Genomic DNA, 53566 nt, shown 5'->3' on the forward strand with positions numbered 1-53566 from the left:
GTTGTTGCTGGGTTTCCTTGAGCTGAGTGATGTCGCGCACCACGACCACCAGCGCCGGCGTGGTATCGAGATCGAAAGGTTCGGCGGAGATCAGGCCGGTGAACACCTGCCCGTTGCTGCGGCGGAAAGGCATCTCCAGGTTTCGAATGCTGCCGGCCTGCAGGCGCTGCAACAGACCCGGACCCACGCCCGGAATGCCCCAGATGTTGAGGTCGGTGGCGGTCAGGCCGATGACGTCTTCGGCTTTGAGGCCGATCTGCTCTTCGAACGCTTCGTTGACCTCCAGCAGACAGCCGTCGGATAGCCGGGCGATAACCAGGATGTCCGGGCATTGCTGGAACACCGAGGCAAATTTCTGCTCCGACAGACGCAGCGCTTCTTCGGTGCGCTTGGCCTCGCTGATGTCGATCATCAGCCCGCGCATCACCGGCTCGTGGCCGTGTTCGATCAGGCTGACGATATCGCGCACCCACAGGCAACGACCGTCAGCAGTGATGACCCGGTAATCGAGGCTGTGGTCGCGGCCGGCCAGCACTTCGTGGTCGCAAAAACTCTGCGCGCGGGTGAGGTCGGCGGGGTGAATGATGTTGCGCCAGAAGCCCGGAATCAGCCAGTGAGAGAGGGGATAGCCGAGCAGATCCTCGGCGTGGGGCGACACATAGCTGTAGGTGAAGTCGCTCATCCGCGCTTCCCAGGCGATGGCTGACAGGCTCTCCACCAGTCCTCGGTAGTGATACTCGCTGCTGCGCAGTTCCTGCTCCAGATCCACCCGGCGGGCGATTTCCGAGCTCAATCGGCGGTTTACCCGGATAACGGCGGCCAGCACGGCGACCAACAACAGAAGACCCGGAAGTCCATAAATCACCAGATCGGACCAGAAAGTCCGGTGATCGAGGACGTTGCCGACCCAATGTTCCTGAATGGAGCTGATTTCTGCCGGGGTCATGTCCGCGAGGACTTTATCCAGAATGCCGACCAGGATCTTGTTGTCCCGTGGCACGCCCATGGCCAGCTGATAGCGATAAGGCGTTTCGCCGCTGACGTACAGGCCGTCGAGCTTGAGCTGACGCAGGCTCCAGACGCTGGACGCCAGATCGCCCACGACCGCATCCACTTCGTCGGTGGCCAGCGCTTGCAATGCCGAGGCAACGTTGGGCATGGCCACCAGGTTCAGGTCGGGATTGTGGGTGCGCAGCAGTTCGTGGGGTGCGTAGTTTTCCACTACGGCTATTTTCAGGCCGTACAGCTCTTCGATTTTGCGCGGTTGAGGGCCGCCGACGTGGGCCAGGATAACGATCGGGAAATCCAGGTAGGGTCGGGTGAACGACAGGAACGACTGGCGTTCCGGGGTCGACATGATGCCCGGCAAGAGGTCCAGCTTGCCGTTTTTGGCCTGATCCAGCACGACGGTCCAGCTCACGGGTTCTATGGGCGTGAGTTTGACCGCCAGGCGCTGGCGAATCAGGTCGATATAGTCTGCTGCAAGACCCTGGTAACGCCCCTGATCGTCGCGAAACTCAAAAGGAGGCCAGGACGCATCGACACCCAGGCGCAAGTCCGGGTGGGCCGCCAGCCAGCTACGTTCTTCGTCGGTTAGAGTCAGCGCGCCAGCCGTTGCGGTCCAGGTCATCAGCGACAGTAAAAAAAGCATTGTCGACAGTCTGGGCATAACGGTCTCGTTACGGCACGGGGAATGCTTCGAGTGTAGACGGGCAAATCGCGGGGAGGGTAGGGCGGGAGGATTTAATCTTCACAAAACAAAACCCCCGGCGCGGGCCGGGGGTTTTGTGATCACTCGTCGAGGAAGGAGCGCAGATGCTCGCTTCGCGTCGGGTGGCGCAGCTTGCGCAGTGCCTTGGCTTCGATCTGACGAATCCGCTCACGGGTCACGTCGAACTGCTTACCCACCTCTTCAAGCGTGTGGTCAGTGTTCATGTCGATGCCGAAGCGCATGCGCAGTACCTTGGCTTCACGGGCAGTGAGTCCGGAGAGTACTTCGCGAGTCGCTTCCTTGAGGCTCTCAACGGTCGCAACATCGATTGGCGACTGCATGGTCGAGTCTTCGATGAAGTCGCCCAGATGGGAGTCTTCGTCATCACCGATCGGGGTTTCCATGGAGATCGGCTCTTTGGCGATCTTCAATACCTTGCGGATCTTGTCCTCAGGCATTTCCATGCGTTCGCCCAGCTCTTCCGGCGTCGGTTCGCGACCCATTTCCTGCAGCATCTGGCGGGAAATACGGTTGAGCTTGTTGATCGTCTCGATCATGTGCACCGGAATACGGATGGTGCGGGCCTGGTCGGCGATCGAGCGAGTGATCGCCTGACGGATCCACCAGGTGGCATAAGTCGAGAACTTGTAGCCGCGACGGTATTCGAACTTGTCTACCGCTTTCATCAGACCGATGTTGCCTTCCTGGATCAGGTCGAGGAATTGCAGGCCACGGTTGGTGTACTTCTTGGCGATGGAGATCACCAGACGCAAGTTCGCTTCGACCATCTCTTTCTTCGCGCGACGGGCCTTGGCCTCGCCGATCGACATGCGACGGTTGATGTCCTTGATCTCGATGATGGTCAAGCCGGTTTCGGCTTCCAGCGCGGTCAGCTTCTGCTGGCAACGAACGATGTCCGGTTGCAGGCGAGCGATGGCTTCAGCGTACTTGGTCTTGCCTTTGGCCAGTGCATCGGTCCAGCCTTCGTCGATTTCATTGCCCGGGAACTGGCGCAGGAAATCGGCACGCGGCATGCGCGCATCACGAACGCAGAGCTGCATGATTGCACGCTCTTGCTGACGCAGCCGATCCAGGGCACTGCGGACACGCTCGACCAGGCCTTCGTACTGCTTTGGCACCAGTTTGATCGGCATGAACAGCTCGGCCAGGGCCAGCAGTTCGGCGATTGCCGCCTTGTTGTGGCGACCGTGCTTTTTCAGGGCCTTGCGGGTGATTTCCATCTGATCGGCAACAGCGCCAAAGCGCTGTGCAGCGATGACTGGATCCGGACCGCTTTCGGCTTCTTCCTCGTCATCCGAGCCTTCGCTTTCCTCATCATCGTCGGAGTCGTCCGCTTTTGCGGCTTTCTCGTCGATAGGAGGAGGGACTTCGGCAGGAGGTGGCGCAATGCCGTCGTCCGGGTCGATGTAACCGCTCAGAACGTCGGACAGGCGGCCGCCTTCGGTGGTGACGCGGGTGTACTCGGAGAGAATGTGCTCAACCGTGCCAGGGAAGTGCGCGATCGCGCTCATCACTTCACGGATGCCTTCTTCGATACGCTTGGCGATTTCGATTTCGCCTTCACGAGTCAGAAGCTCGACCGTACCCATTTCGCGCATGTACATGCGCACAGGGTCCGTGGTGCGACCGATATCGGTCTCCACTGCCGCCAACGCAGCAGCTGCTTCTTCCGCAGCGGCCTCGTCGGTATCGGCGTCGGCCAGCATAAGGGCGTCCGCATCCGGAGCAACCTCGTGTACGGGGATCCCCATGTCGTTAATCATGCGGATGATGTCTTCCACCTGCTCCGGATCTGAAATATCCTCGGGCAGGTGGTCATTGACCTCGGCGTAAGTCAGGTAACCCTGCTCACGACCCAGTTTGATCAAATCGATAATACGAGACTGCTGTTGCGCTTTTCCGGACATAACACCCTATCCACTGAAGGTCTTGGCGGGCAAAAAACAAGCCGAGGATTATACCTGAGCTATGACCTCACGCGCCAGTTGAGGTCGGGTTTGATGCATAAACGTTCTGCTTTAGAAGGTCGCGCATCTGTTTTGCTATCTGGGTTTGCTCTTCAGCCGATAAGCCCGGCTGCCTGGCTTTCTTGATGAGTTCGTCGAGGGTCTGCGTGTGCTGACCCGCGGATAACCTTGTAATGGTGTCTAAAAACTGCTGTTCAAGGTTGTCGCCGTCAATTAACCACTCCTTTTCCGCGAGTGCTCTGAGCAGGCGTCCTTGCTCTGTGCCATGCCAGCGAGCCATCAACTGAATTGAGTTTAGCTTAGGATTTTTCTGCACCGCCTCGATCAGGGCGATCAGTACCTGAGCATAGGTGTTGCTCTCGTTGGCAAAGTGATCGGCGCTCTCGACCTTCCTGGCCAATTGCGGGTGGTGGATCAACGTGCGCAGGGCGATCAGCGTCGGAGCCTCTACTGCCACGGGCGTGCGCGGGGCATAGGATTCATCCCGATCCCCGCGCTTGCCGTTTTTGCTCCAGGGTTTCTTTTCCCATTTCTTGCCGCCACCACCCTGTTTCTTGGGTGTCCATTCCTGCTGGGGCGCGTACGCCTCCTGAGGCTGGTGGAAGTCGGAGTAATCCGGCATGGCGTCGTAATCCATGCCCGGATCGTAGGCTGGCGGTGCGTCCTGAGGTGCGCTGTGCACCAACTGGCTGACGGCCTCGCCACTCAATCCGGTGATTTCCAGCAGGCGTTGACGCATCAGGGCGCGCAGGTTGGCCCCCGGCACCTTGTCGATCAGCGGTGCGGCGAGGGTGGCCATGTGGGCCTTGCCTTCGAGGGAGCGTGGATCGGCTTCTTCGGTCAGTTGCTGGAAGAAGTAATCGGCCAGCGGCTGCGCATGCTGATTGATCCGCGCGCGGAAGGCGTCGGTGCCTTCTGCGCGGATCAGGGTATCCGGATCTTCGCCTTCGGGCAGGAACAGGAAGCGCGCGCGACGACCGTCCTGCAGGCTCGACAGCGTCGCTTCCAGTGCTCGCCAGGCGGCATTGCGGCCGGCCTGGTCGCCGTCGAAGCAAAACAGCACGTTGGGTACGACGCGGAACAGTCGCTTCAAGTGCTCTTCGCTGGTGGCGGTGCCCAGGGTGGCGACGGCGTTGCGCAGGCCTTGCTGGGCCAGGGCGATGACGTCCATGTAGCCTTCGACGACGATGATTTCGTCGAGGTTGCGGTTGTTCTTGCGCGCCTCGAACAGTCCGTAGAGTTCCTGGCCTTTATGGAAGACCGGGGTTTCCGGAGAGTTGAGGTATTTGGGCTTGTCGTCACCCAGCACCCGGCCGCCGAAAGCGATGATGCGGCCACGGCTGTCGCGGATCGGGAACATCACGCGATCGCGGAAGCGGTCATAGCGTTTGCCGGTTTCGGCGTTCTCGATCAGCAAACCGGCGTCGATCATGGCTTTTTGCTGCAGGGTGTCGCTGCTCAAGTGTTTGAACAGGTTGTCCCAGCCTGGCGGGGCGAAGCCGAGACCGAAGTCCCGGGCTATTTCGCCGGTCAGGCCACGACCTTTCAAGTAATCGACGGCAGCCTTGCGCGCCGGATGGCTTTTCAGGGCCTGGCGGTAGAAGTCGGCGGCGGCCGTCAGCAGCGGGTACAGCGGCGAATCAGTCGGCTGCCGCGGTTTTTGCCGGCGGCCGCTTTCTTCGCGGGGGATCTCCATGCCGGCGGCTTTGGCCAGTTCCTCGACAGCCTGGGGAAAGTCCAGGTTGTCGTGGTCCATGATGAAGCCGAGGGCATTGCCGCCAGCGCCGCAGCCGAAGCAGTAGTAGAACTGCTTGTCAGGGCTGACACTGAAGGACGGCGTTTTCTCTTTGTGAAACGGGCAGCAGGCGGTGTGGTTCTTGCCGGCTTTCTTCAATTGCAGGCGCGAGCTGACCACATCGACGATGTCGGTGCGGTTCAGAAGGTCGTCAATGAAGCTCTGGGGAATAAGCCCGGCCATGGCGTTCTCGTCGTCTGCGCTCAAGGGTGCCCTTGACGATGGGCGGTCGAACGCGGGTCGTTGTTTGAGGCGCGCAAGGTATGCGGCTCGACCAGTGTCGTCTGCGTAATCGCTGTCGGGAAGTGTATCTGCCGAAAATCCACTGACATTAGTTAACTATCAGTGTTGGGGCGGTATTCGACTATTTGAAAGTGTTTCGCTGAATCCGGCTGCGACCGGTCATCGGTCTCGGATAGCTCATCTTTTGGCACGCAAGCGGTGCCTTGGGCTGATCGTCGTGAGAGGAATCAGTGGGTGTGCTCGTCAGCAGCCTTGAAAGGCCCGTCAGAAAAGACGTGCACCGCTGGCAAAAGAGCCAGGTCTGACGCGGTGAAGCAGATTCGTCTCGGTCGCGTCTGCGGCTTCGACGGTGAAGCATCAAGCGTTTTACGCAAATGCCATAAACCCGGCGCAGGGCCGGGCTTGGCAGAAGCTTGCTACGAACGTCTGTGTATTAGTACAGACGAACGGCGCGGCGCTGTTCGCGCTGAACTTTCTTGGCGTGACGCTTAACAGCAGCAGCTGCTTTGCGCTTACGCTCAGAAGTTGGCTTCTCGTAAAATTCGCGGCTACGAACTTCAGCCAGTACACCGGCTTTTTCGCAGGAGCGCTTGAAACGACGCAGAGCTACGTCGAAGGGTTCGTTCTCTTTTACTTTGACGGCTGGCATCCAGAGCTACCTTCATTCATTACCGGGGTCAACATCCTCGCGGCAAAAGAGCACTTGAAGACGTCGGTTTTTAAGGGTTGCGGATGTTAACCCCTCATGGCTCGGAATGCAAAGCCTCTGATCGAAAACCGCTGGTCGGGGCATCACGCGGCGACTATTATGCGCGCCTTCGAATTCAGCCTATACAAGGCGCAAACCCATGCTAGTACTGGGATTAGAAACTTCCTGCGACGAAACCGGCGTCGCACTTTACGACAGCGAACGCGGCCTGCTGGCCGACGCGCTGTTCAGTCAGATCGACCTGCACCGCGCCTACGGCGGCGTCGTGCCGGAGCTGGCATCGCGCGATCACGTAAAACGCATGCTGCCCTTGATCCGTCAGGTGTTGGCCGAAGCCGGCTGCGTTCCGACCGAGATCGATGCCATTGCCTACACCGCGGGTCCCGGCCTGGTGGGCGCCTTGCTGGTGGGCGCGTCCTGCGCCCAGGCGCTGGCCTTTGCCTGGGGTATTCCGGCGCTGGGCGTGCATCACATGGAAGGCCATCTTCTGGCACCGATGCTGGAGTCGCAACCGCCGCAGTTCCCGTTCGTCGCTTTGTTGGTGTCCGGCGGTCATACGCAGCTGGTTCAGGTCGACGGCATCGGTCAGTACACCCTATTGGGCGAGACGCTGGACGACGCCGCGGGCGAAGCTTTCGACAAGACCGCAAAAATGATGGGCCTCAACTATCCGGGTGGCCCGGAAATCGCGCGCCTGGCCGAGCAGGGCGTTTCGGGTCGTTTCACCTTCCCGCGTCCGATGTGCGATCGCCCGGGTCTGGATTTCAGCTTCAGCGGTCTGAAAACCTTCGCCTTGAACACCTGGCAGCAGTGCGTGAGCGCCGGGGACGACAGCGAGCAAGCCCGTTGCGACATCGCGCTGGCGTTCCAGCAGGCCGTGGTGGAGACTTTGACCATCAAGTGCAAGCGTGCCCTCAAGGCCGCTGGCATGAAGAGCCTGGTGATCGCCGGCGGCGTGAGTGCCAACAAGGCATTGCGCACGTCCCTGGAAAAGATGCTCGGCGATATGAAAGGCAGTGTTTTCTACGCTCGCCCGCAGTTCTGCACCGATAACGGCGCGATGATCGCGTTCGCCGGCTGCCAGCGCTTGCAGGCCGGTCAGCAGGAAAGCCTGGCGATCAGCGTTCAGGCGCGTTGGCCGATGGAGCAGTTGTCGGCGTTGTGATCAGTGGCGCTCAGCGGTGGCATCTGAAAGGCGGCATTTAAAAATGCCGTTCGCGCCCCGCGAACAGGTCGCGTAAATTGCCGCGATGGCGCCAGACGATCAATCCCGTAAGGATCGTCATGGGCAGCAATGCCGCCGGTTCCTGCCAGGCCAGCAATGGCAGGGTCAACGGCGTGGCGATCAGGGCGGCCAGCGAGCTGGTGCGGGTCAGGTAGAACGTCAGCATCCAGGTGCAGACGGCCAGCAATGCGGCGGGTGGATACAGACCCAGCAACATCCCGGCGGCGGTGGCGACACCTTTGCCGCCGCGAAACCGGAAATACAGCGGGAACAGGTGACCGATGACGGCACAAACGCCGATCCAGGCCTGATCCTGCAGCGAAAGGCCTGCAATGCCGGCGATCAGCACGGGTAGCAGGCCTTTGCACAGATCGCCCAGCAACGTCAGGATGGCGAGTTTCTTGCCGGCCAGACGCAACATGTTGGTGGCTCCGGCATTGCCCGAACCACTCATTCGCGGATCGGGATTACCGGTCAGGCGGCTGAGCAAAATGGCGAAGGACAGAGAGCCGAGCAGGTAGGCGAGGATCGCCAGTAACCAAAACATGCTAACCATTCCGGGCGAGGACGCCCTGATTCTAACGGCGCAATGCGCCCTTGTCGTGTAGCGGAGAAAAGTGCTTGGACAGAGTGTTTATCGAGGGCCTGGAAGTCGACACCGTGATCGGTGCCTACGACTGGGAGCGAGGCATCCGACAGTGCTTGCGTCTTGATCTGAGTTTCGCTTGGGATAATCGCCCGGCCGCGGCCGGTGATGACCTGACCCTGGCGCTCGATTACGCGAGCGTTTCGTCGCGCATCCAGGCCTTTGCCGAGCAGGCGCAGTTCCAGTTGGTGGAGACGTTCGCCGAGCGCCTGACCGAAGTGCTGATGAGCGAGTTCAAGATCACCTGGATGCGCCTGAAGCTGACCAAGCCCGGCGCTGTTCCTGCCGCTACCGGTGGCGTGGGCGTGGAGATCGAGCGCGGATGTCGCTGACTCAGGTGTATCTCGGGCTCGGTAGCAATATCGAGCGCGAAACCCATTTACAGGCCGGTCTGGACGCCCTGACGGGATTTCTGGTGGATATCCGCTGTTCGCCGGTTTTTGAAAGCCAGCCGGTGGGAATCAAGAGCGGACCGTTCTTCAATTTCGTGGTGTCGGCTTACACCGATCTGCCGCTGATGGAACTGGATCGCCGGCTGAAATTCATCGAGGCCGACAACGGCCGCTATGCGCCGGACCGCAAGGGTCTGCCGCTGGACATCGATGTGCTGCTGTTTGGCGATCTGGTGGGCAACTTCGATGGTCTGGTTCTGCCGCGGGCCGAGATTCTGAAAAACGCCTTTGTGTTGTGGCCGCTGTCGCTGATTGCGCCGGATCGGGTGCATCCTGGCGTAGGAAAAAGCTTTGCGACTCTTTGGAGTGAAGCGAAGATCGATCAGGTGTTGGCGCCGGTGGCGTTCGAGTGGCGTGGTGAGCAGCTGACGACTGCTGATTTGTTGTGATGCAAAAAGATCGCAGCCTTCGGCAGCTTCTACACGAATTCCTGTAGGAGCTGCCGAAGGCTGCGATCTTTTGATTTTTGCTCAGGCGTTTTCTTTGTAGGCCTTCAACGCCTTGAGCCGTTCACGCTTGATCGCCTCACCCAACTCCGGCCCTTTGAATCCCTTCTCCAGCAACGGCTGAACCGCCACGCTTCGTGCGGCGTTCGCTGCGCCGCGCAAATAATCCGCCTGTGGATAACTTCGTTCCTCCAGACCTTTGCGCCCGCGGGCATCCATCTCGCACGCTGCGATGAACTCCTCGAAGCGTTGCGGCCGACGGTAGACGTCGAAGCTCTGCAGCAACTCCAGCAGGGTGGAGGGTTTCAACTCCAGGGCACGATGACCATGGGTGTGATACTCGCCCACCAGCAGCGCCAGTTCCTGGCAGTCCCTTGGCGCCTTGAAGCGCTCGTTGACCGCCTTGATCAGCTTGAGGCCCTTGAACTCATGGGCAATGTGCCGTGGCCATTCCTCCTCCGGCGTCAGCCCTTTGCCCAGGTCATGCAGCAGGCAGGCCCAGCGTACGGTCAACGGTTGTTTGTGCGCAGCGGCTTGCTGCAGCACGCTGAGGGTATGCACCCCTGTGTCGATTTCCGGGTGGTGCGCCTCCGGTTGCGGTACGCCGAACAGCGCATCGACTTCCGGCATCAGCACCTTGAGTGCCCCGCAGGATCGCAGCACTTCGATGAATACCTGTGGCTGGTTTTCCATCAGTGCGCGGGATATTTCTTTCCAGCTCCGTTCCGCTGTCAGGGCTTGCAGCTCGCCGGATTCGCTGAGTTGCCGCATCAGTTCCAGCGTTTCAGGGGCGACCGTGAAGCCCAGTCCGGCATAGCGTGCGGCAAAGCGGGCAACGCGCAGAACCCTGAGGGGATCTTCGGCAAACGCTGGGGAAACGTGACGCAAAACCCGCGCTTGGAGGTCGCGTTGGCCGTGGTAGGGGTCGGTCAGATTCTGCTGATCGTCCTCGGCCATGGCATTGATCGTCAGGTCCCGACGGATCAGGTCTTCTTCGAGGGTGACTTCGGGGCTGGCGTGAAACGTGAAGCCGCCATAACCTCGGCCGCTTTTGCGTTCGGTTCGGGCGAGGGCGTATTCCTCACCGGACTTGGGGTGGAGAAACACCGGAAAATCCGCACCGACCGGGCGATAGCCCTGGGCAAGCATTTCTTCGGTCGTGGCGCCAACCACGACGCGGTCAATGTCGGTAACCGGTAGTCCCAGCAGGCGATCGCGTACCGCACCGCCAACTTTATAGATCCGCATAAAAAACCTCCGTTAGCTCGACAGGATAACCTTTACGTCGAACTTGCGGAGGTTCGAACAGGATCAGAGATGGATGACAGCCAGGTCCAGGCGGCCGTAATCCCCCTCGGCATGTTCACTTCTGGGAGGGACGTGGTGGGTTTTCATCACCTGTTCCCCTTGCAGGGTTTCCAGGTGGATGTCGAAGCCCCAGAGTCGATGCAGGTGCTTGAGCACTTCCTCGGTGGACTCTCCCAGCGGTTTGCGGTCGTGTTGCTGGTGGCGCAGGGTCAGCGAGCGATCGCCGCGGCGGTCGATGCTGTAGATCTGCACGTTGGGTTCGCGATTGCCCAGGTTGTACTGGGCGGCCAGGGTTTCACGGATGATCCGGTAACCGCCCTCGTCATGAATCGCCGGGACCAGCAGATCGTCCTTTTGATCATCGTCGAGGATGCTGAACAGCTTCAGGTCGCGGATCACTTTGGGTGAAAGGTACTGCAGGATGAAACTCTCGTCCTTGAAGCTGCTCATGGCGAACTTGATGGTCGAGAGCCAGTCGCTGCCGGCAATTTCCGGGAACCAGCGGCGATCCTCGTCCGTCGGCTCCTCGCACATGCGCCGGATGTCGCGGTACATGGCAAAGCCCAGGGCGTAGGGGTTGATACCGCTGTAGTAAGGGCTGTCAAAGCCAGGCTGGAACACCACGCTGGTGTGGGATGTCAGGAACTCCATCATGAAGCCGTCGGTGACCAGGCCTTCGTCGTACAGGTCATTCATCAGGGTGTAGTGCCAGAAGGTGGCCCAGCCTTCGTTCATCACCTGGGTCTGGCGTTGTGGATAAAAATACTGAGCGATCTTGCGCACGATACGCACGATTTCCCGTTGCCACGGCTCCAGCAGCGGAGCGTGTTTTTCAATGAAATAGAGAATGTTTTCCTGCGGTTCGGCAGGGAATCGGGCGTTGTCCTTTTCGCTGTACTTGTCCGCGCCTTTGGGAATGGTGCGCCACAGGTCATTGATCTGTTTCTGCAGGTGTTCTTCCCGGTCCTTTTGCCGGCGGCGCTCTTCTTCGGCGGAAATCGGATAAGGGCGTTTGTAGCGATCGACGCCATAGTTCATCAGGGCGTGGCAGGAATCGAGCAGGTCCTCGACCGCATCGATACCGTGACGCTCTTCGCACTGCATGATGTACTGCTTGGCGAACACCAGGTAATCGATGATCGAACTGGCATCGGTCCAGGTGCGGAACAGGTAGTTACCCTTGAAGAAACTGTTGTGCCCGTAGCAGGCGTGGGCCACTACGAGCGCCTGCATGCAGATGGTGTTTTCCTCCATCAGATAGGCAATGCACGGGTCGGAGTTGATCACGATCTCGTAAGCCAGCCCCATCTGGCCGCGGGTGTAGGATTTTTCGGTGCTGAGGAAATGCTTGCCGTAGGACCAGTGGTGATAACCCAGCGGCATGCCGACAGAGGCATAGGCGTCCATCATCTGTTCGGCGGTGATCACTTCGATCTGGTTAGGGTAGGTATCGAGGGCATAGCGAGCCGCGATACGACTGATTTCACGGTCGTAGGCCTGGATCAGCTCGAATGTCCACTCGGAACCGGTGGAAATGGGTTGGCGCTTCTGCTCTTTGGCGGTCATGTCACTAACCTGCGCTGGAAGAGTTCACGGAAGACCGGGTAGATATCTCCGGCCGAGACCAGTTGTTGCTGGGCAAAAGTGTCGGAAAAGGCTTCGGCAATGCGCTCGTACTCGAACCACAAGGCCTGATGTTCGCGCGGGGTGATCTCGACGTAAGTGTAGTACTGCACGAACGGCATGATCTGGTTGATCAGGATGTCCCGGCAGATCGGCGAATCATCGTTCCAGTTGTCGCCGTCGGAAGCCTGGGCCGCGTAGATGTTCCATTCATTGGCCGGATAGCGCTCGGCCATGATCTCCTGCATCAGTTTCAGGGCGCTGGATACGATGGTGCCGCCAGTTTCCCGGGAATAGAAAAACTCCTCTTCGTCCACTTCGCGGGCGCTGGTGTGGTGGCGGATGAACACCACATCGATCTTGTCGTAGTTACGCTTGAGAAACAGATACAACAGGATGAAGAAGCGTTTGGCGATGTCCTTGGTCGCCTGGGTCATGGAGCCGGACACGTCCATCAGGCAGAACATCACCGCCTTGGAGCTGGGGTTGGGTTGCTTGATGAGCAGATTGTATTTGAGGTCGAAGGTATCGAGGAACGGCACGCGGTGAATGCGTGCGCTGAGTTTTTCGATTTCCGCTTCCAGTTCCTGAATATCGCCGAAGTTATCCGGCTCTTCCTGCCGAAGTCGCAGAAGTTCTTCCTTGGCCTCGCGCAGTTTCGCGCGGCTGCTGCCGGACAGGGCGATTCGCCGCGCATGGGCCGAACGCAGGGTGCGGATGATGTTGATCCGCGATGGATTGCCTTCGTTACTGATCCCGGCGCGTACCGTCTTGAAAGTGTCGGTGCCGGTCAGGTTGCGCTTGACCAGGTTGGGCAGCTCGAGGTCCTCGAACATGAATTCGAGGAATTCCTCCTGGGTGATCTGGAAGACGAACTCGTCCATCCCTTCACCCGAATTACCGGCCTTGCCAGGCCCTCTGCCGCCACCACCTCCCGGCGGGCGTGCAATGTGCTCGCCGCTGGTGAATTCCTTGTTGCCGGGATGTACGACGGTCTGTTTGCCACCGCGACCATGGTGAAGCACGGGCTCATCGATGTCGCGGCCGGGAATGCTGATTTGCTCGCCATGTTCCATATCCGTGATGGAACGCCGGCTGACTGCCTCTTCGACGGCCTTTTTGATGTGGTCACGGTAGCGCCGCAGAAACCGCTGACGGTTTACCGTGCTCTTGTTCTTGCCATTGAGACGTCGGTCGATCACATAGCTCATAGGCCCCTCCGGGGAGCTTCAAGTCGTAAGCTTCAAGCGACAAGTGAAAGCGCCATCGGGTCCCGGAGACCGGGACTCAACCGCTTTTCACTTGCAGCTTGTAGCTGGAAGCTTGCCGCTGCTTCACTGCGACTTCCGGACCCGTAGGTACCATTCGGAAAGAAGCCGTACCTGTTTGTCGGTGTAGCCCCGCTCGACCATCCGTGTGACGAAGTCGTTGTGTTTCTGCTGGTCTTCTTTGCTGGCCTTGGCATTGAAGCTGATGACCGGCAGCAGGTCCTCGGTGTTGGAGAACATTTTCTTCTCGATGACCACCCGCAGTTTTTCGTAGCTGAGCCAGGTCGGGTTCTTGCCGTTGTTGTTGGCCCGGGCGCGCAAGACGAAGTTGACGATTTCGTTGCGGAAATCCTTCGGATTGCTGATGCCGGCCGGTTTCTCGATTTTTTCCAGTTCCTCGTTGAGTGCCACGCGGTTGAGGATTTCGCCGGTTTCCGGATCGCGGTATTCCTGGTCCTGGATCCAGAAGTCGGCGTACAGCACGTAACGATCGAAGATGTTCTGGCCGTACTCGCTGTAAGACTCGAGGTAGGCGGTCTGGATCTCCTTGCCGATGAATTCGATATAACGCGGTGCCAGGTATTCCTTCAAATATCGCAGGTAGCGCTCGCGGGTCTCGGCCTGGAATTGTTCCTGTTCGATCTGTTGTTCCAGCACGTAGAGCAGGTGCACCGGGTTGGCGGCGATTTCGTGCGGGTCGAAGTTGAACACCTTGGACAGGATCTTGAACGCGAAACGGGTCGACAGTCCGTTCATGCCTTCGTCGACGCCGGCGTTGTCGCGGTACTCCTGGATCGACTTGGCCTTCGGATCGGTGTCCTTGAGGTTCTCGCCGTCATACACGCGCATCTTGGAATAGATGTTCGAGTTTTCCGGCTCCTTCAGGCGAGAGAGCACGGTGAACTGGGCGAGCATCTTCAGGGTGTCGGGCGCGCAGTGGGCCTTGGCCAGCGAGCTGTTGAACAGCAGTTTGTCGTAGATCTTCACTTCGTCGCTGACGCGCAGGCAGTACGGCACTTTGACGATGTAGATCCGGTCGATGAACGCTTCGTTGTTCTTGTTGTTGCGGAAGGTATGCCATTCCGATTCGTTGGAGTGGGCCAGCAGGATCCCGGTAAACGGAATCGCGCCCAGGCCTTCGGTACTGTTGTAGTTGCCTTCCTGAGTGGCAGTCAGCAGTGGGTGCAGCACCTTGATCGGCGCCTTGAACATTTCGACGAATTCCATCAGGCCTTGGTTGGCCCGGCACAGTGCGCCCGAGTAGCTGTAGGCGTCGGCGTCGTTTTGCGGGAATTCTTCCAGTTTGCGGATATCGACCTTGCCCACCAGTGCCGAGATGTCCTGGTTGTTTTCATCTCCCGGCTCGGTTTTGGCCACGGCGATCTGGTTGAGGATCGACGGGTAGAGTTTGACCACGCGGAACTGGCTGATGTCGCCACCGAATTCGGCGAGGCGCTTGGTGGCCCAAGGCGACATGATGGTGTTCAGGTATCGACGTGGAATGCCGAAATCTTCCTCGAGAATCGCGCCGTCTTCAGTGGCGTTGAACAGACCCAGTGGCGATTCGAATACCGGCGAGCCCTTGATCGCGTAGAAGGGCACGCGCTCCATCAGTTGCTTGAGCTTCTCGGCCAGGGACGATTTACCGCCACCGACTGGGCCGAGCAGATAGAGGATCTGTTTCTTCTCTTCCAGGCCCTGAGCGGCATGGCGGAAATACGACACGATCTGGTCGATGCATTCTTCCATCCCGTGGAAGTCTTCAAAGGCCGGATAGCGGCGGATCACCTTGTTGGAGAAAATTCGCGACAGCCTCGAGTTGGTCGAGGTGTCCAGCAGCTCCGGTTCACCGATGGCAAGGAGCAGACGCTCGGCGGCGGAAACGTAGGCGCTACGGTCCTTTTTGCACAGCTCCAGGTACTCTTGCAGCGAGAGTTCTTCCTGGCGTGTGGACTCGAAACGTTGTTGGAAGTGGCTAAAGATACTCATGACGTCACCTCGCTCGATACGTGGAGCCGACGCCGGATCACTCAGTCGATGCTGGCAGCGACCGAACAGGCAGTCGCTGTTTACCCCCCAGAAACCTTCCGAAGCTGACGACTCCGAAAGCTACTCCCGATGATCCGTGCGCCGGTGTACCGGCTCTCCCCTGTTTTGGATGGCCTGCGCTTAAGGATAGTTGGGAATTCGGGAGGTAAAGGCGAGATACGTAATTAGTTGTGGCTGACCGTTCGTCTGCCACCGCGCCAGCCCGCGCAAGCCGGGGGCTTGCGCGTTACAAAAATATTATTCGGAGATGCCTTGCGCAGTTTCCGAAGGAAAAGTCGTACGCCACAGTTCAAAGCCGCCATCCATGCTGTAGACGTCGGAGAAACCCTGGCTGATCAGGTAGGCCGCCGCGCTCTGGCTGGAGTTGCCGTGATAGCAGACCACCACGGTCGGCGCGTCGAGGTCGGCGTTGCGAATGAAGTCGGAGACCGAGTGGTTATCCAGGTGCTTCGAGCCGCTGATGTGCAGCGCGGCATAGGTGGCCGGGTCGCGGATGTCGACCACGACTGCGCCCTGTTCGCGCAGGGCGTGGGCCTGTTCCGGGGGAATACGTTTGAATTCGCTCATGGCGGGCTCCTGTGGCTCGGCTGAAAGCGCAGTCTAGCGCGGGGCGCTGGCTGGCGATGGTTCGGGAGTGATCGGGGCGACTGGTGGCTTGGCGGCATGGCCGTGCTCATCGCATTTGCAGGACAGGCGCTCGCCCGTGTCGACATTCATCAGGGTCAGGGCGCCGCCCCAGACGCAACCGGTGTCGAGGGCCGAGATGCCCGGATCCAGGACCTTGCCTTCCAGCGCGGCCCAATGACCAAAAATGATCTTCACCTCTTTGGTCTTGCGGTCCTTGTGCTGGAACCAGGGCTTGTAGCCGGGCGGCGCGCTGTCCAGGCCTTCCTTGCTCTTGAGGTCGAGCTTGCCTTCGGCCGTGCAGAAGCGCATCCGGGTGAAATAGTTGGTGATCACCCGCAGGCGCGTCACGCCTTTGAGGTCGTTGTCCCATTTCGCCGGATCGTTGCCGTACATGCCGTCCAGGTAGGCCGGGAACAGATTGTCGTCGCGCAGGGCGGTCTCGACTTCGGCGGCGTACTTCAAGGCCTTGCGCAGCGACCATTGCGGAGGGATGCCGGCATGGACCAGGGCGACGTTGCGCTGCTCGTCGTAATGCAGGAGTTTCTGCTGGCGCAGCCAATCAAGCAGCTCGGCGCTGTCGGGGGCGTCGATGATCTCGCGCAGGGTGTCGGCCTTCTTCAGGCGCTCGATGTTGCGCCCGGCTGCCAATAGATGAAGGTCGTGGTTGCCGAGCACGCACACCAGCGATTCGCGGATGTCATAGAGAAAACGCAGGGTTTCCAGCGATTGCGGGCCGCGGTTGACCAGGTCTCCTACCAGCCACAGGCGATCCTTTGCCGGGTCGAAGGCGACTTGTTTGAGCAGGCATTGCAGTGCTTCAAGACAGCCTTGCAGGTCGCCGACCGCATACGTCGCCATCAGTGCAGGGCTCCGGGCACCGCCAGGCGGAACGGGGCGATGATGGCGTCAAAGTGCTTACCGTCGTCGGCAATCATCTGATAGCTGCCTTGCATGGTACCGACTTTGGTGGTCATGACCGTGCCGCTGCTGTAGGTGTGGCTCTTGCCCGCCTCGATCAACGGCTGCTGGCCGACCACGCCCGCACCGCGAACCTCTTCGACATGCCCGTCGCCATCGGTGATGACCCAGTGCCGTGAGAGCAATTTGGCTGGAATCAAGCCATTGTTTTGCACGGTGATGGTGTAGGCGAAGGCAAAGCGGTCTTGTTCGGGTTGCGATTGTTCTGCCAGATAGCGGGTGACGACGCTGACGTCGACCTGATAACGAGGATCGGACATGCGAGAGGCCTTAAATTCGAAGCGGGACGCGGGGCGTAGCTGATAGAGATCAGTCTAGGACAAGAATCGGGTAGTAAACCAGACATGGGGGCTGGTGTCCTACCCGATAACGTTCAAGCGCTGTCAGGCGTCAGGGGTCTTCTGTTGTGACTGTTCGCTGAGTTTGTCAGCCAGGCGCACGAAGGCTGCCAGATCCAGCTGCTCGGGGCGCAAACCGCCATCGACGCCAGCGGCTTCGATTTCGGCGTTGCTGAGCAACAACTTGAGGGTGTTACGCAGGGTCTTGCGACGCTGGTTGAACGCTTCGCGCACCACGCGCTCCAGCAGCCGATGGTCTTTGGCCGGGTGCGGCAGCACGGTGTGGGGCACCAGGCGCACGATGGCCGAATCGACTTTCGGTGGCGGGTTGAACGCGCCCGGGCCGACGTTGAACAGGTGCTCGACCCGGCAGTGGTACTGAACCATGATTGACAAACGGCCCCAGTCGCCACCACCCGGCCCCGCGGCAAGGCGCTCGACCACTTCCTTCTGCAACATGAAGTGCATGTCGCGAATCAGGTGCGAGTTGTGCAGCAGGTGAAAGATCAGCGGCGTGGAGATGTTGTAGGGCAGATTGCCAACCACCCGCAGACTGCGGGGTGCAGCGTTCAGGGTATTGAAGTCGAACTTCAGCGCGTCGCCCTGATGCAGATTGAAGTTGCTCTTGCCGGCGAACTGCTGGTTCAGGATCGGGATCAGATCCTTGTCCAGTTCCACCACGTCCAGCTGGGCACCGCTGCCAAGCAGGCCGGCGGTCAACGCGCCCTGGCCCGGGCCGATTTCCAGCATCCGGTCATCGGGTTTGGCGTGAATGGAACGCAGGATGCGGTCGATAACCCCGGCATCGTGCAGAAAGTTCTGGCCAAAGCGTTTGCGCGCCTTGTGTTGGTATTGCTCGGTCATAAACGGGTCTCGGCCATCTGGTAGGCGGTTTCCAGGGCCACTTGCAGGCTGCCGGTGTCGATCTTGCCGCTGCCGGCCAGGTCCAGGGCGGTGCCATGGTCGACCGATGTGCGGATGATCGGCAGGCCGAGGGTCACGTTGACCGCAGCGCCGAAGCCTTTGTATTTCAGCACAGGCAGGCCCTGGTCGTGGTACATCGCCAGCACTGCGTCGCAGTGCTCCAGATATTTGGGGGTAAACAGCGTGTCGGCGGGCAGGGGACCGCGCAGGTCCATGCCTTCGCCGCGCAGACGCTCCAGTGTGGGTTCGATGATATCGATTTCTTCATGGCCCAGGTGTCCGCCTTCACCGGCGTGGGGGTTGAGCCCACACACCAGGATGCGTGGCTGGGCGATGCCGAATTTTTCCTGCAGATCGGTATGGAGGATTCGCGTGACCCGCTCCAGGCGCTCCGGTGTGATTGCATCGGCAATCTCGCGCAGCGGCAGGTGAGTGGTGACCAGCGCCACGCGCAAGCCGCGGGTGGCGAGCATCATGACCACTTGCGCGGTGTGGGTCAGATCGGCGAGGAACTCCGTGTGCCCGGAAAAGGCAATCCCGGACTCGTTGATCACGCCCTTGTGCACGGGCGCGGTGATCATCCCGGCGAAATGTCCGTCCAGGCAGCCTTTGCCTGCGCGGGTCAGGGTTTCCAGAACGAAGGCGGCGTTGGCCTTGTCCAGTTGCCCGGCGGCGACCTTGGCGTTCAACGGGGTATCCCAGACATACAGGCTGTTGGCTGGAGCAGGTGTGTCTGGCCAGTTGTCCGGTGTCACCGGCAGCAAGTCGACGGCCACCCCCAGTTGCGCGGCCCGCTCGATAAGCAGGTCGCGACTGGTAATGGCAATCAGGGGGTGTGGCTGGGCTTGCGAGGCGAGCAGCAGGCACAGGTCAGGACCTATGCCCGCTGGTTCGCCGGGTGTCAGCGCAAAGCGTTTGGGCTTCACTGCGCGGCCTGGTCGGCGCCAGGGAGTTTGATTTCAACGTACGCTTCGTCACGGATCTGACGCAGCCAGGTTTGCAGCTCTTCGTCGTATTTGCGGTTACGCAGTACGGTCATTGCCTGCTGTTCGCGAGCCTGGGTGGTGCTGTCGGTGGCGCGACGGCCAAGGACTTCCAGTACATGCCAGCCATATTGAGTCTGGAACGGCTTGGACAGCTGACCTTGCGGGGTCTTGGCCATCACTTCGCGGAACTCCGGAACCAAGGCGTTCGGGTCGATCCAGTTCAGGTCGCCGCCGTTGAGCGCCGAACCCGGGTCTTCAGAGAAGCTCTTGGCCAGTTCGCCGAAATCTTCGCCCGACTGGATGCGGGCGTAAAGCGACTCGGCCAGGGCCTTGGTCTTGGCTTCGTCACGGATCGGGCTTGGTTTGACCAGAATGTGCCGCACATGCACTTCGTCACGCACCTGCGATTCACCGCCACGCTTGTCGGTGATCTTCAGGATGATGAAGCCGCCGGGCGTGCGCATTGGCTGGGTGATGTCGCCAACGGTCATGGTGCTCAACAGGCGATCGAAGGGTGGTGGCAACTGAGCGGCTTTACGCCAGCCCATGTCGCCGCCTTCAAGTGCCGATTCACTGGCGGATTTGGCAATGGCCAGTTGACCGAAGTCAGCGCCTTGCTTGAGCTGCTGGTAAACCGCATCAGCCTGTTTGGCGGCAGCCTGAATCGCGTCGGAGTTGGCGCTTTCCGGCGTAGGAATCAGGATGTTGGAGAGGCGGAACTCTTCGGACAGCTGCATTTTGCCCAGGTCGGAAGCCAGAAAGTTCTTCACTTCCTGCTCGGTGACCTGGATGCGTTCTGCCACACGGCGCTGGCGCACACGGCTGATGACCATTTCGCGACGAATCTGCTCACGGGCGTCGTCGTAGGACAGGCCGTCGCGAGTCAGGGCGGCGCGGAACTGCTCGACCGACATGTTGTTGCGCTGGGCAATGGTGCCGACCGCCTGGTTCAGTTCTTCATCGGTGATGCGAATGCCGGAACGTTCGCCGATCTGCAGTTGCAGGTTCTCGACGATCAGGCGTTCCAGTACCTGCTGCTCCAGTACGCTGGCTGGCGGTACGGCCGAACCACGCTTGGCGATGGTTTGCTGGACTTCATGTACCCGTTGATCCAGTTGACTCTGCATGACCACGTCGTTGTCGACGATGGCCACCACTTTATCAATGGACTCTACTGCGGCGCTGGCCGCAGTAGTCAGGAACAACGCGCCCAGCATCAGCGGGCGCAGACAATCAGAAAGCTTGGTCTTCACGTTCACGATAACCTTGAATGCCTTTGTCGAGGAAGCTCTCTACCTTGGCGCCGGTGAGGCCGCCGAGTCCCTTCAGAACAATTTGGAGGAAGACGCCATGGTCGCCTTTTTCGTTTTGCGGTGCTTCCTGGCTGAACTCTTCATAATCGACCCAGTAACGGTTGATCAGGCGCAGTTTCCAGCAGCAGCTGTCGTACTCGAAACCACCGAAGGCTTCCAGGGTACGGTTGCGGTTGTAGTCATACTGCCAGCGGCTGATGGCGTTCCACTGCGGCACGATCGGCCAGATCACCGAGAAATCGTGCTGTTCGATCTTGTAGTAGTCCTTCACGTAGCCAGGCTGGCCCGGAACGCCGTAGTCGCCGCCGCCGACCTGCCATTGACCGGTGTTCTGGTCGTAGCGGATCTGGTCGTTGCGATAGCGGTAACCGACGTTGACGACCTTGTTCGGGTTGTCTTCAGGCTGGTAGTGGAACATCGCGCTGCCCGAGCGAGGGCTGCGGCTGTCCGGGTCCCAGTTGTAGTCGGCGGTGGTGCGCCAGTCGCGGTTCCAGCGATACTCGTATTCCAGTGCGTATGGAGACACGCTTGAGTGTGCGTCTTCGCGGGTTTTCGCATCGATACCCGGCAACTGGACTTCACGATCCTTGAAGTACAACGCCTGGCCGACGCTGATGCGTTGACGTTCGAAGCCGTTGTCTTCGATCCAGCGGCTGGTCACGCCCAGCGACAGCTTGTTCTCGTCGCCGACGCGGTCGGAGCCGGAGAAGCGGTTGTCGCGGAACAGGGACGCGTAGTTGAAGGTGTATTCGCTGGTATCGAACACTGGAATGTCTTCCTGGTCCTTCTCTGGTACGTAGAGATAGAACAGGCGTGGTTCGAGCGTCTGACGATAGTTCTTGCCGAACCAGGATGTGTTGCGATCGAAGTACAGGCCGCTGTCGATACTGGCAATTGGCACGCCACGGTTCTGACTGGAGTCGAAAGTGCCGTTTAGGCGGTCCTGTTCGGCCGTCTGCGCAGCAACCTGGCTCTTGCCGATGCTGTCCAGATCCAGTTGGTATTGGGTGTACTGATACTTGAGCTTCGGCGTCAGGAAACCATAGGTCGCTTGCATCGGCAGGCTGACAGAGGGTGCAAGGTTCAGACGATCGCCGTTGGCGCGCGCCAGACCCTGAACGTTGGTGTCCAGACGTGGTTCGGTCGTGCCGTCTTCGTTGACGAAGTTGCCGGTTTTCAGGTCCCGGTCGAAACGGACGATTTCAGATTGATAATCGAATTTCAGGCCGTTCGGGTGATAAGGCAGCTGACCATTGAAGGTGATCTGCGGCAAACGGTCATACGGCGTGATGTTCGACACGGTCGCCAGTTGATACGCCTGGGCATTCACACGCGCGGTATAGCTGTCGCCACGGTAGGTGACCGAGCCCTGCTGGTTCACGTAATCGGCGCTCTTCACGCCGATCTGGTCAGTCTGCAGATCCTGGAAGTAATAAGGATCGCTGATTTTGGTGTAGTCGACTTGCGTGAGTACGCGCGAGTCCAGACCACCCTTGTGCTGCCAGTTGTACATGTAGCGGGTTTTTTCGTAGTCCGTCTGCAGCTTGCGGTCGTCGTCTTCGTCGTTGAGATACGCGGCACCGAACTGACCTTCGCTGGATTTGGTCAGGTAACGGAATTCGCCTTCCATCAACAGGCCACGCTTGGCCATGTAGCGCGGATACAACGTGGCATCGTAGTTCGGTGCCAGGTTGAAGTAGTACGGCGTGACCAGCATGAAGCCGGTATCGCTGCCGGTGCCGATGGTCGGCGGCAGGAAGCCGGACTGGCGACGGTCGTCGATCGGGAAATAGATGTACGGCGTGTACAGGACAGGAATGTCCTTCACGCGCAGGGTCACGTTGGTCGCAGTACCGAAACCGGTGGCGGGGTTCAAGGTAATGTTGTTGCCCTTGAGCTGCCAGGCGTTGCTGTTCGGTTCACACGTGGTGTACGTACCGTCCTTGAGGCGGATGATCGCGTTCTCGGCACGCTTGGCGTACAGCGCGTTACCGCGGATACGCGACTTGTGCATCACGTATTCGGCGTTGTCGACCTTGGCTTCACCGGTGTCGAGTTGCACATCGGCGTGGTCGCCAACGATCAGGGCACCGTTGTCGCGGATGCGGACGTTGCCGGCCAGCTCACCACGGCTCTCGGCCTGGTACAGGTTGGCTTCGTCGGCTTCGACCTGCATGCTGCCCTGGCGCATGACCACGTCACCGGCCAGGGTGGCGACTTGCTCATCCTGCTTGTAGCGCGAGGCTTTCGCGCCGATAAAGGTTGGCGCGTCACTTTTATTCGTCTTGTCATTCATGCCAGGACGAATCGGTTCGATATAGGAACCAGAGCAGTAAGGGCCGGTTTCGGCCAATTGGGCTGCCGTAAGTTGTTCGCGGGGAACCCAGTCGAGGTGGCTGTAGTCTTCGCTACGGGACTTCAGGCCGCGACCCTTGGACTCGGTAACGAGTACGGGCTTGGCGCCAGAGTCTTCGCTGGAGCCGCTTTCGGCCGCAGTTTCGCCGGATGCGGAAACGGCGCTGCCGTCATGCACGGGACGCGGAGGCAATGCAGCCGCAGGCGTCTTGGGCGAGCAATCCCAGGCACCCGAAGCAGAGACTGAGCAGTCATACTGTTCGCCGGCGACTACATAGGAAGTAGCTAGAGGTTGCAAGGCCAGCAGACTGCCGGTTACCAACAACGGAAATTTTTTACGAAACGCGGGGGATTTCAATGCCATCTTATTAGTCCGGGCTTCCTGCGTGCCATCTGCCCGCGGTGTGGGCCGCACGCCTCTCGATGGTCTGAAAAAGATGCTGGATAATAAAGCATGACCCGCTTGACGGCTAGGGCCGTCGGAGACCCTTGCAATGCCTGACCAAGATGTACGTTTGCAACACCTGAAAGTTTGGCTCGATGAACAATTGACGATCCTTTTTGCAGAGCAGGGTTGGGGTGCCGTACCCCCGGCCACATTGACCGCGGCCAGCAGCGACGCGAGTTTCCGGCGTTATTTCCGTTGGGAGGGCGCCGATAGAAGTTTCATCGTGATGGACGCGCCACCGCCCCAGGAAAACTGCAAACCCTTCGTGGATATCGCTTTTTTGCTGGCGAAATCCGGAATAAATGTGCCGAAAATTTATGCCGAAGACCTCGAACGCGGTTTTCTTTTGCTCAATGACCTGGGCAACAAGACCTATCTGGACGTGATCGACGGCGAAAACGCCGACCCTTTGTTCGACGACGCCCTGCAAGCGCTGCTGGCATTTCAGCAGTTGCCAATGGTTGCGCCGCTGCCCAGCTATGACGTCGCACTGCTGCGTCGCGAGCTGGAGCTGTTCCCGGAGTGGTACGTCAAACGCGAGCTGGGCATCGAGTTCGACGCCGCCCAGCAAGTGCTCTGGCAACAGGTCAGCGATCTGCTGATCGACAGCGCCCTGGCGCAGCCCAAGGTCCTGGTGCACCGTGACTACATGCCGCGCAACCTGATGCTCAGCGAGCCGAATCCTGGCGTGCTGGATTTCCAGGACGCGGTCTACGGTCCTGTGACCTATGACGTCACCTGCCTGTTCAAGGACGCGTTCCTCAGCTGGCCCGAAGAACGCGTGCGCGGCTGGCTGGAGCGCTACTGGCAGCAAGCTGCCGCCCTGAATATTCCGGTACAGGCCGATTTCGAAGACTTCCTGCGCGCCAGTGACCTGATGGGCGTGCAGCGCCACCTGAAGGTAATCGGCATTTTCGCCCGCATCTGCCACCGCGACGGCAAGCCGCGATACCTGACCGATGTGCCGCGTTTCTTTGCCTATATAGAAGCAGTGATCGCCCGTCGCCCTGAGCTGGCCGAGCTGGATGTGTTGCTGGCCAGTCTGCGCGCCGGAGTCAAAGCATGAAGGCAATGATTCTGGCGGCAGGCAAAGGCGAGCGCATGCGCCCGTTGACCCTGACCACGCCAAAACCCCTGGTTCGCGCCGGCGGGGTGCCGCTGATTGAGTATCACCTGCAGGCGCTGGCCGCCGCCGGGTTTACCGAGATCGTGATCAACCATGCCTGGCTCGGCCAGCAGATCGAAGATTACCTGGGCGATGGCTCGCGTTTTGGCGTGAGCATCCAGTATTCCGCGGAGGGCGAACCGCTGGAAACCGGTGGCGGGATTTTCCGAGCGTTGCCGTTGCTGGGCGATGACGCGTTTGTTGTGGTCAATGGTGATATCTGGACCGATTACGACTTCAGCGTGCTGCACCAGCCCATCGTCGGCCTGGCGCATCTGGTGCTGGCCGAGAACCCGGCCCATCACCCGTCCGGGGATTTCCAGTTGATCGACGGGCAAGTCCACGATGGCCAGCCGGGCACTGCCAACCTGACCTACAGCGGTATCGCCGTGCTGCACCCGCAACTGTTCGAAGGCTGTTCGGCCGGTGCGTTCAAACTGGCGCCGCTGCTGCGTGACGCGATGGCGAACGGGCAGGTGTCGGGCGAGCGCCTGAACGGGCTGTGGGTCGATGTCGGTACCCACGAGCGTCTGGCCGAGGCTGAAGCACTGATTGAAGCGAGCCGCTGACATGCTGTGGCCAGGGACTCTGATTGGAGCCGGAGCAGGCTTTGCCATTGCCAGCATTCCGGGGGCCATGCTCGGCGCCTTGTTGGGCCAGGCGCTGGATCGACGCCTGCATTTGCAGAGTTGGGGGCATCTGCTGGAGAAGCTCGGTGGGCGCCCCGTCCTGCGCAACGACGAACTGCTTTTCGTGCTGCTGGGAAGGCTGGCCAAGTGCGATGGGCGGGTCGTGGACGGCCATATCCAGCAGGCGCGCCAGGAAATGCGCTCGCTGGAGATGAATGAACCGGCTCAGCGTCGGGCGATTGCCGCGTTCAATCGCGGCAAGTCAGGCAACGACCGGTTGCGCGGATACCTGCGTCGGCTGAGTGCTCAGCCTCATGCGGCCGAAGGCGTGTTGCGCGCTTGCTGGCGAATGATCTGGGCCGATGGCCGCGCGGGCAGCAGTGAGCGCGAGTTGATTGCTCAATGGGGCAAGTGGTTGGGCTGGACAACGCATCAGGTGCAGGCGCTGGCGATTGACTATGAGCCCAACAGACGTCCGCCAGTCAGCAGTACCGTGTCTTATCAGGACGCCTTGCGACTGCTGGGGGTATCCGCCACCACTGAGCCTGCGCAGATCAAGCGGGCCTATCGGCGGCTGCTCAGCCGTCATCATCCGGACAAGATCGCTGGCAGCGGGGCGACTGCGTCGCAGGTACGTGAGGCGACCGAGAAGACCCGCGAATTGCATAACGCCTATACGTTGATTCGTCAGCGGCGGGATTTTCGCTGATAGCGATGTGTTGTTTGAAAGGACGCCTTCGCGGGCAAGCCTCGCTGCTACAGGCTTTGAGTTGTTTGCCTGTAGCAGCGAGGCTTGCCCGCGAAAGGTTCAACCCGATCTATCAATCCGCCGCATTCTGCGGATTCAACCAACCCCGCACCCGGCGCACCAACTGCTCCTGCTGCGCCTTGCTATCCCCCGGCAACGCCTTGAGCGACACCTGGCTGAATGTCGAATCCTTCAAGCGTTTGCTCGCCTGCAAGCGGGCCAGCGCCGTATTGCGATCCAGCGGTTTATCCATATAGAAAATGTCTGCGGTGGGCAGCTTCAGGTTGGGCGCAAGCTCGTCCAGTTCCGGCTTGGCCTGGACAGGCGTCTGTGCGGCGATCATGACGAACCGCTCGACTTGCGAGGGTTGCTTTTCGCTCAAATAGCGCGCGGCCCAGTAGGCGCCAGTGCCATGCCCCAATACGACGATGCTGCGAGCGCTTTGCTGTTCGGCGAAGGCGATGGCCGCGTCGATGCGGGTGAAGATTCGTTCGGCATCCGCCTTGGACTGTTCTTCGCTGGTTTCGGCAACCGGTTTGTCAGCGACGTCGGCTTCCCCGGCTTCACCACCGGCCGCCTGCTCGATGGGCGCGGCGGTTGTCGAGTCCTTGCTGGCGGTATCTGGAACCTTGGGCGCTGGCGGCGTTTCGGCAACGCGTGGCGCAATGGCATCGCTTTGCAGGTCCGGCAAGGTGATACTCAGGCTGCTCCATTGTGCGTTGGGCAAATTGCGCCGCAACGGACCGATTGCTTGAGGCCAGTCAGCGGTTTCGCCGGCGCCCGGGACGATAATCACCGCCCCTTTGGGCTCTGGCGTGTTGGCCGGTTTCCACAAGGCCAGGAAAGTGTCGCTGCCCGCTTGCAGTTGTTGCTGTTCCTGCGCAGGGATTTTTCGCTCCAGCGCCGCGGCTTCTTCCTGACTACGCTCGGGCAGAGGCTGACGCTCTGCCGGTTTTTCTTCGGCGGGCTTTTCCGCGGCAGCGTCAGGCTGGGTGGCGGGTGCCGGATCGGCAGCCTCGACGGAAAAAGCCCATGGCAGGATCAGCGACAGGCACAATGCTGGCAGTGCCAGGCGGTAGACAGGGGGCATCGGATATTCCAGGCCAGAAGTGATTCCGGCAGCCTAATGGGTTGGTCAGTATTTGTCAGGGTGTGAGAGTTCGATGATGCGTTTTCGCTGCCTATGGGTTATCGGCTGGTTGTGGTTTCCCTTGATGGGCTGGGCCACCGTGGTGCCCCCGGCGCACGTCGCGGCGTTGTCGCCCAAGCAACAGCAATGGCTGGCGCAGCAGAGCGAGCTGCGCGTCGGGCTGGTTCTGCAGGCGCCCTATGCGCAATACGATCGCCGCTTGCAGCGACTGTCCGGGGTCAACGTCGAACTGATGAAATGGCTGGCCCGGTCGCTCAAGGTCGAGTTGAGCTGGCGCAATTTTCCTGATCTCGAGCATCTGGAAGCCGCAGCGCGCGCCGGTGAAATCGATATCGCCCCAGGCTTGACCCAGACTCCCGGAGGTCTGCGCCTGTGGCAGTTCTCCGATCCGTACATGCGTGTGCCGCAACTGGTGGTCAGTGACCAGAAAAGCACCGGCGCGGTGGAGCTGGAAAAACTCGACAGCCAGACCCGCGTCGCCGTTCGCATGCCCAGCGCCACCGCCGACTACCTGCGCAGCAACTATCCGCACCTGAACCTGCAGGGCGTTCCGATCGAGCGTCAGGCGCTGCAACTGTTGTTGAACCAGCAAGCCGGTTATGCCGTGGTGGATGAGGCGCAATTGGGCCGTCTTTCCAGCGAGCCGGAGTTCGCAGGTTTAGTGGTCGTGGGAGATATCGGCCTGCCGCAACTGTTGCGGGTGGCCACCCGGCGCGATGAGCCGGAGCTGGCCGGGATCGTCGAAACCGCGCTGCGGGCAATCCCGGCCAAGGATCTGGAAAAGCTCCACGATCAATGGCTGCAACCCAAGTATCCACGGCTCACCGAGTCGCCGGGCTTCTGGCAAAACCTCAGCCTGCTATTCCTCGTGCTGGCATTGAGCAGCATGGCCATCGTGTATTGGCAACGCCGTCAGCAACGCAGCCTGGAGCATCGACTGGCCGTGGCGCAGGAAGACATTGCCCTGCGCGCCGCCAGCGAGGAGGCGCTGCGACTCACCCAGTTTTCCATCGATCAGAGCACCGTCGGCATCCTATGGGTCAACTGGGACAGCCACGTGCGCTACGCCAACCGTGCCGCCGAAACCATGCTGGGGTATGCACCGGGCGGAACCATCGACCGGCCGCTGATCGACTTCGAGCCCGGTCTGCACATGGACCGCTGGCTGAACCTGTGGAAGCGCGCGCGGGCCAGCGACGAGTCGCCTCAGAGCTTCGAAACCAACTGCCTGCGCGCCGATGGCAGCATCCTGCCGGCGGATGTTTCGCTGAGTTTCCTGCGTTTTCGTGATGGCGAGTATCTGGTGGTGTATCTCACCGACGTCACCGAGCGCCGCCGAGCCCTGGCTGCGCTGCAGGAAAGTGAAGCGCGGCTGCAAGGGATCGCGGCGAACGTGCCGGGTCTGGTCTTTCGCCTGGAACGGGCGCCGGTGTCAGGGCAGATCGACTTTGCCTACATCAGCGAAGGCAGCGAAAGCCTGGTGGGTTACTCGCCGGCCACCCTGGCTCATCGCGACAAAGGTCTGCGCAGTCTCGTGCACCCGGACGACAAGGCCAGCTATCACCAGACCCAGGACCATGCGCTGGACACTGACAGCGACTGGTCGTGGCAGGGCCGGATCCTTACGCGTCAGGGCGAGCAGCGCTGGGCGGAGATCAAGGCGATCACCCGGCAGCTGGAGGACGGTGCCTATGTCTGGGACGGCATTGTCTGGGACATCAGCGAAAGCAAGCGCATCGAGCTGGAACTGGCCAGCTCCCGGGAACAATTGCGGGAACTCTCCGCGCATCTGGAGAGCGTGCGCGAGGAGGAAAAGGCGCGCATTGCCCGAGAGGTTCACGACGAACTGGGGCAGATGTTGACCGTGTTGAAACTGGAAACCTCCATGTGCGAACTGGCCTACGCGCAACTCGATCCGGGCCTGCACGAGCGCTTGAACAGCATGAAGCGTCTGATTGCCCAGCTGTTCCAGTTGGTGCGCGATGTGGCGACGGCCTTGCGTCCGCCGATTCTCGATGCGGGCATCGCCTCGGCCATCGAGTGGCAGGCCCGGCGCTTCGAGGCGCGCACGCAGATTCCGTGTCTGGTGCAGGTGCCGGAGAGTCTGCCGGTGCTCAGCGATGCCAGGGCTGTCGGCCTGTTTCGCATCCTTCAGGAGGCGCTGACCAATGTCATGCGGCACGCTCAGGCGCATACTGTCGAACTGACACTGTCCATCGAGGGCGACGAACTGTGTCTGGCCGTCAGCGATGATGGCGTAGGATTTGTTGTGTCGGATGAGCGGCCGGCCTCCTTTGGCCTGGTGGGGATGCGCGAGCGGGTGCTGATCCTGGGCGGGCAGTTGTTGCTTGAGAGCGAGCCGGGGGAGGGCACGACCCTGATTGTGCGGGTGCCGTTGGATGTGGCCTGAGACGGTGTTGTTTGCGCTGACGCTATCGCGAGCAGGCTCGCACACAGGAGGGAGCAATTCTGTGAGGCATTTGTGGGAGCGAGCCTGCTCGCGATAGATCCTGAATCTGGAGAAGAACGTGATCCGTGTACTGGTAGCCGAAGACCACACCATCGTCCGCGAAGGCATCAAGCAACTGATCGGCCTGGCCAAGGACTTGTTGGTGGTGGGGGAGGCGAGCAATGGTGAGCAGTTGCTGGAGACCTTGCGGCATGTGCCCTGCGAGGTGGTGTTGCTCGATATCTCGATGCCGGGAGTGAATGGCCTGGAGGCGATTCCGCGGATTCGTGCGCTGAACAATCCGCCGGTGATCCTGGTGCTGTCGATGCACGACGAAGCGCAGATGGCCGCCCGGGCGTTGAAGGTCGGCGCTGCTGGCTATGCGACCAAGGACAGCGATCCGTCTCTGCTGCTGACGGCCATCCGTCGGGTCGCGGCGGGCGGGCGATACATCGATCCCGAACTGGCCGACCGCATGGTCTTCGAAGTCGGCCTGACCGATTCGCGACCCTTGCATTCATTGCTTTCCGAACGCGAATTTTCCGTGTTCGAGCGCCTGGCCCAGGGCGCCAACGTCAACGACATCGCCCAGCAACTGGCGTTGAGCAGCAAGACCATCAGCACCCACAAGGCGCGATTGATGCAGAAGCTCAACATCACCTCCCTGGCCGAACTGGTGAAGTACGCCATGGAACACAAACTCCTCTGACGATCACCAAGCTCGCTCCTACAGAGGTTGTGTGGCCTACACATCAATATCGCGATTGGGAGCAAGCCCCACAGGGGCTTATCCATTTACGACACGCCTCGATGCTGCTTTTGCCTTTACTTGCCGCTTGCAGCTCGTAGCTGCCCACTGCTGTTGTCCAATCGCGCCATCCTTGTAGGGCAATCCCTACCCCCAACCTTCCATCCTGCTGAGGCGATTCTCTCCTGCGGCCCGATTTGCGTGGTCCCAAGGCTCCACTAGGCTTAGTCCACAGCAGTCATCACAACAAAGGTGTGGGTATGAGCCAGGTCGATTCAAGTGCAGGGGCCAATGATGTTCTGGTCAGCTTTCGTGGAGTGCAGAAGAGCTACGACGGCGAGAACCTGATCGTCAAAGACCTCAACCTGGATATTCGCAAAGGCGAATTCCTCACCCTGCTCGGTCCGTCGGGCTCGGGCAAGACCACCAGCCTGATGATGCTCGCCGGTTTCGAAACTCCGACCGCGGGTGAAATCCTGTTGGCCGGGCGCTCCATCAACAACGTGCCGCCGCACAAGCGTGACATCGGCATGGTGTTCCAGAACTACGCACTGTTCCCGCACATGACCGTCGCCGAGAACCTGGCGTTTCCCCTGACCGTGCGCGGCTTGAGCAAGAGCGAAGTCGGCGAGAAGGTCAAGCGCGTGCTGAATATGGTGCAACTCAACAGCTTCGCCCAGCGCTATCCGGGGCAACTGTCCGGTGGCCAGCAGCAGCGTGTCGCACTGGCCCGCGCGCTGGTGTTCGAACCGCAACTGGTGCTGATGGACGAACCGCTCGGTGCCCTCGACAAGCAGCTGCGTGAACACATGCAGATGGAAATCAAGCACCTGCACCAGCGTCTGGGCGTGACCGTGGTCTACGTGACCCACGACCAGGGCGAAGCCCTGACCATGTCCGACCGGGTGGCAGTGTTCCATCAGGGCGAGATTCAGCAGATCGCGCCTCCGCGTACGCTGTATGAAGAACCGAAAAACACCTTCGTTGCCAACTTCATTGGCGAAAACAACCGTCTCAACGGCCGTCTGCACAGCCAGACCGGCGACCGCTGCGTGGTGGAACTGGGGCGTGGTGAAAAAGTTGAAGCCCTGGCGGTGAACGTCGGCCAGACCGGCGAGCCGGTGACGTTGTCCATTCGCCCGGAGCGCGTGAGCCTCAATGGCTCCAGCGAGTCGTGCATCAACCGCTTCTCGGGACGGGTGGCGGAATTCATCTATCTGGGCGACCACGTCCGGGTTCGCCTGGAAGTCTGTGGCAAGACCGACTTCTTCGTGAAGCAACCGATTGCCGAGCTCGATCCTGCGCTCGCGGTCGGCGACGTGGTTCCGCTTGGCTGGCAGGTCGAACACGTTCGTGCGCTCGACCCGATTCTAGAGGCGAACTGATCGCCCCGGCTGCAACAACACCAACCCTGCACGTGGAGAGAACAATAAATGTTGAGATCCCTGAAATTCACCGCTTTGGCACTGGGCATGATGGGGGCTGCGAGCGCAATGGCCGCAGGCCCGGACCTGACCGTGGTGTCCTTTGGCGGGGCGAACAAGGCCGCTCAGGTCAAGGCCTTCTATGCACCGTGGGAAGCGGCAGGCAACGGCAAGATCGTCGCGGGTGAATACAACGGCGAAATGGCCAAGGTCAAAGCCATGGTCGACACCAAGAGCGTGTCCTGGGACCTGGTGGAAGTTGAGTCGCCAGAACTGTCCCGTGGCTGCGATGAAGACATGTTCGAGCAACTGGACCCTGCGCTGTTCGGCAAAACCGAAGATTACGTCAAGGGCGCCATCCAGCCATGCGGCGTGGGCTTCTTCGTGTGGTCGACCGTGCTGGCCTACAACGCCGACAAGCTGAAAACGGCACCGACCAGCTGGGCGGATTTCTGGGACACCAAGCAATTCCCGGGTAAGCGTGGCCTGCGCAAAGGCGCCAAGTACACTCTGGAATTCGCCCTGATGGCCGACGGTGTTGCGCCAAAAGACGTCTACAAAGTGCTGGCCGGCAAGGACGGTCAGGACCGCGCCTTCAAGAAACTCGATGAACTCAAGCCAAACATCCAGTGGTGGGAAGCCGGCGCACAACCGCCGCAATACCTGGCCTCCGGTGACGTGGTCATGAGCTCGGCCTACAACGGCCGCATCGCTGCCGTGCAGAAAGAAAGCAACCTGAAAGTGGTGTGGAACGGCGGCATCTACGACTTCGACGCATGGGCCATTCCGAAGGGTCTGGACAAGGCGCGTGCCGAGGCTGCGAAGAAATTCATCGCCTTCTCGGTGCAGCCACAGCAGCAGAAGACCTACTCGGAAAACATCGCCTACGGTCCGGCCAACACCCAGGCTGTGCCGCTGCTGGCCAAGGATGTCCTGAAAGACATGCCGACCACCCCGGAAAACATCGCCAACCAGGTTCAGATCGACGTCACCTTCTGGGCTGACAACGGCGAGCAACTGGAACAGCGCTTCAACGCCTGGGCTGCCAAGTAAGACCGCAGCGCGGACTTACGCTGTAGGAGCGAGCTTGCTCGCGAGATGTCAGCACATTCAACATCGTTGATGACTGACACTCCGCGTTCGCGAGCAAGCCCGCCCCCACATTTGAACAGTGTGTATTAAACGATCGAGGTGGCATTCCGCCTCTGCAACGATCAAAGATTTCCGGAGTACGCCATGGCTATCGCCGTTCCCGTGAACGCGGGCACTGACCCCACCTTGAAGCAGCGGCTCAAGCACGCCGAGCGGGTCAACCGCTGGAAGGCCCAGGCGTTGATTGCGCCGCTGGTGCTGTTTCTGTTGCTGGTGTTTCTGGTGCCAATCGTGGCGCTGCTCTACAAAAGCGTTGGTAACCCGGAAGTGGTCGGCGGCATGCCGCGCACCGTGTCGGCCATCGCCAGTTGGGACGGCCGCGGCCTGCCCGCTGAACCGGTTTACAAGGCGGCCGCCGAAGACCTCGCCGAAGCGCGCAAGAATCAGACCCTGGGCGATTTGTCCAAACGCCTGAACATGGAACTGGCCGGCTACCGCAGCCTGCTGACCAAAACCGCCCGCGCCCTGCCGCTGGCCACGGAGCCTGCCTCTTATAAAGAAGCGCTGGAAGGTCTCGACGAGCGCTGGGGCGATCCGGCCTACTGGCAAGCGGTACGTCGCAACACCAGCAGCATCACCCCGTATTACCTGCTGGCTGCGGTCGATCATCGCATCGACGACTTGGGCGAACTGGCTCCAGCCACCCCGGATCAGGCGATTTACCTGGATATCTTCGCCCGCACTTTCTGGATGGGCCTGATCATTACCGTGGTCTGCCTGGTGTTGGCCTATCCATTGGCTTACCTGCTGGCGAACCTGCCGTCGCGGCAAAGCAACCTGTTGATGATTCTGGTGCTGTTGCCGTTCTGGACCTCGATCCTGGTGCGGGTCGCAGCGTGGATCGTGCTGTTGCAATCCGGTGGCCTGATCAACAGCGGCCTGATGGCCCTGGGCATCATCGACAAGCCGGTGGAATTGGTGTTCAACCGCATCGGCGTCTACATCTCCATGGTGCACATCCTGCTGCCGTTCATGATCCTGCCGATCTACAGCGTGATGAAAGGCATCTCGCCGACCTACATGCGTGCGGCGATTTCCCTGGGCTGCCACCCGTTCGCCAGCTTCTGGCGGGTGTACTTCCCGCAGACCTATGCCGGTGTCGGCGCCGGTTGCCTGTTGGTGTTCATCCTCGCCATCGGCTACTACATCACCCCGGCGTTGCTGGGCAGCCCGAACGATCAGATGGTCAGCTACTTCGTCGCCTTCTACACCAACACCAGCATCAACTGGGGCATGGCGACCGCCCTCGGCGGCCTGCTGCTCCTGGCGACCGTGGTGCTTTATCTGATCTACAGCTGGCTGGTGGGCGCGAGCCGCCTGCGTCTGGGCTAAGGGGAGTAATGAAATGCTGAGTCCTTATATGTCGCCCATCGAGCGGGCGTGGTTCTACAGCTTGCGGATTCTCTGCGGCCTGATTCTGTTGTTCCTGATCCTGCCGGTACTGGTGATCGTTCCGTTGTCGTTCAACTCCGGCAGCTTCCTGGTGTACCCGCTGCAAGGCTTTTCGCTGCAGTGGTACCACGACTTCTTCGCCTCGGCGGAGTGGATGCGGGCACTGAAGAACAGCATCATCGTCGCCCCGGCGGCCACGGTGCTGGCGATGATCTTCGGTACGTTGGCGGCGATCGGCCTGACCCGCGGCGATTTCCCGGGCAAGCCACTGGTCATGGCGCTGGTGATCTCGCCGATGGTGGTGCCGGTGGTGATCATCGGCGTGGCCAGCTACCTGTTCTTTGCGCCCCTGGGCCTGGGTAACAGCTTCTTCTCGCTGATTATCGTGCACGCGGTATTGGGTGTGCCGTTCGTCATCATTACCGTGTCGGCGACCTTGCAGGGGTTCAACCACAACCTGGTACGGGCGGCTGCAAGCCTCGGCGCTTCGCCGCTGGTGACGTTCCGCCGTGTGACTTTGCCGCTGATTGCTCCGGGCGTGATCTCCGGTGCGTTGTTCGCCTTTGCCACATCCTTCGACGAGGTGGTGGTGACGCTGTTCCTCGCCGGCCCCGAGCAGGCGACCCTGCCACGGCAGATGTTCAGCGGTATCCGCGAAAACCTGAGCCCGACCATCGCCGCCGCCGCGACGCTGCTGATCGCCTTCTCGGTGATCCTGCTGCTGACCCTGGAATGGCTGCGCGGACGCAGCGAGAAAATGCGCACTGCCCAACCCTGACGCAACCCTCCCTGTAGGAGCGAGCAAGCTCGCTCCTACAGGAAAAATGAACAGCCCTGTCGATATCGAGAAAAATTACCGAGTGGCCTACTGATCATCGCGGTTACGGTGCGCGCGCCAAAGCATGAGGTATACAATGCGCGCCATCGTGATTTGGCTCAGAAAAGGTGCGTCATGCAGCCCTTCGTAATTGCTCCGTCGATTCTCTCCGCCGACTTCGCCCGCCTGGGTGAGGAAGTGGACAATGTCCTGGCCGCCGGCGCCGACTTCGTGCACTTCGATGTCATGGACAACCATTACGTGCCCAACCTGACCATCGGCCCGATGGTCTGTGCGGCGCTGCGCAAGTACGGCGTGACCGCGCCGATCGACGCGCACCTGATGGTCAGCCCGGTAGACCGCATCGTCGGTGACTTCATCGAAGCCGGCGCGACCTATATCACCTTCCACCCGGAAGCCACCCAGCACATCGACCGTTCCCTGCAACTGATCCGCGAAGGCGGCTGCAAGTCGGGCCTGGTGTTCAACCCGGCGACCCCGCTGGACGTGCTCAAGTACGTGATGGACAAGGTCGACATGATCCTGCTGATGAGCGTCAACCCGGGCTTCGGCGGGCAGAAGTTCATCCCCGGCACCCTCGACAAACTGCGTGAAGCACGGGCGCTGATCGACGCTTCCGGTCGCGACATCCGCCTGGAAATCGACGGTGGCGTGAATGTGAACAACATCCGTGAAATCGCCGCGGCGGGCGCCGACACCTTCGTCGCCGGTTCGGCGATCTTCAATGCGCCGAACTACCAGGAAGTCATCGACAAGATGCGCTCCGAACTGGCGCTGGCTCGTCCATGAGCGGTTTCGAGCAGCTGTTCCCGGGAAGCCTGCCAAAGCTGGTGATGTTCGATCTGGATGGCACGCTGATCGATTCAGTCCCGGATCTCGCGGCGGCTGTGGATAACATGCTGCTCAAGCTCGGTCGCCAACCTGCCGGCATCGAAGCGGTGCGCGAGTGGGTTGGCAACGGCGCGCCGGTGCTGGTGCGTCGGGCGCTGGCCGGTGCTCTGGACCATTCGGCGGTGGACGATGCCGAGGCCGAGCGCGCACTGGAAATCTTCATGCAGGCCTACGGCGAAAGCCATGAGCTGACCGTGGTCTATCCCGGTGTGCGCGACACCCTGAAATGGCTGCACAAGCAGGGCGTCGAGATGGCGCTGATCACCAACAAGCCGGAGCGCTTCGTCGCCCCGCTGCTGGATCAGATGAAAATCGGCCGATATTTCCGGCTGATCATCGGCGGTGACACCCTGCCACAGAAAAAACCGGACCCGGCCGCGCTGTTTTTCGTGATGAAAATGACCAACATTCCGGCCTCACAATCCTTGTTTGTCGGCGATTCGCGCAGCGATGTGCAGGCGGCGAAGGCGGCCGGGGTCAAGTGTGTGGCGTTGAGTTACGGCTACAACCACGGTCGACCGATTGCCGAAGAGTCGCCGGCGCTGGTCATCGACGATCTGCGCAAGCTAATTCCCGGTTGCCTGGACCTTGCCGCTGAGATAACGTTGGCCGACGTTGTTCAACCCCCTTCTGGAAACGCCATCGTGGTGGTCACTCGCAAACTCTGGATGAAAGTTATCAAGGCCCTGGCCCGTTGGCGTTGGCGCGCCTGACTTTTTCCTGGCCGGTCATCCGGCGCGTTTGCATACCTGACTGTTAGACCCTCAAGCCACGAGGCATATCATGATCCGCGAAGAATTCCTGCGTTTGGCCGCTGCCGGCTATAACCGCATTCCGCTTGCCTGCGAAACCCTGGCCGACTTCGACACGCCCCTGTCGATCTACCTGAAACTGGCCGACCAGCCCAATTCCTACCTGCTCGAATCGGTGCAGGGCGGCGAAAAATGGGGCCGTTACTCGATCATCGGCCTGCCGTGCCGCACCGTCGTGCGTGTTCACGATCATCACGTCAGCGTGACCGTCGATGGCGTCGAGACCGAAAGCCATGATGTGGAAGACCCGCTGGCCTTCGTCGAAACCTTCAAGGCCCGCTACAACGTGCCGACCATCGCCGGCCTGCCGCGCTTCAACGGCGGTCTGGTGGGGTACTTCGGCTATGACTGCGTGCGTTATGTGGAAAAGCGTCTGGGCAAGTGCCCGAACCCGGATCCGCTGGGCGTGCCGGACATTCTGCTGATGGTGTCCGATGCGGTCGTGGTGTTCGACAACCTGGCCGGCAAGATGCACGCGATCGTCCTGGCCGACCCGTCGCAGCAAGACGCTTTCGAACAGGGCCGCGCCCGTCTGGAAGAGCTGCTGGAAAAACTTCGCCAGCCAATCACCCCGCGCCGTGGCCTGGATTTCAGCAAGCAGCAAGCGGCTGATCCGGTGTTCCGCTCAAGTTTCACCCAGGGCGATTACGAAAAAGCCGTCGACACCATCAAGGAATACATCCTGGCTGGCGACTGCATGCAGGTCGTGCCGTCCCAGCGCATGTCGATCGACTTCAAGGCGGCGCCCATCGATCTGTACCGCGCACTGCGTTGCTTCAACCCGACGCCGTACATGTACTTCTTCAACTTCGGCGATTTCCACGTCGTCGGCAGTTCGCCGGAAGTGCTGGTGCGGGTCGAAGATAATCTGATTACCGTACGCCCGATTGCCGGCACCCGCCCGCGTGGCGCGAACGAAGAGGCTGATCTGGCGCTGGAAAAAGACCTGCTGTCGGACGCCAAGGAAATCGCCGAGCACCTGATGCTGATCGACCTGGGTCGCAACGACACCGGTCGTGTATCGGAAATCGGTTCGGTGAAACTCACCGAGAAGATGGTCATCGAGCGTTATTCCAACGTGATGCACATCGTTTCCAACGTCACCGGCCAATTGAAGGAAGGCCTGACGGCGATGGACTCATTGCGGGCGATTCTGCCGGCGGGCACCTTGTCCGGCGCACCGAAAATCCGCGCCATGGAAATCATCGATGAACTGGAACCGGTCAAGCGTGGTGTCTACGGCGGCGCCGTCGGCTACTTCGCCTGGAACGGCAACATGGACACCGCCATCGCGATCCGCACGGCGGTGATCAAGAACGGCGAACTGCACGTGCAGGCCGGCGGCGGCATCGTCGCCGACTCGGTGCCGGCGCTGGAATGGGAAGAAACCCTGAACAAGCGCCGCGCGATGTTCCGTGCGGTGGCTCTGGCTGAACAAACTCCACAAGGCTGACCGATGAGCGTTGCCCGCACGCAGGCCGCCTTGAGCGATCAAGCGCTGGACGCTGCGGGCCACTCACCCGAAGGCCGTATTAGTAGTCAGTGAATTCAAGAGGTTCTTAACGCCATGTTGCTGATGATCGATAACTACGACTCTTTTACTTACAACGTTGTGCAATACTTGGGCGAGCTCGGCGCCGAGGTCAAAGTCGTGCGCAACGATGAACTCACCATCGCCGAAATCGAAGCGCTCAACCCTGAACGTATCGTGGTTTCTCCCGGCCCTTGCACGCCGACCGAGGCGGGCGTCTCGATTGATGTGATCAAGCACTTCGGTGGCAAACTGCCGATTCTGGGCGTCTGCCTCGGCCATCAATCCATCGGCCAGGCCTTTGGCGGCGATGTGGTCCGTGCCCGTCAGGTGATGCACGGCAAGACCAGCCCGGTGTTCCACGAAGACAAGGGCGTATTCGAAGGCCTGAATCATCCGCTGACGGTTACCCGCTACCACTCGTTGATCGTCAAGCGCGAAACTCTGCCCGATTGCCTGGAGCTGACCGCCTGGACCCAGCTCGAAGACGGGTCGGTCGACGAGATCATGGGCCTGCGTCACAAGACATTGAACATCGAAGGTGTGCAGTTCCACCCTGAGTCTATCCTGACCGAACAGGGCCACGAACTCTTCGCCAACTTCCTCAAACAAACCGGCGGCACGCGCTAAGGACCTTTCATGAATATCAAGACAGCCTTGAGCCGTATCGTCGATCACCTCGACCTCAGCACCGAAGAAATGCGCTCCGTGATGCGCGAAATCATGACCGGGCAGTGCACGGACGCGCAGATTGGCGCGTTCATGATGGCCATGCGCATGAAGAGCGAAAGCATCGACGAAATCGTCGGCGCCGTGTCGGTCATGCGCGAGCTGGCGGACAAAGTCGAACTCAAGACCCTCGACGGCGTGGTCGATGTGGTAGGCACCGGCGGTGACGGTGCCAATATCTTCAACGTGTCGACCGCCTCCGCCTTCGTGGTTTCGGCGGCCGGTTGCACCGTGGCAAAGCACGGTAACCGTGCGGTTTCCGGCAAGAGCGGCAGTGCCGACCTGCTGGAAGCGGCCGGCATCTATCTGAACCTGACTCCGGTACAAGTGGCGCGCTGCATCGATAACGTCGGTATCGGTTTCATGTTCGCCCAGACCCACCACAGCGCCATGAAGCACGCCGCCGCTCCGCGCAAGGAGCTGGGGCTGCGTACCCTGTTCAACATGCTCGGCCCGCTTACGAATCCGGCCGGCGTGAAACATCAGGTGGTGGGCGTGTTCACCCAGGCCTTGTGCCGACCGCTGGCTGAAGTGTTGCAGCGTCTGGGCAGCAAGCATGTGCTGGTGGTGCATTCCAAGGATGGCCTGGACGAGTTCAGCCTGGCTGCACCGACCTACGTCGCCGAGCTGAAGGACGACCAGATCACCGAGTATTGGGTCGAGCCCGAAGACCTGGGCATGAAAAGCCAGAGCCTGCACGGCCTGGCTGTCGAAAGCCCGGAAGCTTCCCTCGAGCTGATTCGCGATGCACTGGGCAAGCGCAAAACTGAAAACGGTCAGAAGGCTGCCGAGATGATTATGCTCAACGCGGGCGCCGCGTTGTACGCCGCCGATCACGCCAGCAGTCTCAAAGAGGGCGTTGCCCTGGCGCACGATGCGTTGCATACAGGCCTGGCTCGGGAAAAACTCGAGGAGCTGGGCGCATTTACCGCGGTATTCAAAGTGGAGAATGAGGGATGAGTGTACCGACGGTTCTGGAAAAGATTCTGGCGCGCAAGGTTGAGGAAGTGGCCGAGCGCAGCGCTCGCGTCAGCCTCACCGAGCTTGAGAATCTGGCCAAGGCGGCCGATGCACCCCGTGGTTTTGCCAAGGCGTTGCTGGCTCAGGCCAAGCTTAAACAACCGGCAGTCATTGCCGAGATCAAGAAAGCGTCGCCAAGCAAAGGTGTGATCCGCGAGAACTTCGTGCCTGCCGACATCGCCAAAAGCTACGAGAAAGGCGGTGCGACCTGCCTGTCGGTGCTGACCGATATCGATTATTTCCAGGGCGCCGACGCCTACCTGCAGCAGGCCCGCGCGGCCTGCAAGCTGCCGGTGATCCGCAAGGACTTCATGATCGATCCGTACCAGATCGTCGAAGCCCGTGCGCTGGGCGCCGACTGCGTGCTGTTGATCGTATCCGCGTTGGATGACGTGAAAATGGCCGAACTGGCATCCGTGGCCAAGGATGTTGGTCTTGATGTGCTGGTGGAGGTTCACGACGGTGACGAACTGGAGCGGGCCCTGAAAACCCTCGACACGCCATTGGTCGGTATCAACAACCGCAACCTGCACACCTTCGATGTCAGCCTGGAAACCACGCTGGACCTGTTGCCGCGCATTCCCCGTGATCGCCTGGTCATCACCGAAAGTGGCATCCTCAATCGGGCGGATGTCGAGCTGATGGAAATCAGCGACGTTTACGCGTTCCTGGTGGGTGAAGCATTCATGCGCGCCGAGAGCCCGGGCACCGAGTTGCAGCGTCTGTTCTTCCCTGAGCGTGGTGTTCCCGTAAGCGGTTCGACCCTCGACTGATTACAGTCAGACCGAGATGCCTTTCGCGAGCAAGCCCGCTCCCACATTTAAATGCGGTCTAATGTGGGAGCGGGCTTGCTCGCGAAGAGGCCTTCAAATTCCCCGAAGATCTGAAGCCTGCCGGAGCTGTCCATGTCGCTACCAACTTCCCTGACCATCGAAGCCGGCCTGCAAGCCGAACAGGACTTGCTGGCATCGGTCTGCGCCGGCAACACGGAATTTGGCCTGCTGTTCTGGCGGCCCAGCGATCGGGCTTTGGTCATGCCGCGCCGCTTGAACCGCCTGCCCGACTTCGATCACGCCTGTGAAGTCTCCGCCGCTGCCGGCTGGCCGGTGCTGTTGCGCGAAACCGGCGGCGAGCCGGTGCCGCAATCGTCATCGACCATCAATATCGCCCTGGTTTATGCGCCACCGCGCAGTGAAGGCGATCTGAACCGCATCGAGTCCGGATACCGGCGCTTGTGCGACCCGATCTGTGATCTGCTGGATGAGCTGGGCGGGACGTCGTCGCTCGGGGAAATCGAAGGCGCGTTTTGCGATGGCCGCTTCAACGTCAACCTGGACGGGCGCAAGATGGTCGGCACCGCCCAGCGCTGGCGCCAGAGTCAGGGCGGGCAGCGGCCGGTGGGGTTGGTTCACGGTGCGATGCTGGTGGATAACGAGCGTGAATCGATGGTTGCGGCGGTCAATCGATTCAACGAGGCCTGTGGTCTGGAGCAGCGGGTGCGTGCCGAAAGCCACATCGCCCTGCATGAGAAGTTCATGGCGCCAGACGCGCTGGCACGTCTCGACGAACTCTACCGGCAAATGCTGGTGCGGATGTTCAGCGCCTAGCGCGTACCGAACACCACCATGGTCTTGCCCTTGACGTCGACCAGGTTGCGTTCCTCAAGGTCCTTGAGCACGCGACCGACCATCTCCCGAGAACAGCCGACGATCCGCCCGATTTCCTGACGTGTCACCTTGATCTGCATGCCATCGGGGTGAGTCATGGCGTCAGGCTGCTTGCACAGTTCCAGCAGGCAGCGAGCGACGCGACCCGTGACGTCGAAAAAGGCGAGGTCGCCAACCTTGCGGGTGGTGTTGCGCAGTCGCTGGGCGATCTGCCCGCTCAACACATAAAGAATGTCCGGGTCCTGCTGCGACAGTTCACGGAATTTCGTGTAACTGATTTCCGCGACTTCGCATTCCACCTTGGCGCGCACCCAGGCGCTGCGCTGCTGCTCCAGGCCTGCCTGCTCGAACAGGCCCAACTCACCGAAAAAGTCCCCGGCATTCAGATAAGCGATGATCATTTCCCGGCCGTCGTCATCTTCGATCAGGATCGTGACCGAACCTTTGATGATGAAGAACAGCGTTTCGGCGCGGTCGCCAGCGCAAATGATGTTGCTCTTGGCCTGATAGCGGCGGCGCTGACAATGCATCAATAGCTTGTCGAGGTTCTTGATCTTGGGGGTGGGGGCAATAGCAACCATGGTTGTATCCCGAAAAGACTGCACGGTGTGTTTGGTTTTTATATGAATTGCGGCGGCTGCGGCAAAGCCGGCAATGCGTCAGCGAATTGGCGTCAGCTTAACAGACACTTCCGGCAATATTCGAGAAATTACCTACGGACATTAAGGTGGCGCGTCTCCGCAGGCGGGCACTGTCAATCACGGGGCCTGTGCTAAGCTGGCGACCCTTTTTTATACAGTGGAGTCTTGGCGATGAAGGCACGCATCCAATGGGCTGGCGAAGCCATGTTCCTCGGCGAATCCGGTAGTGGTCATGTCGTGGTCATGGACGGTCCGCCCGATGCCGGTGGCCGTAACCTGGGTGTCCGGCCGATGGAAATGCTCCTGCTGGGTGTCGGCGGTTGCAGTAACTTCGATGTGGTCAGCATTCTCAAGAAGTCCCGCCAGGCGGTCGAGAGCTGCGAAGCGTTCCTGGACGCCGAGCGTGCGAGCGAAGATCCGAAAGTCTTCAAGAAGATCCACATGCATTTCGTGGTCAAGGGCCGCGGGTTGAAAGAAGCCCAGGTCAAGCGTGCCATCGAGCTGTCGGCGGAGAAGTATTGCTCGGCGTCGATCATGCTGGGCGCCGCAGGTGTCGAGATCACCCACGACTACGAAATCGTCGAGCTTGGCTGAATCGGGTAGTTGCTCATCCGACCGCAGCGAACACAAAAAAGGCGACTCCCTCACGGCAGTCGCCTTTTTTCTTTCTCGTTTATGTAGGAGCGAAGCTTGCTCGCGAAGCGGCCCTTCCAGACAACCAAGGATCTCAGATCCGATAAGTACTCTTGGTCATCACCTTGGCCAACAAACTCATCCCGAACTTCACCGGCGCCGGAAACCGGAAACCGCCAGCATCCAGCGCACTCTCGGCATGCTGCTCTTCATCAATACGCATCTGTTCCAGGATCGCCCGGGACTTTTCATCTTCCGCCGGCAACTGCTCGAGGTGTTCGTTCAAGTGTTTGCACACCTGATCTTCGGTGGCCGCGACGAAACCCAGGCTGACTTTGTCGCTGATCAGACCTGCAACCGCGCCGATCCCGAAGGACATGCCGTAGAACAGCGGATTGAGAATGCTGGTGTGGCTACCCAGCTGATGGATGCGCTGCTCGCACCAGACCAGGTGATCGATTTCTTCCTCGGCGGCATGTTCCATGGCCGCTCGCACCTGCGGCAGCTTGGCGGTCAGCGCCTGCCCCTGGTACAGCGCCTGGGCGCAGACTTCGCCGGTATGGTTGATGCGCATCAGGCCGGCCACGTGCCGGGTGTCCTCGTCGCTCATTTTGGCGTCCGGCTGCACGATGGCGGGGGACGGGCGGTACGGCTGGCCACTGGAAGGCAGCAAAGTACGCATCGCGGCATCGGCTTGCAGCAGAAGGCGGTCGATTGGCGAGTAGTGACGTTGGGTAGTCATGCTGACCTCCGGAGGAATCTCGGCGGCCAGTTTAACCCAATCGGCCGTGGAAGTTTTGCCTCGGGTCATTGTGCGGCGGGGATGTTTCCGTTTGAGGGCGCTTGCTGGCGATGTGTTCCACGGCAACGGTGTTTTCTGCAAACACGCGTGATCGTTGACGTTCATCGCCAGCAGTGGGGCGTCTGATCAGCCCGGTGGCCAGTGCATCTGGCGCTGGCCGAGCACGTGCATATGAATGTGATAGACGGTCTGGCCGCCTTCTTCATTGCAGTTCATGACCACGCGGAAACCCTTTTCACAGCCCAGTTCCAGGGCCAGGCGCTGGGCGGTGAACAGAATGTGTCCAGCCAGAGCCTTGTCGTCCTCGGTCAGGTCGTTCAGGGTGCGCACCGGTTTTTTCGGAATCACCAGAAAATGCACCGGTGCCTGTGGGGCGATGTCGTGGAAGGCCAGTACCTGGTCGTCCTCGTAAATGATCTTCGCCGGGATTTCCCGGTTGATGATCTTGGTGAACAGAGTATCCACAGCAGTTTTCTCCGTTGTTTGGGCTGGCCTGAGTGTACTCACGGGGCATGCCCGAGCCCAGCTTTTTGCCAGTCACCCGCTCAGCGCGGGCAATAAGACTTGTTAACCATGCCGGTGATTGTCCGGATCAGCCAGCGCGAACCGAAGCGGGGCAGGGCGGCGAGCCAGCGGTTGCGCCGTCCGGGAATAATGATTGCGCGATTCTTTTCCAGTGCCCGAACGGTATAGAGCGCGACTTCTTCCGGGCTCATCAGCATCTTGCTGTCGGCCAGTTTGTCTGCGTTCAGCTGCGCGGTGCGGAAAAAACCGGTGCGGGTCGGCCCGGGGCACAGCACCGAAACCTTCACCGCGCATTTTTTCAGTTCCACGCGCAGGCCTTCGGAGAAGTGCAGCACATACGCCTTGCTGGCGTAATAGGTACTCATCCACGGCCCCGGGCGGAAGGCCGCAACCGAAGCGACGTTCAGGATCTGCCCGCCACCGTGCAGCGCCATGCTGTTACCAATGGCATGGCACAGACGGGTCAGGGCCAGGATGTTCACTTCGATCAGGTCTTGCTCGGTCATCCAGTCCAGCCCCAGAAACGGGCCGCAGGTACCGATACCGGCGCAGTTCACCAGCAAGTCGATCTGCCGGTCACCTTCTTCCAGTTCCAGCAGAAAGCCGGACAGGCGCAGGGGCTCACTCAGGTCGCAGGCGCGGAACAGGACCTCCACGCCGAAACGTTGGGTCAGTTCCATCGCGATACTTTCCAGCTGATCACGCTGTCGGGCCACCAGTATCAGGCTGCGGCCGCGCCGGGCCAGCGCTTCGGCCATCGCCAGGCCGATGCCGCTGGAAGCGCCAGTGATCAGAGCGTAACGGGTCATGCAGTTCTCCATCGCAACAGCAGCGCGCCGCATCGCAGGTGTCACGGGCAGGGAGCGCTGTTCATTCTTGCGCAGAGTCTACAGGTGGCTGGGCTTGTTCGGCTGCATCATCGGCTGAATTTGCCGGGGATTGAGCTTGCACCTCGATTTCCTCGGTGATCTGCGAGCTGCTCTGGTAACTGCTTTCGAGGGTATTTTCATACTCGTCCTGAATAGCGGAAATACCACCCGCCAGTGCGCCGACGATGATCAGTGCGAGCAGCACCACCCACAACGATGACAGCACTTTGACCGCCGTGCTGTTGGGTGGCGGTGGAGCGCCATAACGGTTGGCTGTTTGGTTGCCGGGCATCGCCATCATCACAAGCGGAAAGAAACTGCCTACAAAGGGCACCAGGTTCAGCAGCCAGAGCCATCCGGACCAGCCGAGGTCATGCAGACGCTGAACGGTGATCATGACGCTGGCAATGATGAACACGATGCACAGGATGAACGCCAGAAAACCGCCGATGATCAGCCCTGCGGTCGAATCGGTGCTGACCAGCGCCAATCCCACCACGGCGAATACGCTAATCACAGCGATCGCCACCAGGCTCAACACCATCGACCACGCCAGAAAGCGCAGACGGCCGATCCGTCCTTCCACACCGAAGGGCTTGAGCGTGGCGAACTCGGCCAACTGCTCGCCGACCCTGGCTTGCGGTGGCGCGTAGGGTGAATCGGGCTCTTCGGGAGTGGCGACGGGCGAGGGCTGGTGAACGTCGGACAGATTGAGCTCGATCAACGTTACGGGCTCGACCCGGGCATCGATGCCGGCGTTCTTCAGGGCCTGCAGATATGCCTGTGCGTCGGACTGCGTCAGGTCTCGCTTGAGTACTACCGCATGGCCATTGAACAGGCGCTCGACGGCAGCGACATCGCTTTTGTACAGCGCTGCGATGTTGAGTTTGGCGGTATTGATATCAACGCCCGGTAAAAGCGTGCCGTCGAAAACGATGTTGAAGCGGTTGTCGCTCATTGCCCAGGCATCCTTGTCGCGAAGGTTTGAATCCATGGATTGTAGGGCCGGCCGCTGAAGCCGACCCGATTCTTTCAACGTGGCCAGCGCTGTTGAAGTTGCGTGGCTTGTTCCAACGCCTTGCGATACTCGCTGTCGAGACGCGCCACCAGTTCATCGACATTCGGCAAGTCATCGATTTCACCGACACCTTGACCGGCCGACCATACGGTTTTCCAGGCTTTGGCTTCATCGCTCAGCGGCTTGAGCTTGGAGCCGAAGTTGACCTCGCCCTTGTTTTGCAGGGCCAGCATGTCGAAACCCGCAGCTTCCAGACTCTGGCGCATGAAGCTCGCCGGAACGCCCGATACCGCTGGCGTGTGAATGATGTCCGCGGCCTTGGAGCTCAGCAGCATTTCCTTGTAGGCGTCCGGCGCATGACTTTCAGCGGTGCCGATAAAGCGTGTGCCGAAGTAGGCAAGATCCGCACCCAGCAGTTGCGCGGCGAGAATCTCGTGGCCGTGGTTCAGACAGCCGGCCAGCAGCAAGGTCTTGTCGAAGAACTGGCGGATCTCGGCGATCAGCGAGAACGGGCTCCAGGTCCCGGCATGTCCGCCTGCTCCCGCGGCGACGGCGATCAAGCCATCCACGCCGGCCTCGGCGGCTTTCTCGGCATGGCGGCGGGTCGTGACGTCGTGGAATACCAGGCCGCCATAACTGTGCACCGCATCGACCACTTCTTTCACCGCGCCCAGGCTGGTGATCACGATCGGCACCTTGTGCTCGATGCAGATCTCGAGATCGGCCTGCAATCGCGGGTTACTGTTGTGGACGATCAGGTTCACGGCGTACGGCGCGGGATTTTCCAGCGTCGCCAGGCCCGCTTCGATTTCTTCCAGCCATGCCTTGAAGCCACTGCTTTCGCGTTGGTTGAGCGCTGGAAAACTGCCCACCACGCCGTTGCGGCAGCAGGCCAGGACCAGTTGCGGGTTGGAAATCAGGAACATCGGCGCCGCTACCACGGGCAGGCGCAAACGATGATCGAGCAAAGCGGGCAGCGACATTGGAATACCCCCGGTGACTAATGCTTGTTGGATTTAGAACGGCCGCACGACGACCAGAATTACGATAGCCAGCAAAAACACAACCGGCACTTCATTGAACCAGCGATAAAAGACATGGCTGCGGGTGTTCTCGCCACGGGCAAACCGCTTCACCTGTGCGCCGCACATATGGTGGTAGCCGATCAGCAGTGCCACCAGAGTCAGCTTGGCATGCATCCAGCCACCTTGGCTGAAATAGGCGCTTGGATTGAGGCTGATCAGCCAGCCGCCGAAGATCAGGGTCGCGATCATCGCCGGGCCCATGATGCCGCGATAGAGCTTGCGCTCCATGATGCTGAAGCGCTCCTTGCTGACGCTATCCTCGCTTTGCGCGTGATAAACGAACAGGCGCGGCAGGTAGAACAGGCCGGCAAACCAGCATACGACGCTGATGATGTGAAAAGCTTTTAGCCACAGATAAAGCATTTTTGGTTATCCCCAGGTTCACGGTAGCCGGGATAGTAGAGGCTTGAGCGTCCGCACGTCACCTTGCCGGTTGTCGCAGGCGCGCGCGGCCCCTATTATCGACGGCTTTCCAGTGGGTTCGTTGAGGGCAGGTTTATGGTCAAGGTCGGTATCGTCGGCGGCACGGGTTACACCGGGGTCGAATTGCTGCGTCTGTTGGCGCAACATCCGCAAGCTGAAGTGGTAGTCATCACTTCCCGATCCGAGGCCGGCATGGCCGTGGCCGACATGTATCCGAACCTGCGAGGCCACTATGACGGCCTGGCGTTCAGCGTTCCGGACATCAAGACCCTGGGCGCGTGCGATGTGGTGTTCTTTGCGACGCCTCACGGCGTTGCTCACGCCCTGGCGGGTGAATTGCTGGCGGCCGGGACCAAGGTCATCGATCTGTCTGCGGACTTCCGTCTGCAGGATGCGCACGAGTGGGCCAAATGGTACGGCCAGCCGCATGGCGCGCCAGAGCTGCTGGACGAGGCGGTCTACGGTCTGCCGGAAGTCAATCGCGAGCAGATCAAAAAGGCACGCCTGATCGCTGTACCGGGTTGCTATCCGACCGCGACCCAGTTGGGTTTCCTGCCGTTGCTCGAAGCCGGTCTGGCGGATGCTTCGCGCCTGATCGCTGACTGCAAGTCCGGCGTCAGCGGTGCCGGTCGCGGTGCGGCTGTAGGTTCGTTGTACTCCGAGACCTCCGAGAGCCTGAAGGCTTACGCGGTCAAGGGGCACCGTCACTTGCCGGAAATCCGCCAGGGCTTGCGCCGTGCTGCAGGTAAGGACGTCGGCCTGACCTTCGTTCCGCACCTGACTCCGATGATTCGCGGCATTCACTCGACGCTCTACGCGACCGTCGTGGATCGCTCGGTCGACCTTCAGGCGCTGTTCGAAAAGCGTTATGCCAACGAACCGTTCGTCGACGTGATGCCAGCCGGCAGCCACCCGGAAACCCGCAGCGTGCGCGGTGCCAACGTTTGCCGTATCGCGGTGCACCGTCCGCAGGAGGGTGATCTGGTGGTGGTGCTGTCGGTAATCGACAACCTGGTCAAAGGCGCGTCGGGTCAGGCAGTTCAGAACATGAACATCCTGTTCGGCCTGGATGAGCGTCTGGGCCTGTCCCACGCCGGCATGCTGCCTTAAGGTTTTACTGCGCACAGCAAAAGGCCCGTTGAACGGGCCTTTTTGCATTCCGGGCCGACGATTGGGTTGGTTGATATACCATAACAATAGTTGACCGATTTTCTAGGACAAGCGGATAATGCGCGTCATCACGCAATATGACGGCGTAGCGCCGGGAGATAGTCAGCATGAGCGTCGAATCCTTCACCCCCACGGCTTTGCAATTCACCCACGGTGCTGCGCACAAGGTGAAGAGCCTGGTCGATGAAGAGGGGAATGATCGCTTGAAGCTGCGCGTATTCGTTACGGGCGGCGGTTGTTCAGGTTTTCAGTATGGCTTCACTTTCGATGAGGAAGTGGCCGATGACGACACCATCGTCGAGCGCGAAGGTGTGAGTCTGGTAGTCGATCCAATGAGCTTCCAGTACCTGGCAGGTGCCGAGGTGGATTACCAGGAAGGTCTGGAAGGTTCGCGTTTCGTCATCAAGAACCCGAATGCGACCACGACCTGTGGTTGCGGTTCTTCGTTCTCGATCTGATCAGCGCACCTGTATCAGCAAAACGCCGCATGGCCTCACGGTCATGCGGCGTTTTGCTGTCTGACGTTCAGGCGGGGTAGATGGCGCCCAGAACGCGCAAGCCGCGGGCGCCGGTGACGCTCGGGCGATTGGCTGCGATGCCTTCAAGGCAGCAGTGGGCGAGCCAGGCAAAGGCCATGGCTTCGACCCAGTCCGGGTCCACGTCATAGGCGGAAGTGCTGCTGACTTTCGCATTGGGCAGCAGGCTGGCCAGGCGATTCATCAGCGTGGTGTTGTGAGCGCCACCGCCGCAGACCAGCAATTCTTGCGTGTGGGCCTGAGCGCTCTGCAGCGACTCGATGATGGTCAATGCGGTCAGCTCAAGCAGCGTTGCCTGTACGTCGTTGGCGGCGATGGCCGGTAGCTGCGCGAGATGCTGCGTCAGCCATGGCAGGTTGAATACTTCGCGGCCGGTACTTTTCGGGCCCTTGGTGCTGAAGAATGGATCGCTGAGCAGGGCTTTCAACAGGATCGGTTCGACCTTGCCGCTGGCGGCCCATTGGCCATCGCGATCGTAGTTCTCGCCCCGTTGCTGATGAATCCACGCATCCAGCAGCACGTTGCCCGGTCCGCAATCAAAGCCCGCGACTGGCTTGCCTGGCTCGATCAGGCTGAGATTGCTGAAGCCGCCGACGTTCAATACGGCGCGATTGCCGGTCTGTTCCTCGAACAGGGCCTCGTGGAAGGCTGGAACCAGAGGCGCGCCCTGGCCGCCGGCAGCGACGTCACGGCTGCGGAAGTCGCTGACCACCGTGATTCCGGTCAGCTCGGTCAATAGCGCCGGGTTGCCGATCTGCACCGTGAAGCCTCGCGCCGGTTCGTGGCGAATGGTCTGCCCATGGCTGCCGATCGCGCGAATGTCTTCGGGCCTGAGGTGTTGTTGGGTCAGGAGGCTGTGAATGCCCTGTGCCGCCAGTTTGACCCAGTTCTGCTGGGCGATGGCGGAGCGGGCAATCTCATCGGGGCCGCTGGCGCACAAGCCAAGAAGCTCAGTGCGCAGGGAGTCGGGCATGGGAATGTAGTGCGTGGCAATCAGCCGGATTGCCGGGGCCTGCTCGATCAGCGCAATGTCCAGGCCGTCAAGGCTGGTCCCGGACATCACACCTATATAGAGCGCCATGGCTTAACGCTTGCTCGAAGCCAGTTTGGTGGCTTTCTCTTGGTCCATGCGCGCCATCAGCGGCTGGCTCTGCGCCAGGAAACGTGCACGTTCGGCTTTGGAGATAGGGTCGGCCATTGCCACCTTCTGGCCCAGCGGATCGACGTGTACGCCGTTCACCTGGAACTCATAGTGCAGGTGCGGTCCGGTGGACAGGCCGGTGGTGCCAATGTAGCCAATTACCTGGCCCTGTTTGACATTGCTACCGGTCTGGACGCCTTTGGCGAAGCCCTGCATGTGGCCGTAGAGCGTACGGTAGGTGCTGCCGTGCTGGATGATCACGGTGTTGCCATAACCGCCGCGGCGACCCGCCAACAGCACCTTGCCGTCGCCGGCGGCCTTGATTGGCGTACCGCGCGGAGCTGCGTAGTCCACACCTTTGTGAGCGCGTATCTTGTTCAGGATCGGGTGCTTGCGGCCCATCGAGAACTTCGAGCTGATGCGCGCAAAGTCCACCGGAGTCCGAATGAACGCCTTGCGCATGCTATTGCCGTCAGCGGTGTAATAGCTGCTGTTGCCTTGCTTGTTGGTGTAACGCACGGCGGTGTAGGTCTTGCCGCGGTTGGTGAAGCGGGCGGACAGGATCGGACCGTTACCGACGGCTTTGCCATTGACCACTTTCTGCTCGTAGATCACATCAAATTCGTCACCTTGGCGAATGTCCTGGGCGAAGTCGACGTCATAGCCAAACACGTTGGCCATATCCATGGTCAGGCTGTGGGACAGGCCGGCGCGCGCGGCGGACTGCGAAAGCGAGCTGTTGATCACGCCGTGTACGTAGGCAGAACGCACAGTCGGCTTGGCGGTGATGCGGTTGAAGGTATAACCCTTGTCGTTCTTGGTCAGGGTAATGGTTTCGAGATCGCTGACCTTGCTGTGCAGGTTGGTCAATTGGCCGTCCGGGCTCAGCTCGAACTCCAGTTTTTGTCCGTGCTTGAGCTGGCTGAACTGCTTGGCCTGCTTGTCGCTGGCCAGCACTTCATGCACCGAAGTGGCCGGCAGGCCTACTTTCTCGAACAGGGTGGAAAGGGTGTCTCCCTTGGAGACGATCACTTCCCTGTGGTTTGGGGCCTTCTTTTCTTCGACGACCGGTGCAGGGGCGGCCTGAGCGGTTTCCGAGGTCTCTTCTGCGCCGTTGTCGATCTGTGCGAAAGGGGACTCGGTCGGCTCATTTGTGGCTTGAACGGCTTCGGCAGCGTCTTGATCTTGTGTCAGTTGTTCAGCAGGACTTTCCAGTTCAAGACTCAGGGTTGTCTTTTTGGCTTCAACATCACTGGAAGGAAATACCAGAAGCGCCAGGCTCAGAAGGGCAGCGATGCCGCTCGCAGCAAGCAGGTGGGTCTTCGGGTAAAGCGGTGGCGCTTTAGACGATTCTTTGGTCATGAGTAATGTTTGACTTTGAAAAAAGATGAATTGGAAAAGATGAATGACATGATGAATATGAAATAACTGTATAAAATATAACCAAATCATCATCGAAGCAAGTCCACGGACACTCTGTTCGCGGATTGGTGTCCGTGCGCCGGGCAAACCTTGTATTTGACGCGCGTTCTTGTATGGTTGGGTCCCTTTGAATCTGAGCCTTGCGGGTCTGTTATGAAGTCGGTTGAAGAGCAGCTAGCGCTGATCAAACGTGGTGCGGAAGAACTGTTGGTCGAGTCCGAGCTGATCGAAAAGCTCAAGCGTGGCCAGCCACTGCGTATTAAGGCAGGCTTCGATCCGACCGCGCCGGATTTGCACTTGGGTCACACCGTGCTTATCAACAAGTTGCGCCAGTTCCAGGAGCTGGGGCATCAGGTGATCTTCCTGATCGGCGACTTCACCGGAATGATTGGTGATCCGAGCGGCAAGAGCGCGACGCGTCCTCCGTTGACCCGTGAGCAGGTTCTGGAGAATGCCGAGACCTACAAGACTCAGGTGTTCAAGATTCTCGATCCTGCCAAAACCGAGGTGGCATTCAACTCCACTTGGATGGACAAGATGGGGCCGGCCGACTTCATTCGCCTGACTTCGCAGTACACCGTGGCGCGGATGCTCGAGCGCGACGACTTCGACAAGCGCTACACGACCAACCAGCCTATCGCCATTCACGAGTTCCTCTATCCACTGGTTCAGGGGTATGACTCGGTTGCTCTGCGTGCGGACGTAGAGTTGGGTGGTACCGATCAGAAGTTCAACCTGCTGATGGGGCGCGAGCTGCAGCGTGGTTACGGTCAGGAAGCTCAGTGCATTTTGACCATGCCATTGCTCGAAGGGCTGGATGGCGTGAAGAAGATGTCCAAGTCTCTGGGCAACTATGTCGGTATCCAGGAAGCGCCTGGCGTGATGTACAGCAAGTTGGTATCGATTCCTGATGCGTTGATGTGGCGCTACTTCGAATTGCTCAGTTTCCGCAGCATGGATGAGATCAATGCTTTGCGCGCTGACGTGGAGGCGGGTGCCAATCCGCGTGATATCAAGATCAAGCTGGCTGAAGAGATTGTTGCGCGTTTCCATGGTGAAGAGGCTGCGGCCAATGCTCACCGTGCCGCAGGCAACCGTATGAAGGATGGTGAGCTGCCGGATGATTTGCCTGAGATCGAGCTGGCTGCTACCGAAGATATGCCAATCGCGGCTGTTCTTAATAAGGCAGGTCTGGTGAAGAACTCGGCTGTGGCTCGGGATCTCTTGGGCTCTGGCGGCGTGCGTGTAGATGGCGAGGTTGTTGATCGCTCCTTTGTATATGCGCTGGGTGCGACCCATGTATGCCAGGCTGGCAAGAAGGCATTTGCGCGTATTACGCTGAAATCCGAATAAATCGAAATTAAGTATTGACGGCGAATTTCAGATCTCTATAATTCGCCCCACTTCCGGCGCAGTCGAAACGGAAAACTCTTTGGTAATCAACGAGTTAAGTAAGTTTCGACAGTGATGGCTTCAGTTCATCGAAGCCCGCAGGGAGTTGAAAAAGAGGTGTTGACAGCAGCG

At 60.1% G+C, this 53566-nt stretch carries 49 protein-coding genes (1 of these 49 running past the window's edge); 23 read left to right on the forward strand and 26 right to left on the reverse strand.

The window, feature by feature from the left end:
- The 4 genes from HNO86_RS19380 to rpsU all read right to left on the reverse strand — a co-directional run.
- Nucleotides 1-1669, reverse strand: the start of a protein-coding gene (locus HNO86_RS19380; RefSeq protein ID WP_175378546.1) for a bifunctional diguanylate cyclase/phosphodiesterase. 2078 nt of this gene lie to the left of the window's left edge; the window shows 1669 of its 3747 coding nt (coding positions 1-1669); it begins with the start codon at nt 1667-1669; the stop codon falls past the left edge of the window.
- A 122-nt stretch (nt 1670-1791) separates the two neighbouring features.
- The gene (gene rpoD / locus HNO86_RS19385; protein WP_175378547.1) at nt 1792-3639 is read right to left on the reverse strand and encodes an RNA polymerase sigma factor RpoD; all 1848 of its coding nucleotides are present in this window, start codon (nt 3637-3639) and stop codon (nt 1792-1794) included.
- Between the two features lie 67 nt (nt 3640-3706).
- Nucleotides 3707-5677, reverse strand: coding sequence for a DNA primase (gene dnaG, locus HNO86_RS19390; RefSeq protein WP_175378589.1), 1971 nt, complete (start codon nt 5675-5677; stop codon nt 3707-3709).
- A 493-nt stretch (nt 5678-6170) separates the two neighbouring features.
- The gene (gene rpsU / locus HNO86_RS19395; RefSeq protein ID WP_002551877.1) at nt 6171-6386 is read right to left on the reverse strand and encodes a 30S ribosomal protein S21; all 216 of its coding nucleotides are present in this window, start codon (nt 6384-6386) and stop codon (nt 6171-6173) included.
- A gap of 199 nt (nt 6387-6585) precedes the next feature.
- Here rpsU and tsaD point away from each other — a divergent pair, with 199 nt between their 5' ends.
- Entirely contained in the window at nt 6586-7611 is a 1026-nt protein-coding gene (tsaD, locus tag HNO86_RS19400; RefSeq protein ID WP_175378548.1) for a tRNA (adenosine(37)-N6)-threonylcarbamoyltransferase complex transferase subunit TsaD, read from the forward strand.
- 37 nt (nt 7612-7648) lie between these two features.
- Here tsaD and plsY read toward each other — a convergent pair whose 3' ends face one another.
- On the reverse strand, nt 7649-8218 hold the full coding sequence (plsY, locus tag HNO86_RS19405; RefSeq protein ID WP_175378549.1) for a glycerol-3-phosphate 1-O-acyltransferase PlsY: 570 nt from the start codon (nt 8216-8218) through the stop codon (nt 7649-7651).
- Nucleotides 8219-8292: 74 nt separating this feature from the next.
- Here plsY and folB point away from each other — a divergent pair, with 74 nt between their 5' ends.
- A complete protein-coding gene (gene folB / locus HNO86_RS19410; protein WP_110965181.1) occupies nt 8293-8649 on the forward strand; it encodes a dihydroneopterin aldolase in 357 nt (118 codons plus the stop codon).
- Entirely contained in the window at nt 8640-9158 is a 519-nt protein-coding gene (gene folK / locus HNO86_RS19415; RefSeq protein ID WP_175378550.1) for a 2-amino-4-hydroxy-6-hydroxymethyldihydropteridine diphosphokinase, read from the forward strand. The genes folB and folK overlap by 10 nt, the downstream gene beginning before the upstream one ends.
- 81 nt (nt 9159-9239) lie before the next feature.
- On the opposite strand, the gene HNO86_RS19420 is transcribed toward folK, so the two are convergent.
- The 11 genes from HNO86_RS19420 to HNO86_RS19470 all read right to left on the reverse strand — a co-directional run bounded on the left by HNO86_RS19420 (nt 9240) and on the right by HNO86_RS19470 (nt 23348).
- Nucleotides 9240-10463, reverse strand: coding sequence for a multifunctional CCA addition/repair protein (locus HNO86_RS19420; protein WP_175378551.1), 1224 nt, complete (start codon nt 10461-10463; stop codon nt 9240-9242).
- 63 nt (nt 10464-10526) lie between these two features.
- Entirely contained in the window at nt 10527-12089 is a 1563-nt protein-coding gene (locus HNO86_RS19425; RefSeq protein ID WP_175378552.1) for a SpoVR family protein, read from the reverse strand.
- Nucleotides 12086-13357: a YeaH/YhbH family protein gene (locus HNO86_RS19430; RefSeq protein WP_175378553.1), complete on the reverse strand. Its 1272-nt coding sequence runs from the start codon at nt 13355-13357 to the stop codon at nt 12086-12088. Before HNO86_RS19430 ends, HNO86_RS19425 begins: the two co-directional genes overlap by 4 nt.
- Before the next feature lie 123 nt (nt 13358-13480).
- Nucleotides 13481-15403, reverse strand: coding sequence for a PrkA family serine protein kinase (locus HNO86_RS19435; RefSeq protein ID WP_175378554.1), 1923 nt, complete (start codon nt 15401-15403; stop codon nt 13481-13483).
- A 297-nt stretch (nt 15404-15700) separates the two neighbouring features.
- Nucleotides 15701-16030, reverse strand: a complete 330-nt coding sequence (gene glpE, locus HNO86_RS19440; RefSeq protein WP_175378555.1) for a thiosulfate sulfurtransferase GlpE — start codon at nt 16028-16030, stop codon at nt 15701-15703.
- 33 nt (nt 16031-16063) lie between these two features.
- Entirely contained in the window at nt 16064-16948 is an 885-nt protein-coding gene (locus tag HNO86_RS19445) for a symmetrical bis(5'-nucleosyl)-tetraphosphatase (RefSeq protein WP_175378556.1), read from the reverse strand.
- Nucleotides 16948-17328 carry a Co2+/Mg2+ efflux protein ApaG gene (gene apaG / locus HNO86_RS19450; protein ID WP_110965173.1) on the reverse strand — a complete coding sequence of 127 codons (381 nt, stop codon included), beginning with the start codon at nt 17326-17328 and terminating at the stop codon, nt 16948-16950. Before apaG ends, HNO86_RS19445 begins: the two co-directional genes overlap by 1 nt.
- Nucleotides 17329-17451: 123 nt before the next feature.
- Complete coding sequence (gene rsmA, locus HNO86_RS19455; RefSeq protein WP_175378557.1) at nt 17452-18270, reverse strand: 16S rRNA (adenine(1518)-N(6)/adenine(1519)-N(6))-dimethyltransferase RsmA; 819 nt, start codon at nt 18268-18270, stop codon at nt 17452-17454.
- On the reverse strand, nt 18267-19256 hold the full coding sequence (gene pdxA / locus HNO86_RS19460) for a 4-hydroxythreonine-4-phosphate dehydrogenase PdxA (RefSeq protein WP_175378558.1): 990 nt from the start codon (nt 19254-19256) through the stop codon (nt 18267-18269). The genes rsmA and pdxA overlap by 4 nt, the downstream gene beginning before the upstream one ends.
- Nucleotides 19253-20569: a peptidylprolyl isomerase SurA gene (gene surA / locus HNO86_RS19465; protein WP_175378559.1), complete on the reverse strand. Its 1317-nt coding sequence runs from the start codon at nt 20567-20569 to the stop codon at nt 19253-19255. The genes pdxA and surA overlap by 4 nt, the downstream gene beginning before the upstream one ends.
- Nucleotides 20550-23348 (reverse strand): LPS-assembly protein LptD, encoded by a 2799-nt coding sequence (locus tag HNO86_RS19470; RefSeq protein ID WP_175378560.1) that lies wholly within the window; start codon nt 23346-23348, stop codon nt 20550-20552. Before HNO86_RS19470 ends, surA begins: the two co-directional genes overlap by 20 nt.
- 130 nt (nt 23349-23478) lie before the next feature.
- Between HNO86_RS19470 and HNO86_RS19475 the strand changes: the two genes are divergently transcribed.
- Genes HNO86_RS19475 through HNO86_RS19485 form a run of 3 tightly spaced genes read left to right on the forward strand, consistent with a single transcriptional unit; the run spans nt 23479 to nt 25935 of the window.
- Nucleotides 23479-24498, forward strand: a complete 1020-nt coding sequence (locus HNO86_RS19475; RefSeq protein ID WP_175378561.1) for an aminoglycoside phosphotransferase family protein — start codon at nt 23479-23481, stop codon at nt 24496-24498.
- Entirely contained in the window at nt 24495-25166 is a 672-nt protein-coding gene (murU, locus tag HNO86_RS19480) for an N-acetylmuramate alpha-1-phosphate uridylyltransferase MurU (protein ID WP_175378562.1), read from the forward strand. Before HNO86_RS19475 ends, murU begins: the two co-directional genes overlap by 4 nt.
- A 1-nt stretch (nt 25167) precedes the next feature.
- Nucleotides 25168-25935 (forward strand): DnaJ domain-containing protein, encoded by a 768-nt coding sequence (locus tag HNO86_RS19485; RefSeq protein WP_175378563.1) that lies wholly within the window; start codon nt 25168-25170, stop codon nt 25933-25935.
- A gap of 112 nt (nt 25936-26047) precedes the next feature.
- On the opposite strand, the gene HNO86_RS19490 is transcribed toward HNO86_RS19485, so the two are convergent.
- On the reverse strand, nt 26048-27064 hold the full coding sequence (locus HNO86_RS19490; RefSeq protein ID WP_175378564.1) for an alpha/beta hydrolase family protein: 1017 nt from the start codon (nt 27062-27064) through the stop codon (nt 26048-26050).
- A gap of 73 nt (nt 27065-27137) precedes the next feature.
- Here HNO86_RS19490 and HNO86_RS19495 point away from each other — a divergent pair, with 73 nt between their 5' ends.
- From HNO86_RS19495 to HNO86_RS19555, 13 genes are all read left to right on the forward strand, one after another.
- A complete protein-coding gene (locus tag HNO86_RS19495; protein ID WP_175378565.1) occupies nt 27138-29534 on the forward strand; it encodes a PAS domain S-box protein in 2397 nt (798 codons plus the stop codon).
- 118 nt (nt 29535-29652) lie between these two features.
- The gene (locus tag HNO86_RS19500) at nt 29653-30282 is read left to right on the forward strand and encodes a response regulator (protein WP_175378566.1); all 630 of its coding nucleotides are present in this window, start codon (nt 29653-29655) and stop codon (nt 30280-30282) included.
- Nucleotides 30283-30581: 299 nt separating this feature from the next.
- On the forward strand, nt 30582-31706 hold the full coding sequence (locus HNO86_RS19505) for an ABC transporter ATP-binding protein (RefSeq protein ID WP_175378567.1): 1125 nt from the start codon (nt 30582-30584) through the stop codon (nt 31704-31706).
- 48 nt (nt 31707-31754) lie between these two features.
- Nucleotides 31755-32798 (forward strand): ABC transporter substrate-binding protein, encoded by a 1044-nt coding sequence (locus tag HNO86_RS19510; protein WP_175378568.1) that lies wholly within the window; start codon nt 31755-31757, stop codon nt 32796-32798.
- Nucleotides 32799-32981: 183 nt separating this feature from the next.
- Nucleotides 32982-34229: an ABC transporter permease gene (locus tag HNO86_RS19515; protein WP_175378569.1), complete on the forward strand. Its 1248-nt coding sequence runs from the start codon at nt 32982-32984 to the stop codon at nt 34227-34229.
- 13 nt (nt 34230-34242) lie between these two features.
- Nucleotides 34243-35067, forward strand: coding sequence for an ABC transporter permease (locus HNO86_RS19520; RefSeq protein ID WP_175378570.1), 825 nt, complete (start codon nt 34243-34245; stop codon nt 35065-35067).
- A gap of 174 nt (nt 35068-35241) precedes the next feature.
- The gene (gene rpe, locus HNO86_RS19525; protein ID WP_077048203.1) at nt 35242-35916 is read left to right on the forward strand and encodes a ribulose-phosphate 3-epimerase; all 675 of its coding nucleotides are present in this window, start codon (nt 35242-35244) and stop codon (nt 35914-35916) included.
- On the forward strand, nt 35913-36731 hold the full coding sequence (locus HNO86_RS19530; RefSeq protein ID WP_175378571.1) for a phosphoglycolate phosphatase: 819 nt from the start codon (nt 35913-35915) through the stop codon (nt 36729-36731). The genes rpe and HNO86_RS19530 overlap by 4 nt, the downstream gene beginning before the upstream one ends.
- A 70-nt stretch (nt 36732-36801) precedes the next feature.
- A complete protein-coding gene (gene trpE / locus HNO86_RS19535) occupies nt 36802-38283 on the forward strand; it encodes an anthranilate synthase component I (protein ID WP_175378572.1) in 1482 nt (493 codons plus the stop codon).
- Nucleotides 38284-38397: 114 nt separating this feature from the next.
- A complete protein-coding gene (locus tag HNO86_RS19540) occupies nt 38398-38991 on the forward strand; it encodes an aminodeoxychorismate/anthranilate synthase component II (RefSeq protein WP_150634269.1) in 594 nt (197 codons plus the stop codon).
- Nucleotides 38992-39000: 9 nt separating this feature from the next.
- Nucleotides 39001-40050: an anthranilate phosphoribosyltransferase gene (gene trpD / locus HNO86_RS19545; protein WP_175378573.1), complete on the forward strand. Its 1050-nt coding sequence runs from the start codon at nt 39001-39003 to the stop codon at nt 40048-40050.
- Entirely contained in the window at nt 40047-40883 is an 837-nt protein-coding gene (gene trpC / locus HNO86_RS19550) for an indole-3-glycerol phosphate synthase TrpC (RefSeq protein ID WP_175378574.1), read from the forward strand. The genes trpD and trpC overlap by 4 nt, the downstream gene beginning before the upstream one ends.
- 132 nt (nt 40884-41015) lie before the next feature.
- On the forward strand, nt 41016-41717 hold the full coding sequence (locus tag HNO86_RS19555; protein WP_175378575.1) for a lipoate--protein ligase family protein: 702 nt from the start codon (nt 41016-41018) through the stop codon (nt 41715-41717).
- Here the strand turns inward: HNO86_RS19555 and crp are convergent.
- Nucleotides 41714-42358 (reverse strand): cAMP-activated global transcriptional regulator CRP, encoded by a 645-nt coding sequence (gene crp, locus HNO86_RS19560; RefSeq protein ID WP_175378576.1) that lies wholly within the window; start codon nt 42356-42358, stop codon nt 41714-41716. The two genes, HNO86_RS19555 and crp, sit on opposite strands and share 4 nt — an antisense overlap.
- Nucleotides 42359-42589: 231 nt before the next feature.
- On the opposite strand from crp, the gene HNO86_RS19565 reads away from it, so the two are divergent.
- A complete protein-coding gene (locus tag HNO86_RS19565) occupies nt 42590-43012 on the forward strand; it encodes an OsmC family protein (RefSeq protein WP_175378577.1) in 423 nt (140 codons plus the stop codon).
- Between the two features lie 133 nt (nt 43013-43145).
- On the opposite strand, the gene coq7 is transcribed toward HNO86_RS19565, so the two are convergent.
- From coq7 to hemJ, 6 genes are all read right to left on the reverse strand, one after another.
- Nucleotides 43146-43793, reverse strand: coding sequence for a 2-polyprenyl-3-methyl-6-methoxy-1,4-benzoquinone monooxygenase (gene coq7, locus HNO86_RS19570; RefSeq protein ID WP_175378578.1), 648 nt, complete (start codon nt 43791-43793; stop codon nt 43146-43148).
- 186 nt (nt 43794-43979) lie between these two features.
- Nucleotides 43980-44318, reverse strand: a complete 339-nt coding sequence (locus tag HNO86_RS19575; RefSeq protein WP_008027110.1) for a histidine triad nucleotide-binding protein — start codon at nt 44316-44318, stop codon at nt 43980-43982.
- An 80-nt stretch (nt 44319-44398) separates the two neighbouring features.
- Complete coding sequence (locus tag HNO86_RS19580) at nt 44399-45187, reverse strand: SDR family oxidoreductase (RefSeq protein ID WP_175378579.1); 789 nt, start codon at nt 45185-45187, stop codon at nt 44399-44401.
- A gap of 61 nt (nt 45188-45248) precedes the next feature.
- On the reverse strand, nt 45249-46205 hold the full coding sequence (locus tag HNO86_RS19585; RefSeq protein ID WP_175378580.1) for a DUF805 domain-containing protein: 957 nt from the start codon (nt 46203-46205) through the stop codon (nt 45249-45251).
- A 74-nt stretch (nt 46206-46279) separates the two neighbouring features.
- A complete protein-coding gene (locus HNO86_RS19590; RefSeq protein WP_175378581.1) occupies nt 46280-47248 on the reverse strand; it encodes a nitronate monooxygenase family protein in 969 nt (322 codons plus the stop codon).
- 33 nt (nt 47249-47281) lie between these two features.
- Nucleotides 47282-47713 carry a protoporphyrinogen oxidase HemJ gene (hemJ, locus tag HNO86_RS19595; RefSeq protein WP_175378582.1) on the reverse strand — a complete coding sequence of 144 codons (432 nt, stop codon included), beginning with the start codon at nt 47711-47713 and terminating at the stop codon, nt 47282-47284.
- A 135-nt stretch (nt 47714-47848) separates the two neighbouring features.
- Here hemJ and argC point away from each other — a divergent pair, with 135 nt between their 5' ends.
- Both argC and erpA read left to right on the forward strand, forming a co-directional pair.
- Nucleotides 47849-48883, forward strand: coding sequence for an N-acetyl-gamma-glutamyl-phosphate reductase (gene argC, locus HNO86_RS19600; protein WP_175378583.1), 1035 nt, complete (start codon nt 47849-47851; stop codon nt 48881-48883).
- 167 nt (nt 48884-49050) lie between these two features.
- Nucleotides 49051-49401, forward strand: a complete 351-nt coding sequence (erpA, locus tag HNO86_RS19605) for an iron-sulfur cluster insertion protein ErpA (protein ID WP_007906865.1) — start codon at nt 49051-49053, stop codon at nt 49399-49401.
- 67 nt (nt 49402-49468) lie between these two features.
- Here erpA and HNO86_RS19610 read toward each other — a convergent pair whose 3' ends face one another.
- Both HNO86_RS19610 and HNO86_RS19615 read right to left on the reverse strand, forming a co-directional pair.
- Nucleotides 49469-50560, reverse strand: coding sequence for an anhydro-N-acetylmuramic acid kinase (locus HNO86_RS19610; RefSeq protein ID WP_175378584.1), 1092 nt, complete (start codon nt 50558-50560; stop codon nt 49469-49471).
- 3 nt (nt 50561-50563) lie between these two features.
- Nucleotides 50564-51982, reverse strand: a complete 1419-nt coding sequence (locus tag HNO86_RS19615) for a peptidoglycan DD-metalloendopeptidase family protein (RefSeq protein ID WP_175378585.1) — start codon at nt 51980-51982, stop codon at nt 50564-50566.
- Between the two features lie 213 nt (nt 51983-52195).
- Between HNO86_RS19615 and tyrS the strand changes: the two genes are divergently transcribed.
- Nucleotides 52196-53395, forward strand: a complete 1200-nt coding sequence (tyrS, locus tag HNO86_RS19620; RefSeq protein ID WP_175378586.1) for a tyrosine--tRNA ligase — start codon at nt 52196-52198, stop codon at nt 53393-53395.
- Nucleotides 53396-53566 lie beyond the last annotated feature (171 nt).

It is taken from the genome of Pseudomonas sp. C1C7 (assembly GCF_013359595.1).
Lineage (GTDB): Bacteria > Pseudomonadota > Gammaproteobacteria > Pseudomonadales > Pseudomonadaceae > Aquipseudomonas.

Coding starts and splice junctions, on each gene's coding strand:
- rpoD (WP_175378547.1), bottom strand. CDS start 3,639: ATGTCCGGAAAAGCGCAACAGCAGTCTCGTATTATCGATTTGATCAAA.
- dnaG (WP_175378589.1), bottom strand. CDS start 5,677: ATGGCCGGGCTTATTCCCCAGAGCTTCATTGACGACCTTCTGAACCGC.
- rpsU (WP_002551877.1), bottom strand. CDS start 6,386: ATGCCAGCCGTCAAAGTAAAAGAGAACGAACCCTTCGACGTAGCTCTG.
- tsaD (WP_175378548.1), top strand. CDS start 6,586: ATGCTAGTACTGGGATTAGAAACTTCCTGCGACGAAACCGGCGTCGCA.
- plsY (WP_175378549.1), bottom strand. CDS start 8,218: ATGTTTTGGTTACTGGCGATCCTCGCCTACCTGCTCGGCTCTCTGTCC.
- folK (WP_175378550.1), top strand. CDS start 8,640: ATGTCGCTGACTCAGGTGTATCTCGGGCTCGGTAGCAATATCGAGCGC.
- HNO86_RS19420 (WP_175378551.1), bottom strand. CDS start 10,463: ATGCGGATCTATAAAGTTGGCGGTGCGGTACGCGATCGCCTGCTGGGA.
- HNO86_RS19425 (WP_175378552.1), bottom strand. CDS start 12,089: ATGACCGCCAAAGAGCAGAAGCGCCAACCCATTTCCACCGGTTCCGAG.
- HNO86_RS19430 (WP_175378553.1), bottom strand. CDS start 13,357: ATGAGCTATGTGATCGACCGACGTCTCAATGGCAAGAACAAGAGCACG.
- HNO86_RS19435 (WP_175378554.1), bottom strand. CDS start 15,403: ATGAGTATCTTTAGCCACTTCCAACAACGTTTCGAGTCCACACGCCAG.
- glpE (WP_175378555.1), bottom strand. CDS start 16,030: ATGAGCGAATTCAAACGTATTCCCCCGGAACAGGCCCACGCCCTGCGC.
- HNO86_RS19445 (WP_175378556.1), bottom strand. CDS start 16,948: ATGGCGACGTATGCGGTCGGCGACCTGCAAGGCTGTCTTGAAGCACTG.
- apaG (WP_110965173.1), bottom strand. CDS start 17,328: ATGTCCGATCCTCGTTATCAGGTCGACGTCAGCGTCGTCACCCGCTAT.
- rsmA (WP_175378557.1), bottom strand. CDS start 18,270: ATGACCGAGCAATACCAACACAAGGCGCGCAAACGCTTTGGCCAGAAC.
- HNO86_RS19470 (WP_175378560.1), bottom strand. CDS start 23,348: ATGGCATTGAAATCCCCCGCGTTTCGTAAAAAATTTCCGTTGTTGGTA.
- HNO86_RS19475 (WP_175378561.1), top strand. CDS start 23,479: ATGCCTGACCAAGATGTACGTTTGCAACACCTGAAAGTTTGGCTCGAT.
- murU (WP_175378562.1), top strand. CDS start 24,495: ATGAAGGCAATGATTCTGGCGGCAGGCAAAGGCGAGCGCATGCGCCCG.
- HNO86_RS19485 (WP_175378563.1), top strand. CDS start 25,168: ATGCTGTGGCCAGGGACTCTGATTGGAGCCGGAGCAGGCTTTGCCATT.
- HNO86_RS19490 (WP_175378564.1), bottom strand. CDS start 27,064: ATGCCCCCTGTCTACCGCCTGGCACTGCCAGCATTGTGCCTGTCGCTG.
- HNO86_RS19495 (WP_175378565.1), top strand. CDS start 27,138: ATGATGCGTTTTCGCTGCCTATGGGTTATCGGCTGGTTGTGGTTTCCC.
- HNO86_RS19505 (WP_175378567.1), top strand. CDS start 30,582: ATGAGCCAGGTCGATTCAAGTGCAGGGGCCAATGATGTTCTGGTCAGC.
- HNO86_RS19510 (WP_175378568.1), top strand. CDS start 31,755: ATGTTGAGATCCCTGAAATTCACCGCTTTGGCACTGGGCATGATGGGG.
- HNO86_RS19515 (WP_175378569.1), top strand. CDS start 32,982: ATGGCTATCGCCGTTCCCGTGAACGCGGGCACTGACCCCACCTTGAAG.
- HNO86_RS19520 (WP_175378570.1), top strand. CDS start 34,243: ATGCTGAGTCCTTATATGTCGCCCATCGAGCGGGCGTGGTTCTACAGC.
- rpe (WP_077048203.1), top strand. CDS start 35,242: ATGCAGCCCTTCGTAATTGCTCCGTCGATTCTCTCCGCCGACTTCGCC.
- HNO86_RS19530 (WP_175378571.1), top strand. CDS start 35,913: ATGAGCGGTTTCGAGCAGCTGTTCCCGGGAAGCCTGCCAAAGCTGGTG.
- trpE (WP_175378572.1), top strand. CDS start 36,802: ATGATCCGCGAAGAATTCCTGCGTTTGGCCGCTGCCGGCTATAACCGC.
- HNO86_RS19540 (WP_150634269.1), top strand. CDS start 38,398: ATGTTGCTGATGATCGATAACTACGACTCTTTTACTTACAACGTTGTG.
- trpD (WP_175378573.1), top strand. CDS start 39,001: ATGAATATCAAGACAGCCTTGAGCCGTATCGTCGATCACCTCGACCTC.
- trpC (WP_175378574.1), top strand. CDS start 40,047: ATGAGTGTACCGACGGTTCTGGAAAAGATTCTGGCGCGCAAGGTTGAG.
- HNO86_RS19555 (WP_175378575.1), top strand. CDS start 41,016: ATGTCGCTACCAACTTCCCTGACCATCGAAGCCGGCCTGCAAGCCGAA.
- crp (WP_175378576.1), bottom strand. CDS start 42,358: ATGGTTGCTATTGCCCCCACCCCCAAGATCAAGAACCTCGACAAGCTA.
- HNO86_RS19565 (WP_175378577.1), top strand. CDS start 42,590: ATGAAGGCACGCATCCAATGGGCTGGCGAAGCCATGTTCCTCGGCGAA.
- coq7 (WP_175378578.1), bottom strand. CDS start 43,793: ATGACTACCCAACGTCACTACTCGCCAATCGACCGCCTTCTGCTGCAA.
- HNO86_RS19580 (WP_175378579.1), bottom strand. CDS start 45,187: ATGACCCGTTACGCTCTGATCACTGGCGCTTCCAGCGGCATCGGCCTG.
- HNO86_RS19585 (WP_175378580.1), bottom strand. CDS start 46,205: ATGAGCGACAACCGCTTCAACATCGTTTTCGACGGCACGCTTTTACCG.
- HNO86_RS19590 (WP_175378581.1), bottom strand. CDS start 47,248: ATGTCGCTGCCCGCTTTGCTCGATCATCGTTTGCGCCTGCCCGTGGTA.
- hemJ (WP_175378582.1), bottom strand. CDS start 47,713: ATGCTTTATCTGTGGCTAAAAGCTTTTCACATCATCAGCGTCGTATGC.
- argC (WP_175378583.1), top strand. CDS start 47,849: ATGGTCAAGGTCGGTATCGTCGGCGGCACGGGTTACACCGGGGTCGAA.
- erpA (WP_007906865.1), top strand. CDS start 49,051: ATGAGCGTCGAATCCTTCACCCCCACGGCTTTGCAATTCACCCACGGT.
- HNO86_RS19610 (WP_175378584.1), bottom strand. CDS start 50,560: ATGGCGCTCTATATAGGTGTGATGTCCGGGACCAGCCTTGACGGCCTG.
- HNO86_RS19615 (WP_175378585.1), bottom strand. CDS start 51,982: ATGACCAAAGAATCGTCTAAAGCGCCACCGCTTTACCCGAAGACCCAC.
- tyrS (WP_175378586.1), top strand. CDS start 52,196: ATGAAGTCGGTTGAAGAGCAGCTAGCGCTGATCAAACGTGGTGCGGAA.